Raw genomic sequence first — 55680 nt, 5'->3', positions numbered from 1 at the left:
GCCAGGGAGCGGCAGACCGCCGCCCGCAAGGACGTGGACGACGCCCAGGGCCTGCTGGACGCGGCGAAGAAGCTGGCCGCACACGCGAAGGGGCTGCGCGAGGAGGCCGCCCGGCGCACGGTCAAGAAGCTGCACGAGGCGTCGGACGCCGGCATCCACAACCGCCACTGGTGGGAGGAGCCCCTCGACTGGGTCTCCGACCACTGGGACGAGATCGTCACGGTGTGCAAGTGGGTCGTGACGATCGTCGGCATCATCGTGATGATCGTGGGCGGCCCGCTGGGCTGGCTGGTCTTCGCGGCGGCTCTGGTCGTGCTCGCGGACACGGTGAGAAAGATGCTCAACGGCCAGGCGGGCTGGGGCGATCTGATCTTCGCGGTCCTCGACTGCATCCCCGCCACCAAGGGCTTCACGAGCATCGCCAAGATGGGCAAACTCTGGAAACTGGGCGGCCTGCGCGCCCTCGGCGGCGCCTTCACGAAGGGCATCGGCGGGGGGCTGAAGAATCTCGCGAACGGCGCCAGGAATCTCGGAGGCTCCGCACGAAACGTGTTCCGCGGATTCGACGGATCCTGGCTCGCCAGGATGTCGGCACGCGGATCCGGAAGCCCGCTGCCTTCTCCGGAGGCAATCAAGGACGCGCTACGCAACCTCGGCCCACAGCTCTCAAAAAAGACCTACACATCAGAACAGGGTCATTACTACGCGACTCGCGTATTCCAAGGCGGCAGAACCGACGAAACCGTTCTCGCGGGCCACGGCTTCCTGGAAGAGGGGGCCGGGACGTTCACCGTGCCCAAGGGCAGCTCGCTCTCCTTCTACGTGGACCACGGCGAACGCCTGCCGGGCCTCGACGGACTTGCGGTGGAGGCAGGCGTGTACCCGGGAAGTGCGCTGCACACGGCACATGAGGGCGACGTCGTACCCAACTACACACTGGCGGCACCCACAGGATCGATGGGCGGAAGTTTCAGCGTTTTCGAGAATTCGACGACCGTCGCAGAGCGCACGACTATATCCGACCTGCTCAAGCCTGGCATGGGGAATGTACACTGGGCGGCGTGCCGTGAAATCCTCTGAGGAGAAATACCAGATGGACTACACCCACAGCGAAGGACCCTGGGTCGAAACTGCTGTGAAACTGGTCGTCCGAAAGGCCGATCTGGACGCGGATTTCGTCTCGCGGACCCTCTCCCTGCCTCCGACGACGGTCCAGCACCCCGGAAGCGATCAGCCGGGTCGGGCTTCGTCCGACGACGGCCTCTGGATCCTCCAGGTTCACGAGAGGTCGCCGGGAGGAGTGGGGGACCAACTCCGAGCTCTCCTGGACAGGCTGGAACCTCGGTCCTCCTCCCTGGCCGAACTGGCCCTCCAGGGATACGACATCCGTCTCGACCTCTTCGGATTCGTCGGCCGCGGAGCCACGTTCGTACTGGACCCCGAGGTCGTTCGGAAGGCAGCCGCCCTCCGCGTTCCCGTCACAGTCACGACCAGCGTCAGCGATCGGTGAGGGCCCACCATGGAACTGTCCCCTTCGTGGGAAACCCCCCAGGTCGCCCTTCTCATCACCGGGCGGAACCTGAAACCGCACGACATCACCGCCGAGTTGGGCATCGCTCCCACCTTCGTCCGGGAGCCGGCCGCCGGTTCGTCGTTCCGTCCCGACGAGGGGTGCTGGGCACTCCAGGTCACCGGCTCGCCCGAGCGGGGATTCGAGGGACTCGTCGCCGAGTTGTCCGAGCTCGTCTCCCCCGCCCTGCAACGGATCCAGGACATCCGGCAGCGGGGGCACTCCGTGCAGCTCGACCTCAGCGGTCACGTCCGGAGCGGCTCCCGGGCCGTCCTCTCCCCTCAGGTTCTGGCGAACGCGGCCCGACTGGGGCTTCCTGTGTCCCTCACCACGGACGCCGATCCCCCCGCCCGGTCCGAGGATCTGCTGGACTGGCTGCCGGCCCCGGACGGATCGCACCGGGCTGTCTGAAGGAAGGCAACCGACCTTGACCACACGCTCCACCTCGCCGGAGAGCCCGGGTCTGTCCTCGGGCTTCTCCCTGTCCGTCCCGGACTCCTGGTGGGAGTTCGACATCCGTCCGGAAGGGCGGGACGCGACCGTCCGGGGCCTCGTCGACGAGCGGATCCGCGAGGTGCCCGAACTCGCGGAGTACCGCGGCGATCTGGCGGCCGTGCTGCGCAGGATGGCCAAGGACGCGTACGACTCCGGCGCCGTGTACATGGGCTGCATGGCCGAGAACTTCGAGGGCGTTCCGCTGACCGCGACCCTCACCGTGTCGGTGCTGGGCGCCCAGAACAAGCAGGGCGTGGCGCTGTCGACCGACCCGCGCGCGATCGCGGAGAGCCTGCGGACGGTCACGGCGCGCCGCGAGGGTGACGCCTGGCGCACGGTGACGACCGTCGACATCCCTCAAGTGGGCCTCGCCGCGCGCACGTTCGGCGTCGAGGACGTACCCGTCGCGCAGGGCGACACCCGTACCCTTCGCATGGTGCTGACCCAGACGTACATCCCGGTCCCGGGAACCACCGACAAGGTCGTTCTCGTCTCCGGAGCCAGCCCGGTGCTCGACCTGGCCGAGGCCTTCCACGACATCTTCGACGCGGTGACCGGCACGTTCCGGTTCGTCTGACCGGGACTTCGGGACTCCAGGAGGGGAAACCGGCATGGGTGGTGGCGGCAAGAGCGACCTCGCGCTCCCGCTGAGCGAGCTGGAGGACTACGGCGACCGGCTGCGGGACATCAAGACCCGGCTGAACCACACCAAGAAGCTCTTCGAGTCGTACAGGGACGACCTCGGCGACCACACCGTCCACGACGCCCTGGAGGACTTCGAGTCCGGCTGGGAGGACGGCCGCGAGGACATCGGCCAGTCCCTCGACGCCCTGGCGAAGATGTCCGACGCGGTGGTCCGGGAGTTCAAGAAACTCGACGACGAGCTGGCGAAGGAAGTCTCCGAGGGCGTGAAGACGCAGAAGCAGGGCGGGACGAATCAGCCGGACGGCAGACCGTCGCCGTGACGGCCGTTTCCGACGGCCCGGAGTGCGGCGGGCAGAGTGACGACCGGAGGTTCGACGCGTGACGTCGGCCTCCGAGAAACCAGGACGTGACCGAGGTACGGATGTGATCCGGCCCGTGGGGTTCTTCTCCGAGCTCGATCCCGGTTGGGGGCTCCCCCTCGGCGGACTCATGCGGGACTTCGTGCGTCCCGTCGGCGACCCGGACGAGGCGGAGGTCATCGGTTATCTCGGGCGGGGCGTCCGGATCTGGGCCGAGATGAGTGCGGGACCTGATGTCCTGGACCCCGACGCCGATGCCCCGGTCCTGTCCGGCATCGGGTCGCTCTGTACGGACGGGGTCTGGCTCTGGCGCCAGGATCTTCCGTACTACCTCTCCAAGTACCACCTCTCCCTGCCCGCGGACTTCCTCGCGCGGGTCAGGAAGGTCCGGTACGAAGTGCCGGAAGTGCCGGAGGCGAAGGTGAGGGAGATCCTCACGCGGGATCTCGGCGTCGTCATGGACTGAGCCTCCGGGCCCGGCGGTACGGCCGACCTGGCCAAGGGCGACGGCACCCCTGCCCGCCGACCGCCTCGGTGATCGCCGCCGGCACCAGGACTCAGCCCACCTCGTTCTCCGCCACCGCTCGTCCGTGGACCGTCACGTCTCCGCCGTAGAACATGCCCGTGAAGACCGGTGAATAGGTCAACTGGACCTCGACCTCGACCTGTTCGGCGTCGGCGCTCACACAGTGGGTCGCCGCGACGTCCGCGCCGGACATGCCCATCTCGCGGGCGAACGCCTTCACCCGGGCGCCGCAGTCCTCGAAGTTGATGGGAGCCGGGCCGTTCCGGTTCTCGTAGAGGGATTCGAGGTCGATGTCCTGGGCCGCGTAACGGGCCGCCTGTTCGGCGATGTCGGCCGCGCGCTCCCGCTTCGAGATGGACATCCCGCCGTCGATCACGAACGCCGAGAGCGACAGGAACACGAGCGCGAAGATGATCACCGCACCGGCGCCCGAGCCCCGGTCGTCGAGCCGCGCCCACCGCCGCGCTCCCCAGCCCCGTACCACGGACCCCGTCGTCATGCCGTCCTCCGGAACGGGTCGAGGGGAGAGCTGAACGACGACTCCAGGGTGGTCGGCACATCGAGGCCGATCATCGCGAGCCCCCGCACCGCGCAGCTCACCTCGACGGTGAACAGCGTGTCCGGCTCGAAGCCCGCGCTGGTCTGCGTCACGCTCACCGGGCCCGAGCAGACGTCCCCGAGGTCGGCCTCGGCGGCCTTCCGCGCCTCCGCCATGGCGGTCGCGTGGTCCTTCTGGATCGACCCGGCCCGCGCCGCGTCCCTGGCCGCGCCGTCCAACGCGCCGCGTCCGTTGACCAGTTGCCCGAACGCCACCAGCACCAGGATGAACAGGATCATCACCGGCGCGAGTATCACCACCTCGATGGTGGACAGCCCCCGGTCCCGGCCCGGCCGCCAGCAGATGCGGTCGCGGACGACCACGGACAGACCCCTCGCCCCCCTCACGGCCTCTCCTCCTTCACGAACCTCTCCACCGGCCCCGCCGACCGCGCGTGCACCGTCAGGTCCAGTCCGGGGAAGACCGCCGGCACCCTCGCCGTGATCTCGACGCCCACGGTGTCCGGCTCCGGCTGGAGCATCGTCACGTCGGGCGACAGCACCAGCTTCGGGCCGAGCTGGCGGATGTAGCTGTCGACCACGTCACCCGCCTCGCCCCGCCACGCGCCCGGCTGCGCGTCCGCGGTGGCGCGGGCCTTGCGGGCGCCCGCCTGGGCCGCCGCCTGGGCGACATGGTCCGCGAAGAAGTACAGCGCGAACTGCACGGTCGCGAAGATCATGAAGAAGAGCACCGGAGTGAGCAGCACGAACTCGATCGCGGTCATGCCGGAGTCACCGCGGGCGGAGGCTGCCTCCACCCTGCGGCGCACCCAGCGACGTACCGATCCGTCCTCGCGCACTCGCATCCCCGTACGAACTCAGCAGGTCTTGCCGGCGTCGGTGCCCCTGATGCAGTTGCCGACCTTGTTGGCGCCGTCGCTCAGCGCGGCGTTGATGATCGCGGCGACCACGCCGACGATCGCCACGACGACGGCGGAGATGATGACCCACTCGACCGCGGACGCACCCCGGTCGAGTTCGCCGGAGCGGGCACGCTGCACCCGCCCCTGGAGGAAGGTGATCAGGAAGTCCACCCCCGGGATCCCGGTGCTGAAGTTCCGTCCGTTCATGGTGAGTTGTCCTCTCGGAGGATGGTGGTGGCCGAAATCGGTGGCCCTGCGGGGGTGGCGGACGGTCAGACCTGGAACACGCGCATCGCCGCCGGGAAGATCAGGAAGACCAGGAAGCCCGCACACAGGAGCAGTTGGGCCACGAGCATCGACTGCGACTTCTCGCCGGCGCTGCCCTCGATCTCGGAGAGTTCGCGGTGGCGCATCGTCTCGGCACGCGAGGCCAGCGACTCGCGCACCTTGGCTCCGTCGTCCGCGACGAGCGCGAGCGAGGCGGACAGGTCCTTGAGCTCCTCGACCCCGAGTTCCTCGCCGAGCGAGCCGAGCGCCTGCCACTGGCTGATACCGGTGATCCGGGCGTCGGCGAGCGCGTTGCGGATCCGCTGCATGGCCCAGCCGTCGGAGATCTCCGCCGCGGCCATCAGCGCCTCGGGCAGACCCCGGCCACCGGCCAGGCTCATCGACACCAGGTCCAGATACGCGCCGATCACCCGCCGCAGGTCGCGCCGACGGTCCACGGCGTCCCGCCGTACCTCCAGATCGGGGAGGAAGAAGAAGACGGCCGCGAAGAGCAGCGCGAGCCAGACCGGGATGATCGGGCTGTGCCCGACACCGAGGGTCCAGACGACGGCGAAGAGGAACGGCCCGAAGAAGACGCCGGCCGCGGCCAGCAGCACCTTCGTCGCCAGGAACCTCTCCCAGCTCCGGTCCAGGACCGCCAGATCGGCGCGCAACGAGCGCTGCTCCCAGCCCTGCTGGAGATAGAGCTCGGCGACGTGTGCCCCGACCTGCGCCCGCAGACCGTCGAGGCGCCCGCCGTCCCGCTGTCCGTGGTGCGCGGACTCGTACGCCGCTCCGCGGGCCCGCATCGCGTCGATACGGGCGACCTGCGCGACGGCGCTGCGCCTCGACGGCATGAGCGCGCGGACGAGGGCGTAGACACCCAGGCCCAGCACGGCGCCGATCAGGACGGGCATGGTCAGGTTCATCGTCGTACCGCCTCATCCCCGGAAACCGGCGTACGGGGCCGCACGAACCGCACGGACGACTCGTCCCGTACCAGGAATCGCTCCGGCGTCTCGATCGTGGACAGCTTGCGCAGCCACCAGAAGCCGAGGCCGAACAGGCCGCAGACACACGTGAGTACGAGCTGGCCGACCGCCGTGCCGTACGGCTCGACGAAGTCACGGTTGAAGACCGACAGCCCGAGCACGAAGGCGACGGACACCGCGACGACGATCTGCACCGAGCGCCGGGTCGAGGCGCGCTGGGCCATCACGCGCTGACGCATGTCGACCTCCTCGCGCGCCGACTTGGCCAGCGCGCCGAGTACGTGACGCAGACCGGGGCCGCGCAGCCGCGCGTTGAGGATGAGCGCGGCCACGATGATGTCGGCGGACGCGTCGTCGATCTCGTCGGCCAGCTGCTGAAGGGCCTCGGGCAGCGGTGTCCTGGAACGCAGCCGGTCCACGAGCGCGTCGAGGTGCGGCCGCAGTACGGGGGCGGAGGCGCGCGCCGACGCGGGGATGGCCTGCTCCAGGCCGACGGCGCCGGCGATGGTGTCGCGCAGGGACTCCGTCCAGGACGCCAGGGCCTCGACCCGGCGCATCGCGGCCCGTTCCTCGGAGGCGCCGCCGAAGAGCTTGTCCCAGAAGAAGACCAGGATGCCGGCCGCGAGGCCGGCGACGGCCCAGCCGGTGAGGAGGAGGACGGCCAGACCGGCGATGGCGGCGATCGAGCCGCGCTGTCCGGCGAAGCGGATCAGTTCGCTCGCGCGCTCGCTCGCCTTCTGCTTCTCGTGCGCGGGTTTGGCGGGCAGTCCGCGCACGGCGACGGCGAACAGCGCGAGGCCGCCGCCGACGGCCACCCCGCACGCGAGCGCGTACAGCACGGGCAGGGAGAACAGTCCGCCCATGGAGCCGAGCGAGTCGAGAGCGGCGAGGGAGGTCGTGCCCGAGGGGCCGCCGGGGACGACGGCGGCTGCCGTGTGGGGCACCGCGGCCGCGGTCACCGGCGTCGTCGTTTCCTGGATCATCGTCGTCACCAATTCCCGCTGCCTGGCAGCCGGTAGCCGTGCGCGACGAGTTCGTCGAGGCAGGCGAGGGGGGCGTGCGGGACGATCCGGCCGTCCGGGGCCTCGGCGAACACCTCGCTGGACAGCACCCGTCCGTCGACACCGTTGACCTCGCGCACGGAGGTCACCATGCGCTGGAGCCGGCCGCCGGACTCGTAGTCGTTGCGCCGCTGGATGAAGACCACGAAGTTCACCGCGCCCGCGATGAGCATCTGGCTGGCCTCGATGGGGAGTCGCTCGGTCGCCTGCAACGCGTACGTGGAGATGCGGTTGAAGACCTCGCTGGAACTGTTCGCGTGAATCGTGGAGAGCGAGCCGTCGTTGCCCTGGGACATCGCGTTGAGCATCGTCACGATCTCGTCGCCGAGGACCTCGCCGACGATGACCCGCGAGGGGTTCATACGCAGCGACCGGCGCACCAGCTCGGCCATCGTGATGGAGCCCTGGCCTTCGGAGTTGGGCAGCCGCTCCTCGAACGCGACCACGTTCGGGTGCAGTTCGGGAAAGGTGTCGAGTCCGAGCTCCAGCGCGCGTTCGACGGTGATGAGCCGCTCGTACGGCGGGATCTCGTTGGCGAGGGCCCGCAGCAGGGTCGTCTTGCCGGCGTTGGTGGCTCCCGCGATCATGATGTTCTTGCGGGCCCGGACGGCGCAGGCGAGGAAGTGGGCGACCTCGGGGGTCAGGGTGCCGTTGCCGACGAGGTCGGACATGAAGACCTTGCCCAGGCGTGCGCGGCGGATCGACAGGGCCGGCCGGCGCGTCACGTCCATGACGGCGGAGAGCCGGGATCCGTCCGGCAGCCGCAGGTCGAGCTGGGGGTTCGCGGAGTCGAAGGGGCGGGAGGACAGTCCCGAGTACGCGCCGAGGACCTGGATGAGCTCGACGAGCTCCTCGTCGGTCTCGGCGACGGGGTCGCCCTTCGCCTCCCGGCCGTCGGCGTAGCCGATGAAGACCTCGTCGTACCCGTTGATGTCGATGTTCTCGACCTCCGGGTCGTCGAGCAGCGGCTGGAGCCGGCCGACGCCGAAGAGGGCGGCGTGGACGGCGGCCGCGTACTGCTCCTCGGTCTCCGCGTCGAGCGGGGTGCGGCCGAGGTTGATCTCGCCGCGCGCGTGGTCCTCGAGTATCTGGGCGATGACGGCGCGGGCGTAGTGCCGTTCGTCCTCGCCGGACATCGGGGTCACGCCGCGGACCTGGTCCTCGCGGCGCTGTTCGGAGATGCGGTCGCCGGCGTCCTGCCGGAACCGTTTGACCAGCTGGTGGTCGACGGCGGTCATCGGCCGGCTCCGGCGGCGGGCTGTCCGTGCCCGGGGTGGGGTCCGTCGACGGGTACGGACCAGGCGGCGCCGTACTGCTGGTACAGGTCCGCGGCGACCTTGCGGGCCGAGCGGATGAGCAGCGACTTGTCGAGGCGCCCGCGTCTGCGTCCGGCCAGCTGGGCCGCGCCCGCGGGGTCGTCGGCGATGGTTCCCACGACGGAGGCGCCGGTCCGGCCGGCCACCAGCATGTCGTTGACCTGGTGGACGAGCTTGGCGGAGTCGCCGGGGTCGGCGACGAGGACGACGCCGATGAACGGCGTGGCGAGACCTCCGGCGCCGCGCGGGCCGCCGTGCAGCTTGGCGGAGAGGGCGGCGGCACGGTCGCGGACGCGGGCGATGGCCTCCGGCTCGGTGCGGGAGAGCAGCAGCACGAGCGCGGCGTGCGGGAACAGTTCGGCCGCCGGGGTGTCCCCGCTGATCCGTCCGCAGTCGGCGATGACGTCCGCGGGCGCGTTCGGGGAGTCTCCGAGCTGCGCGAACGCCCGGCCCAGGGTGGGCCAGAGTCCGGAGAGACCGGCGGCCTGTTCGGCGATCCCGAGTCCGACGAGGACCTCGAGTCCGCCGCTGAGGGGCTGTACGTGGTCCCAGAGCTGGTCGGGGACCAGCCCGCGGCGTGCGGTGGCGGCGATCGACAGCATGCCGGTGTTCGGGTTCAGCGGGCCGCCGTGGGCGGCGGCGCTGCGGTACACGAGGTCGCCGCCGGCCGGGTCGGTCTCGGCGAGCAGGACCCTGCGGGGCCAGACCGCGGAGAGCGCCACCGCGGCGGTGGTGACTCCGGGGGAACCCTTGTCTGCGGCGAGGGCGATGAGCGCCATGTCCGTCTACTCACTCGCCTCTAGTTGCCGGGAACGATGACGAGGGCGACCTGGCCCGCCGAGGCCGCGTCGGCGACGGAGGCCGCCTGGCCGCTGTCCACGATCAGCGTGACCGGCAGGTTGGTGCTGCTGATCGTGCTGTCCTTCTGGTCCTGGACGTAACTGACCTTGGCCCGCTCGACGATGGGGCTGCCGTCCGTGTTCGAGGCGCCCGAATTGGCGGAGTTGGCCGAACCCGAGGAACCGTGGGAGCCGCTGGATCCGGTGTCGCCGACGCGATAGACGGCCACCGTGTCACCGGACTTGATGCCCGCGGGGTACTGGCCCTCCTTGAGGGAGACGCCCACGGAGGACTTGCCCGCGGGGAGCGTGGAGCCCGAGGTGAACATCTCGCCGATGACGACGGTTCCCCGGTAGATCGCGGACTTGGCCTTGAGCTTCTTGAGCTGCTCGACCTGGCTCCACGGGACGTAGTCGATGGAGGCGTCGTCCGCGACCAGCACGGAGGTCACGTGGCCGCGCACGGACTCACCGGCCTGGACGTCGCTCGTCACCTTCACGACCTCGACCCGGTCACCGGCGCGCAGCACCAGCATGGTGGCGCCGAGCGCGCCGACGAGGATGAGCAGCACGGCGAGGGCGGCCAGTGCGGGTTTGCGCTCGCGAGGCGGGGTGGGGAGACGCTCGCCCATCGCCGGGTGCGCAGCCGTGGCGGAACGGTTGTTGCCCGCCCCCGTACGCTCTTGGATCTTCACGCAACCGCTCCCCGTACACCCAAGAAAATGTCTGCCAATTCACGCGCCAAGTAGGACACTTCACCCGCGGTCCGCTCGGTTCCCCTGACGGGACGGGCGGTGCGACCTGGTCGAACTCCCGGCGCCGGGGCGAGTGTCGAGCCATGGCACCGTATCAGCCGCACATAGGCCCCTCAAGGCGCGCCAAGACTCCTGAACCACACCTGACTCGACGTTATCGACGCGCAACGAGGGCCGGTCGGTTCCGTGTTGGGCCCAGGTGTCCGACCTTTCCGCCGCCTGTGCGCGAGCGAATCACCGCCTTCAACCGGCGGCGCCGTCACGGGCCGTGCACGAGGCCTGCACGAGGTGCTCACGGGCGGGGCGGCCGAGGCGGTGGACGCACCACCCCCGCGGGTGGGGAGGAGACTTGACGGCCGGATCCCGCGACCGGACCGGACCGGCCTCCAAGTCGTCTCCCCGGACCTCGGACAGACGGTCTCCCCCGACGACGGCCTGCGGGTCCGCGGCTCTACGGCTCTACGGCTCTACGGCTCTGCGGCTCTGCGGCTCTGCGGCTCTGCGGCTCTGCGGCTCTGCGGCTCTGCGGCTCTGCGGCTCTGCGGCAAGGTGCTCACCGTTCTGCTCGGGCAGCCGTACGAGGGGGAGCCGGGCGTGGCGGCGTGTGACGGTGTCGAACGCAAACCCTGGCCGAGATGTGAACGCGGGCCCGCCTCCGCCCGGACCGATGTGTCCCGGAACACCATCAGCCCACCGCGGAAAGCCAGTTCACCCTGGTGCGCCCCTGTATGCCCGCGTCCAGCTCGGGGTTTCCGCCTGGCGAAACCAGGAGCCCCATGGATACCGTCATTGCCCTTGACCGACTTCGTTCAACCGATGTCCCACGGGGAGTCCACTGTGAAGCGCCGCACTTTGCCCGTTGCTACCGCGTTCGCCGCGACCACAGCCCTGCTGCTGACGGCCTGCGGGGGCGGAGGCGACACCCCGAAGGCGAACGACAAGATCGCGGGGGCGGACCGGGGAAGGACGGCGTCGGCTTCACCGAGCGCGAGCCCTTCGGGCGACGCCGACCGTCCGGAAGTCACTCTTCCGAAGGACCTCAGCGACAAGTTCGAGAACTGGAGTACCGGCAATGCCGCCAAGGACGCTGTCCTCGCGGATGTCGGGCGGAGGGTCGACGCGACGAACTACGCGATCGCCGAGGGAAACGCCGAACTGCCCGCTCTCGGCTTCTACTACAGCGGCACCGCTCTGGCCGATGCCGGGGACTGGGTCACGTCCATCGTGAAGAGCGGCTACTCGGTCACCGGCGTCAACCGTTACTACAACGCCAAGATCGACCTCTTCGACTCGGCTTCGGCGGGCGTCGTGTACTGCGAGGACCAGTCCAAGGCGTTCGCCAAGGACAGGAAGTCGGGCAAGGTCATCAAGACGGCCGTGACGGCCAAGTCCTACGTCCTTTACTCCACACGGCTCGAGAAGAACAAGAAGGGCGTCTGGCAGACGACGAAGCTCACCTCGCAGAGGGGCCACAAGTCGTGCACTCCGTAGCCACCTCGGGTCGCGTCCTCGTCACCGGAGCTGTGGCGGGGATGATCGCTCTGATTCCCGGAACCGCCTTCGCCGACTGGCCCCCCAGTGCGGGCACTCAAGGCAGCACCAGGCAGAGCGCTCACTCCGACGCCGGAACTCTCGTCTCGCAGGTGACGTACTCCGGGTCCGTCCGTCCTCGGGGCAGCAGCAGCGGCGTCGTTCAGCCGGTGGGTGACTGGACCCCGCCCGCGTGCTGGTACGAGCCTCGCTCCGTCGCCGAGTTCAAGAAGTACGTCGAGACCATGTACGAGGACACGATCAACACTCCCGGTCAGGCCAACTACGCGAAGTCCGCGGTCGGCCAGTTCCGGGACATCTACAAGGACGGCAAGTACAAGGATTACAACGGGGACAGGGCCGACGAAGGAAACTGGTGGGTCGCCGTCCAGAACCCCGACCGCCTCGACGACCCCGCGAGCATGGAGTGCGGCGAACTGCCTTTCTGGGTGGCGAACAACGACGATCCCGGTGTTCCCCAGGCCGTCACACCCAGGATTCTCGCCGAGGCTGCCTACAACGCCATTCAGCTCCCGGAAACCAAGGTCACCCTCGCCCCCCGCGACACCACCAAGGTGAACCTGCCCACCTGGGCCTGGCTCGACAAGGCCACCTTCAAGGACGTGTCCGTCACCGCGTCCCTCGACGTCGCCGGCCTGAACATCTCGGCAACCACCACCGCGAAACCCGTCTCCCTCAAGCTGGAGCCGGGAACGAGCGACGCCGAGACCTACCCGGCCACGGGCGAATGCCGGATCAACGACGACCACACCATCGGCACCCCCTACGCCAAAGGCAACGCCGGACAGAACCCACCCTGCGGAATCAAATACCTCCGCTCGTCGGGCAACGGCACCTACAAACTCCGCGCCACCCTCACCTGGCAGGTCACCTGGACCGGCACAGGAGCCGCCGGCGGCGACCTGCCGGACGGAACCTTCGGGACCACCCAGGACATCACCGTCCAGGAGATCCAGGCGGTCAACCGGTGAACGCCGCAACCGCCCTTGCGAAGTAACTCACGAACACTGCGTCGGCCGGACGCCTAGTCGACCCACGGCCGAATCTCAACCGCTACCCCCGGGGAGTCCACCGTGAAGCACCGCTCGTATCCCGTTGCCACCGCGGTCGCCGCGACAACAGCCGTGCTGCTGACGGCCTGCGGAGGCGGAAGCGACACCCCGAAGGCGAACGACAAGATCGCGGGGGCGGACCAGGGAAAGACGGCGTCGGCCTCACCGAGCCCGACTACCACGGACAACGCCAAGCGCCCGGACATCACCCTTCCCGGCGACGTAAAGGACCAGTTCGACGGATGGAAGACGGGGGACGCGACCAAGGACGCCATCCTCGCGGACGCGGGACGCGCCCAGACGGCCACGAACGACGCCATCCTCAAGGGCACGCCGAACACGCCTGGGCTGGCCTTCTATTACAAGGGCAAGGCGTTGACGTCTTCCGTCCAATGGGTGCAGAAGTGGCTGGGCGCGGGGATCACCTACACCGGAACCACGCGCTATTACGGCCCCAAGGTCGAGATCTTCGACAGCCGGTCCGCGGGCGTCTCGTACTGCGCCGATGAGAGCAAGGCGTACAACAAGAACCGGAAGACCGAGAAGGTCGACCGGACACCTGCCGGCAAGGACGCCTATGTCCTTTACAACACCCGCCTGGAGAAGACCGGTCAAGGCGTGTGGCAGACCTCCGACGGCACATCCGTACGGGGAAGCAAGACATGCGTACGCTGACCAGGCGCCGCACAGCCGTGACGGCCGGAGCGCTCGCGATCACCTGCGCGCCGGCCGTGCCGACAACGGCCTTCGCCAAGAGTCTCGACAGCGGCCGAGCCCGGCTTCAGACCCAGCGCAAAGAGTGAGCGATGGCGTCGCACAGGTCGCCCATCGGGCTGTCGGTACCGCTCAGTGGGATGGCGAACGCCAGGTGCAGGTATCCGACACCGCCGGGCATGCACACGTGGTAATCCATGGCCGTCTGCGTGATCGCTCGGACCGTCCCGCCCGCGGGCAGTGCCTGGACGTCCACCTCGGCATCGGAATCCACCCGTCGGGTCAGTTCCGAGGCGAGGTCGTCCGGCGTGGGGACCAGTCCAGCAGGCGTCATGGCCAGCGAGATCAGGAGAGAGGCTGGGAGGGCCGAGCCGGGCGACTCGGTCTTCAGGAAGAACTCCAGACCGCCCTGCGCAAGACTGCCTTCGGCGGTGTTGCGGAGCGTTGTCCACAGGTTTCGAGCAGCCTCCGCCGGGACACGGTTCCCCTCCGATTCCTTGTCCACGAAGGTCTTCAGCTGGCGGCGCCAGCGCTCGTGCGTGAGGTCGACGCGGAACCAGTCCCGGGGTACGAGGAGCCGGTAGTCGGAGGGCGCCGGATCGCTGATGCTCACCGGCCGGTCCCTGCGGTGATCAGCGGCAAGCCGTCGGCCGTGAAGAGGCGGATGCTGCTGGCCGTGTTGCCGAACATGGTGGAGAACACGTCCCAGCCCTCCATCGTGGGTGTCGACATCTCCATGGCGACCGTGGTGCCGTTCGGGAGGGGTACGTAGACACGGATGTATCCGGTCGGGAAGGCCAGACTGTGACCCGACTCGGTGAGCTCACCCGTGAGTTTCGACTCACGTGTTCCGATGCACACCACGGCGGGTCCGCAGGGGAGTTCCACCTCGGAGACGTCGGCTCCGTGGAGCCGGCGGAACGTCGACGCCATCTCCTTCACGACAGCCGGGACACCCCCGCCGACCTCTGGGCTGTCCATCAGGGACGCGAATACGGTCGCCGTGCAGGGGGTCTCGTTGACGGCCGTCACGCAGATCCCGGCGTATTCGACACCAGCGGCCAGCAGGTCGTCGAATCCGAGTGCGCAGATGACCGCGAACCTCGTCCTGTCGTCGTCCGCCGCGTCCGGGAGCGCCTTCTCGGCGAGCTCCTCCAGAAGTCGTACGGCCTCGTCGTCGTCCGTCTCATGGACGGGGATGTCATGGAAGATCTCCGGCATCACCCAGCGGACGTGGATGTCGTCCGCACGAAGCGCGGGCGGCGCGGGGTGTGTGGGTGTGAACGCCGACAACTCGATGTCGGTGGTCATGGAGCCTGTTCCCTCTCCGGGACGGGGCGCTCGGCGGCTTCGGGGTAGAACGTCCGCGACGTCGCGTACATCCCGTAGTAGGGGTACAGGCGCGGTACTTCGGCACCACCCTGCCGCGCGATCCCGGCGATCTTGCGATAGAGACGGGCCCTGCACCGTACGTTCCGGTCCGTCGGGTCGAGCAGGCTCCGGCGCCGCACCAGATAGGTCCCCACCAGCGAGCCGCAGACGATCAGCGCGTCGACGACGATGAACGCGATCTGGAACTGGCGGGACTTGCCGGACGCGACCAGGTCCCAGAAGGGCCACGCGCCGAGTCCGAAGATGAAGAGCGGAATCGCGGCGAGGCAGCCCATGACGCTGGCCTTCTCCGTGTCCTGGCGCCGCTGGAACAGCATCCAGTGGACGGCCCGGTCATCCAGGAAATCGAAGCGCACCTCTCGCCCGAAGCGCTCGGCCGCCGCCTTGGCGGCGGGGACGGCGGCGATGACCTCCGAAGGAACCATGTCATGCACGGTCCCCCGGTCATCGACGAATTGTCCGGGGCTGAGGGCGTGATAGTCACCCACGTGAATCTCTCCCTATCCAGTAGGCGCCAGTGCAGCGTGAAACGAAGTCGGAGAAGGGCTTGGTTGCGGCGTCGGCGAAGGAGTTCCGGACGGGCCCGACGGTCTGGGGCTCACGTCCGGCGCGGGGGTGGGCCTCGTGTCACCGGGCGGCGGGCTGACCGGGTGCGTCGTGTCGTCCGCCCCGAACTTGCCGCGGAGCCGGATCAGACTCTGCACATACGCGTTGCTGAACGCGGCGCCCTTGATGAAGCGAGTGACGCCCTCCGGGTCGAACCCGTTCGCGGGCAGCTTCACCTTGGTGATGCCCTTCTTGGCCAGATATTTGGAGGCGAGGCCGACTCCTCGGTTGATGCTCTTCACGGCGAAGCCGTTGGTGAAGCCGGCCCAGACCGCCTCCTGGGCGACGAGGAGCCGCGAGCCCTTGGCCGCGGCCGAGAGTCCCTTCAGCGCACCGAGGCCCGGGATGATCCCGAGGAAATCAAACGTGATCTTCAGCCAGTCGAACTTCCCGCCCCGGGCGAAGACGTCGTAAAGCCGCCCCGACAGAGCGGTGGCGCTGAGCGCGGAAGCCAGCCCGACAAGCACGATGGCGAGTGTGCCACCCGACAGAACGACTGCCGCGATCAGCGCCGCCACCGCCAGAACCGTGGCGGCGGTCGAAATCCAGTCCGCGTGATCCGCGATCCAGTTCATGATGCCGCCGGGGTCGTGCACACCGTCGTGATGGATCACGTTCTTGATCCGGTGGGCGGCCCGCTTCGCCGCGTCGTCACGGATCTCCTTGGCGGACTCGATCTTGCTGCGCGCCACAGCCATGAGATGCGCGGCGTCGTCCCTCTTCTTCTCCTGCTTCGTGCGTTCGACGTGGTCGTCCTGGGACGGAACGGTTCCGGTGTACGGCTCCAGCACCTTCAGGGCCGCCTTGTGATCGACCTCCGCGGCACGGAAGTCGTCCAGGGCGCCGTCAGCCATGCGCTGCGCACGGTGCAGCTCGCCGGCGTACTCGTCCGACTCGCCGTCGTTGACCTGCGTCCCGAGCGCCTTCGACGCCTCGTCGTAGCGGTCGTACACCTTCTTCAGCCGACCGGCGGTGTCACTCGCCGTCTCGTGGAAGGCGCGGCCCGCGTCACTGTCCCAGCCGTCGACGGAAGCCAGCGCCCTGATGTTCCGGGCCTGCTTGTCGATCTCCTCGGCCATGCCGCGCAGCTTCTTGCCGAGCCGCGCCACCTCGTGCGGGTCACCGGGCACGGGGTCGGAGTCGTACATCGGCGTCCAGTCCCTGGGACGGGCTGTCACGGCTTCCCCTTCTGATCGCTCTTCTTGGCGTTCCTGAGCGCTTCCGCGAGCTTGTGGTCGATGTCCTCGTACGCCTTGGCCGCTTCGGCGGTGTACTTGGCGAGGTTCTCGATGTCCTTCATCAGCTTCTTGCGGTTCTTCTTCCAGGTGTCCGAGAAGTCGTCGAACACGTCCCGGAGTCTGTCGCTGCCCAGGTCGTCGCCGTAGCCGTCAGAGGGATTGCCGTGCTGGTCGAACTCACGGTGAATACGGTAGAGCGAGTCCGAGCAGTCCTTGATCAGATCGAGGTCGTATCGGGTTCTGTCCGCCACGGTTTTCAGACTTCCTGCTCAACAGTCGATCGGGCTCCATCGCTGCGAAGCGGACCGGACACGGGCGCGACCGGGCGCTGGTGCGCCCCGTCGCCCCGGTGCGGTCCGGCTGTCAGCCCTTGACGCCCTTCGCCAGCTGATCGTCCAGATCCTCGTACGCCTTCGCCGCGTCCTCCAGGAACTTGGCCATGCCCTTGAGGCCCTCCAGGGTGTCCTTCATGCCCTTGGTGAACTCCTTGAAGGAGTCGTCGAAGGCCTGGGAGCCCTTGGACGTCGTGTAGCCGTCGGCCACGAGGCCGTCGATGTAGCTGTCGAGGCCGTGGAGCTTGTCCTCCATCTTCTCCTTCTCGTGGCCGAGTCGCTTCGCAGCGTGCCGCATCTTCTCGTAAGTGATGTCCGCGTCTTTGCCGCCGGCCATGTGGCGTCCTCCAAGTTCAACTCGCCGCAGGGCCAACCCCCGTGGCTCCTGATGCGGATGGTGCGATCGTCCGCGTCGAGCAAGCAGCTTACTTACGGCGCTTGCAGGAGCACACCCCGGTTGTGTCACGAGCGCGCACCAAGGGCCCTTCGCAGCCCGGGCCTTCGCGGTTCCCGCACATGGGCCGTTGCCTGCGGGAAGCGGTGAGCGGCTATCGTCGGGAGCACTGTGGCCCGCGTTCCGGAAGCGGCCCTCGGTGTCAGGGGGAGGACGAGCGTGCGGTTGACTCTGACCGTCGTCGACCCGCTCGGCGGAGCCACCGCCGACGTGGTCCTCGACGCGGATCCCGAGTCCTCGGTGGGGGACATCGCCAAGGAACTCGCGGAGCACGTCGGTTACGGCGGTGGTGCGCAGATCATCCCCCTCGGGCAGCATCAGGGAGCGGCCGGCGGCAGAGCGCCGGTCACGTATGTCGACGGATATCCCGTCGATCCCGCCGCGACCATCGCCACCTCGCCGCTGCGCGAGGGCGCCGTCGTGAGTCTGCACGACCCCGCCGGATGCCTGCCGGGCGAGCCGACCGGACTGGTCGAACTGCGGGTGGCGGGCGGCCCGTCGGCCGGCGCCGTGCACCGGCTCGGGATCGGCCGGTACGACATCGGCGCCGGGGCCGCCGCGTACGTCCGGGTCGACGATCCCGAACTCCCGCAAAGAGCACTGACGTTGTCAGTTGCAACGGACGGAACGTGCCGGATCTCCGTGCACGGCGGGAAGGAGGGCGTCACCCTCGACGGCACGCCCTTCGCGAACCGCGAGGACGACGAGTGGCCGCTCGGCGGCCAGATCGCCGTCGGCAACACCCTTTTCCAACTGGACCGTTACGCACAGCCCGACGCCGCGCTCAAGTGGTCGGACGACGGAGCCGGCCTCGACTACAACCGGCCCCCCAGGCTCCAACCGCCCGAGCGCGAGACGAAGTTCCGGCTGCCGAGCCCCGTACGGGACTACGAGGCCCGGCCGCTGCCCTGGCTGATGGCGCTCACCCCGCTGGTCAGCGCCGTCGTCATGGTGATGGTGTTCGGGCGCTGGTACTACATGATCATGGCGCTGCTGAGCCCGCTGATCATGCTCGGCAACTACTTCATGGACAAGAAGCAGGGCCGCAAGTCCCACGCCAAGCAGGTCAAGGAGTACAACGAGCACAAGGCGCGGATCGAGAAGGACGCCCGGGAGGCACTGCTCGCCGAACGGCTCGACCGGCGCCGGGCGATCCCCGACCCGGCGACCGTCCTGTCGCTGGGCACCGGACCGCGTACCCGGCTCTGGGAGCGGCGCCGCACCGACGCGGACCATCTGCTGCTGCGCGTCGGCACCGGCCGGCTCCCGTCCGAGGTCGTGCTCGACGACCCGGAGCAGGACGAGCACAGGCGCCAGGTCACCTGGACCATCGAGGACGCCCCGGTCGCCCTGCCGCTGGCCGAGCGCGGTGTCGTCGGCATCGCCGGACCCGGCGACTCGGCCCAGGCGCTGGGCCGTTGGGCCGTCGCGCAGACCGCGGTGCTGCACAGCCCGCTGGACGTCCAGTTCTACGTCCTGACGGAGAACAGCGGACGGGACAGCTGGGACTGGGTGCGCTGGCTCCCGCACAGCAGGCCCGCGGGCGCCCAGGACGCGAACGTCCTCATCGGCACGGACGCGGAGACCGTCGGCGCCCGCATCGGCGAGCTGACCCAGCTCCTCGACGCCCGCCAGAAGGCGGCGAAGCAGAACGGCAACAAGGCCGCCTTCGGCGATCCGGACATCGTCGTCGTCTGGGACGGATCCCGGCGGCTGCGGTCCATGCCCGGCGTGGTGCGGCTGCTGCGCGAGGGCCCCGCCATGTCCATGTACGCGATCTGTCTGGACGCCGAGGAGCGGTTCCTGCCCGGCGAGTGCCAGGCCGTCGTCGTCGCGGAGCCGAGGCCCGAGGAGCACCCGGACGCGCAGGCACCCGCCAGGACCGCGCCGTCCGCGCCCGGCGGCTTCCCCTCCTTCCACGCCTGGCACGCCACCGAGGCCGACGACTCGGCCACCGGATCGCACAAGCCGCTCGAACTGCGGCTGCGCGTGCAGCAGACGGGCATCGCCCGCGTCCGGGACGTACGGCCCGACCTCGTGTCGGCGGCCTGGTGCTCCCGGCTCGCCCGCTCCCTCTCCGCGCTGCGCGACATCAGCGGCGAGACCGAGGACTCGGCCCTGCCCGGCGCCAGCCGGCTGCTCGACGTGCTCCAGCTGGAGCCGCCGACCGGGGACGCGATCGGCGCGCGCTGGCGGCTGGGCGGCCAGTCGACGACGGCGGTCATCGGCGAGTCGTACGACGGCCCGTTCGGCATCGACATACGGCGCGACGGCCCGCACGGCCTGATCGCCGGTACGACGGGATCCGGAAAGTCGGAGCTGCTCCAGACGATCGTGGCGTCGCTGGCCGTGGCCAACACCCCCGAGAACATGACGTTCGTCCTGGTCGACTACAAGGGCGGCTCGGCGTTCAAGGACTGCGTCCAACTCCCGCACACCGTCGGCATGGTGACCGACCTCGACGCCCATCTCGTGGAGCGGGCGCTGGAATCGCTCGGCGCGGAGCTCAAGCGGCGCGAGCACATCCTCGCCGCCGCCGACGCCAAGGACATCGAGGACTACCAGGACCTCGTACGCCGTGATCCCTCGCACGCCCCGGTGCCCCGACTCCTCATCGTCATCGACGAGTTCGCCTCCATGGTGCGCGACCTGCCCGACTTCGTGACGGGTCTGGTCAACATCGCGCAGCGGGGCCGTTCCCTCGGCATCCACCTGCTGCTCGCCACCCAGCGGCCCAGCGGTGTCGTCTCGCCCGAGATCCGGGCCAACACCAACCTCCGTATCGCGCTGCGCGTGACCGACGGCGGCGAGTCGAGCGATGTCATCGACTCCCCCGAGGCCGGGCACATCTCCAAGAGCACGCCGGGCCGCGCGTACGTACGGCTCGGGCACGCCTCGCTCGTGCCGTTCCAGTCGGGACGCGTGGGCGGCCGCCGCCCCGGTGCCGCCGACCCGGCGGCGCTCGCGCCCTGGGCGGGACCGCTCGGCTGGGCCGACCTCGGACGGCCCGCGCTGGTCAAGCCGAGGGCCGAACAGCGCGAGGAGGAGGAGATCACCGACCTCAAGGTGCTGGTCGACGCCGTCCGCGAGGCCAACCGGGCCCTCGGCATCCCGCCCCAGCACAGCCCGTGGCTGCCCGCGCTCGCCGAGACGCTGCTGCTCGACGAGATCACCGCGCCCGCGTTCCGGGGCGGTCCCGGCAAGCTGCCGCCCGCCCCGTACGGCGTCGAGGACCTGCCCGCCGACCAGGCCCGCCGGCCCGTCGTGGTGGACTTCGCCTCCTTCGGGCATCTGCTCATCGGCGGCGCACCGCGCAGCGGACGGTCGCAGATCCTGCGCACGATCGCCGGCTCGCTGGCCCGTACCCACTCGGCGGCCGACGTCCATCTGTACGGCATCGACTGCGGCAACGGAGCCCTGAACGCGCTGACCCGGCTGCCGCACTGCGGTGCCGTCGTCGGCCGCAACCAGACCGAGCGCGTGGTCCGTCTCGTCGCCCGCCTGAAGGGGGAACTCACGCGCAGGCAGGACCTGTTGGCGGACAAGGGCTTCGCGGACATCGGCGAGCAGCGGGCCGCGTCGGCCGAGGAGGAGCGGCTGCCGCACATCGTGGTGCTGCTCGACCGGTGGGAGGGCTGGCTGCCGACGCTCGGCGAGTACGACCACGGCGATCTGACCGACCAGCTCACCGCCATGATGCGCGAGGGCGCGAGCGTCGGACTGCATCTGGTGATGACGGGCGACCGGCAGATCCTCTCCACCCGGATCGGCTCGCTCACCGAGGACAAGTACGCGCTGCGGCTCGCCGACCGTTCCGACTTCTCGCTGATCGGCGTCAACGCGCGCAAGGTGCCCGAGGAGATCCCGCCGGGCCGGGGCTACCGCAACGAGCACGGCACCGAGACCCAGTTCGCCCTCCTCACCGAGGACGCCACCGGTCAGGGCCAGGCCGCGGCGCTCACCGCGATCGGCGAGGCGGCGGCGGTACGGGACGCCGGACTGCCGCGCGCCCGGGGGCCGTTCAGGGTCGACGTGCTGCCCACCCGGATCGGCTTCGCCGACGCCTGGGAGATGCGCGACCCGGACGCCTCCCGCTCCCCGCTGTGGAGCCTGGTGGGCATCGGCGGCGACGACGTCAGGGGCTTCGGCCCTGACCTCTCCCGGGGCGTGCCGACGTTCGTCGTCGCGGGCCCCGCCAAGTCCGGCCGCAGTACGACGCTGATGAACATGGCCCGCTCGTATCTGGCCCAGGGCGTACGGCTGGTCGTCGCGGCGCCGCGCCCCTCGCCGCTGCGTGAACTGGACGGCCAGGACGGCGTGTTGAAGGTGTTCGACGAGGACGACATCGAGAGCGACGATCTGCGCGAGGCCATCGACTCGGCGACGCCCGAGGAGCCGATCGTGGTGCTGGTCGACGACGGCGAGGTCCTGGAGGACTGCGACGCCGAGACGGTGTTCAAGCGGATCGTGCAGCGCGGCACCGAACGCGGGCTGGCGCTGGTCATCGCCGGTGACGAGGAGGACGTGTGCAGCGGCTTCTCCGGCTGGCAGGTCGAGATGAAGAAGGGCCGCCGCGGCATCCTGCTCTGTCCGCAGGACTCGTCCGCGGGCGAGCTGATCGGCATCCGGACGAACCGCAGCATGGTCGGCGGCCCCGTCACCCCCGGCAAGGGCCTGCTGCACCTCGGCGACGGCGAGCCGATGACGGTGACGACACCCATGTGAGCGTGCGGGCGGGGCGGCGGGAACGAGGGAGAAGGGGGCGGGTCCGGTGGGCGGATCGGCGAGACCGAAGCGACGCAGGGCCGCGGCGGCCGCGCTGGGCCACGAGCATGCGGGTCGGCGGCCGTCCGCGGACCGGCGGGAGAAGGGCTCCTGGAGGAACGTGGGCGGAGGCTGCCTGATCCTGCTCGCCGCCCTGGCGGCGGTCACCGCGTTCGGCCTGACCGCGCAGTCCTGGGGAGAGGAGCTGTGGGGCCGTGCCGCTCCCGCCTCGCCCGGCGGCGGGTACGGCTTCGCGGCCGCCGTCGGTGCCGTGCTGCCGTTCGGGTTCGCCGCCCTGGTCGCACCGCTTTCACGGATGAGGTGGAAGGAGAGGCCGCTGCGTTCGCTCGGCTGGGCGCTCGCCTCGCTGCCCGGCCTCGCCGCCTTCTCCTTCTGCGCGCTGGTCGTGTTCACCACCACCCGCCCGAAGCGCCACCGTGACTGGAACTCCGCGTGCTACAGCCGGGGCAACCCCTGCTGGGTGCACGTGGAGTACCCCTGGATCTGGGCCGTGGGCCTGCTCTCGACGGTGCTCGTCGCCGCCGCGCTGATCACCGTGCTGGCCAAGAGGTCGGACGTCGCCGAGAGCGGGGCGGCCGGCTGACCTGCTTCCCGCCGGTCAGCCGACCTTCGCCATCCGGGCCACCGGGTCCCCCGCCTCCGGGTTGTCCGTGGCGTAGGTGAGATCGGTGCCGCTGGGCGTCAGGCGGACCTCGTGTCGGCCCTTGGTGCAGACGTCCCGGTTCGACGCCGACGCCACGCTCGTGGCGACGAGCTGCTTCTTCGTCACCTTCTTCAGGACGAGAACGTCGTCGCAGATGCCGCCGATCTGGTCGGTCTGCCGGAAGGTGCCCAACTCCTGCCCCACGGCGGCCTGGTGGACGGTGACACGGAAGGTGCCCATGGGCAGGGTGCCGCTGAGTCCGAGTCCGTCGCCCTCCCAGGTGCCGAGGTAGGAGGCCGGGATCGACGACAGCGGCGTTCCCTGGTCGGACCCGCTCTTCGTCGGAGCGGGCTCGGGCGCGCTCGCGGTGGAGCCCGGTTCCTCGGCGGTCGCGCCCGGCGCGGTGGCGGACAGGCTCCGGCCGGCCGTGGGCGAGGGCCGGCCGCCCGCCACGCTCCCCTGGTCGTCCTTGCCGCCGCCCGGCAGCAGGTCGAACAGGAACGCGGATCCCACGGTCACCGCCGCCAGCGCTCCCGCCACGGCCAGCGCGACCGTGCAGCTCATCCTGCGGACCTGTCCGCCCGCCCCGGGCACGGAGGTCGCCGCCACGCTGACCGAGACCCTGCCCGGACGGTCGGACGACCCCGGGCCCGGGGTCCCCTCGTGGTGCACGGCGTCCTGGGGCCCGGTGGCCGGTCCCCCGCTCTGTCCCGGTACGTACGCGGGCATCGGTGGCGGCGGCCCGAAGCCCGGCGGCGGCGGTCCGAAGCCCCCGCCCGTTCCCGGCGTCCCGGCGTGCCCGGCCTGCCCCGCCTGGGCGTCCTGCCCGACGTGCCCGGCCTGGCTGCCCCGACCAGCCTGCCCGATCCGGCCGCCCGGCCCCGCCTCGACCGACGCGCTGCTGAACCCCAGCGGCCCGGAGGGCGTGTCCGGTGGCGTCCCCGTCGCATCGAGGTTCAGCAGCTGTACGGCGCTTCGGCTCACGCGCTCGACCAGGGCGCCCGGCAGCCAGCCCGCCGACACCAGCCGGGCGGCGCCCCCCGGTGCCAGCCGGGCGGCCACCTCGCCCGGACCGGGCCGCACCGAGGGCTCCTTGGCCAGACAGGCCGCCACCAGCTCGCGCAACTCGCCTTCCAGGGAGTCGAGTCGGGGTTCCTCGTGCACCACCTTGTAGAGGAGGGAGGCCGAGGAGTCGCCGGGGAAGGGAGGCTCGCCGGTGGCCGCGTACGCGAGGACGGCGCCGAGCGAGAAGACGTCCGCGGCCCCGGTGACGCCCTTGCCGAGGATCTGCTCGGGCGACATGTAACCCGGGGAGCCGACCGAGACGCCGGTCGAGGTCAGCGAGGCGGTGCCGTCGGTGGCCCGCGCGATGCCGAAGTCGATCAGGAGCGGGCCGTCCAGGGTGAGCAGCACATTCGACGGTTTGACGTCACGGTGGACGAGGCCCAGCGCGTGCACCGCCGTGAGCGCCTCGGCCAGACCGGCACCCAGGACCCGGGCGGAGTGGACCGGCAGCGGTCCGCCGTCGGCCACGGCCGCCGTCAGGGAGGGCCCGGCCGCGTAGCCGGTGGCGACCCAGGGGACCGGCGCCTCCGGGTCCGCGTCCAGGACGGGCGCCGTCCACGCGCCGCCCACCCGCCGCGCGGCCTCCACCTCCCGGCGGAAGCGGGCGCGGAACTCCTCGTCGAGCGCGAAGTGCGGATGCACGATCTTGACCGCGACCGTACGCCCGCCCGCGCTGCGCCCCAGATACACGCGCCCCATGCCGCCGGAACCCAGCCGGCCGAGCAGCCGGTAGGGCCCCACGGCCGTGGGTTCGTCGGCTCCGAGCGGCTGCATGGCACTCACGGTTCCCCCTCCCCCGTACACACTGCCCAGCAGCGTAGTGCCGTGCGCGCCCCCGGCCCCGAAATCGACGGGACCGGGGCCGCCGGTGTCTCACGGCTGAAGGAGCCGTACGTTCACATCCGCGGGGAACCCCGTGGTCGAGCCGACCCGGCGCGCGAACTCCCGTACGGCCTCCAGCTGGGGGCCGCCGAAGCGGAAGTCGAGCGTCGTGAAGTACTGCTCCAGGACCGCCTCGTCGAACTCCTCCCAGCGGGCAGCCTGTTCGGCGACCTTGGAGACCTCGTCGAGGGAGAGGTCACGGGAGGAGAGGAAGGCCTGGTGCACCTTGCGGGTGACGAGCGGTTCGCGCTCCAGGTAGTCGCGCCGGGCCGCCCACACGGCGAAGACGAACGGCAGGCCCGTCCACTCCTTCCACAGCGCGCCGAGGTCGTGCACCTGGAGCCCGTACTTCGGCCCGTCGAGCAGGTTGGCGCGCAGGGCCGCGTCGCCGATGAGGACGGCGGCGTCGGCCTCCTGCATCATCAGGCTCAGATCGGGCGGGCACGTGTAGTACGAGGGGGTCACCCCGACCTTCTCGGCCAGCAGCAGCTGGGCGAGCCGCACGGAGGTGCGCGAGGTCGAGCCGAGGGCGACGCGGGCGCCGTCGAGCTGGTCGAGGGGGACCTGGGAGACGATCACGCAGGACATCACGGGCCCGTCGCAGCCCACGGCGATGTCCGGAAAGGCGACGAGGTCGTCGGCGTGCTTGAGGAACTCGACGAGCGTGATGGGCCCGATGTCGAGATCCCCTCGCACCAGCTGCTCGCTGAGCTTCTCGGGGGTGTCCTTGGTGAGCTCGAAGTCGAGGAGCGTGCCCGTTCTCGCGAGCCCCCAGTACAGGGGCAGGCAGTTCAGGAACTGGATGTGGCCGACGCGCGGCCGGGTGCGAGAATTGTCCACATCGCGAGGCTAGCCCCCATGCGATAGCGTGCAGGCTTCAGGGTCGGCGTGTGCTGGTGGAAACCATCCCGACCTCGCGTGTCAACCGTCGTGACACCTTGCAGTCAACGCACGTCAGGCCGTCGGCCGACGCCGACCACCCGTCCGGATGACGTGATCTTCGCCTCTATTGCTTTCGGCTGCCTGCGTGCTAGGCTCGCCGCAAGTTGCAGTTTGGTTTCCCTTGCAGTACAGAGCCTGCGGAGCATGTGACCGCGGGCTCTCGTCGTTTTCAGACGTATGCAGTTGTTTAGACAATCGCAGGTTCTGGAGCAGGGCAACCCTTTGGGCCCAAGGAGGGCTTATGGCTACCGGAACCGTGAAGTGGTTCAACGCCGAAAAGGGCTTTGGTTTCATTGCCCAGGAAGGCGGCGGCCCGGACGTCTTCGTCCACTACTCCGCGATCAACGCGAACGGTTTCCGTTCGCTCGAAGAGAACCAGTCGGTTTCCTTCGACGTCACGCAGGGTCCGAAGGGCCCGCAGGCGGAGAACGTCACTCCGCTCTAAGCCTGCGGCTCCATGAGCCCAAAGCTTTGATCCGGAACGGATAGCAGTACCCAAGGAGCCCCGCACCAGCCGGTCGCGGGGCTCCTGCCTTTGTCCCTCTGCCCGCCGGGACGGGGACACCGGGGCTATACGGCGTACAGGGCCTCTATCTCCCTGCTGAAATCCTTCTCGATCGCCGCGCGCCGCAGCTTCATGGAGGGGGTGAGGTGGCCGGACTCCTCGGTGAAGTCGACCGGCAGGACGGTGAAGCGGCGGATGGACTCGGGGCGGGAGACGAGCCGGTTGGCCTCGTCGACGGCGCGCTGGAGGATGGCCAGCAGATCCGGGTCGTCCATGACCAGCTCGGGCGGGACCGGGTGCTTGCCGTTCATCCGGCGCCAGTGGGAGATGCCCTCGGGGTCGAGGGTGATCAGGGCGGAGACGAACGGGCGGCGGTCGCCGAGCACCATGCACTGCGCGATCAGCGGATGGGAGCGCAGGAAGTCCTGGAGGGGCGCCGGGGCGACGTTCTTGCCGCCCGCGGTGATCAGGATCTCCTTCTTGCGTCCGGTGATGGCGAGATAGCCGCCGTCGTCCAGTTCCCCGATGTCGCCGGTGGCGAACCAGCCGCCGGGAGCCGCGTCGACGACACCGCCCGCGTGCGGGTCCCAGTAGCCGCGGAAGACCTGCGCCCCGCACAGCAGCACCTCCCCGTCGGCGGCGATCCGCACCCGGGTGCCGGGCAGCGGCCGGCCCACCGTGCCCAGACGCGGCTTCTGCGGAGGGGTGACGGTCGCGGCGGCCGTGGTCTCCGTCAGTCCGTAGCCCTCGAAGATCTCGATCCCGGCTCCCGCGTAGAAGGCGGCCAGTCGGCGGCCGAGCGGGGACCCGCCGCAGATGGCGTGCCGGACCCTGCCGCCGAGGGCGTTGCGGATACGGCGGTAGACCAGGGGGTCGTAGAGGGCGCGGGCCGCGCGCAGGGAGCGGCTCGGGCCGGGGCCGACGCCGTGCTGCCGGGCCTCGACGGCCTCGCCGTACTTCTGGGCGATCCGGGCCGCCCGGTCGAAGGACGAACCGCGGCCCATCCGTTCGGCCGTGGCGCGGCCGGTGTTGAAGACCTTCTCCAGGACGTAGGGGATGGCCAGCAGGAAGGTCGGCTTGAACGAGGCCAGGTCCGCGAGGAGTTCGTCGGTCTTCAGGCTCGGCGCATGGCCGAGTTTCACGCGTGCGCGCAGACAGGCCACGGCCACCATGCGGCCGAAGACGTGGGAGAGGGGGAGGAAGAGAAGGGTGGAGGCGGGGTCCTGCGGGCGTGCCTTGAAGATCGGGTAGAGCAGTTCGACGGCGTTGTCGACCTCGGCGAAGAAGTTGCCGTGGGTCAGGACGCAGCCCTTGGGGCGGCCGGTGGTGCCCGAGGTGTAGATGAGGGTGGCGAGCGTGTCGGGGCCCAGCATCCCGCGCCGCACGGCCACTTCCTGGTCCGGGACGTCACGGCCGAGCTCCGCGAGACGCTCCAGGTGCCCCTTCTCGAAGATCCACATGTGCCGCAGGTCGGGGATGTGATCGCGTTCGGGGCCGAGCGCCGCGGCCTGCCCCACGGTCTCCACGGCGAGGGCGACGGCCCCCGAGTCCTGGAGGATCCAGCGGGTCTGGAAGACGGAGGAGGTCGGGTAGACCGGCACGGTGACCAGGCCCGCGGCCCAGGCGGCGAAGTCGAGGAGCGTCCATTCGTACGTCGTACGGGCCATGATGGCGATGCGGTCGCCCGGCACGAACCCCTCCGCGATCAGCCCCTTGGCCACCGCCAGGACCTCGTCGGCGAACTCGGCCGCGCTCACGTCCCGCCAGCCCTCGCCGTCCGGTGTCCTGCGGCTGAGCACCGCGTCCTGCGGGGCCGCGGCCGCGTTGTCGAACGGGATGTCCGCGAGGGAGCCGTGTGTCACCTGGCCCACGATCGGCGGCACCGCGACCTCGCGCACGACTCCGTCCAACCGCTTGATCTCGGGCTCCGGAAGGAAGGGAACGGAGTCGGGCGGGTACGGGCTGGACACGGGGCGGCTCCTTGTCGGCCGGAGGCCGGGGCGGGTGCAAAGCGTGTTCGGGCTCGGAGGAGCGCGCCGGCGCGCGCATCCTCATACGGCCCCGGAGGGTGGGGGGTTCAGGCCTCTCGGCAACCCGGTGAGACGGGGATCCTACGGCGCCGAAGTGTGGGGTTTGTGACGCTTTGCCGCAGGTGGAGTGGGAGTTACCCGGGGTAGCTGTGCACTGTCCCGCCCCGCGACCTGCGGCGCCGGCCGCGCGTCGGCCGCTCCGGCACCCTCACCGGCACGGCACCGGACGCCCGCGCGCCCAAGCCTCCGCGAACCCTCGCCGCGCTCCCGGCGTCCAGGACATCGCCGTCCTCCATCTCGACCCCGCCCTCCCCCTGACGTAGCCTTACCCCCGGTAACTTACTCCAGAGTAAATTGATGCCCGCCCAGAAGCCGGCCAATCCCCGTCCGCCCGGAGACTCCGATGCGCACTCAGCCGCCCGTCCGCCCCGAGCCCGCGCCGCGAACCCGCACCCTGTCCTCCACCCCTCCGCTCCTCCCGCTGCTGGCCCGCGGCGCCCTGCTCTCCCCCTTCAAGCGGCCCCGCCCGGACGCCCCCACCCCCGAGACCAGGCTGCTCCTGCCCGGCGTCCGGATCGACCTCGCCCACCTCGCCGCGTACGAGCGGGTGTGCGGGTTCCCGACCGGCGCGGACGCCCTCCCGGTCACCTATCCGCATGTGCTCGCCTTTCCGCTGGCCATGCGGATCATGGCCGGGCGGGCGTTCCCGCTCCCGCTGCCCGGACTGGTGCACACCTCCATCGAGATCACCCGGCACCAGGAGTGCACCGCGACGGCCGCGTACGAACTCGGCGTACGGGTGGAGAAGTTGGCACCGCACCGAAGGGGCACGGAGGCGACGGTGCTGACCGAGGCGCGGGTCGAGGGCGGGCTCGTATGGGAGTCGCGCAGCACCTATCTCGCCCGGCACGGGCCCCGCAACGCGGACCGGGACCACGGGAGCGCGGACGGGGCCCCCGGGACCCCGCCGGACGTCCCGGCGCCCGGCGCCGGGAGATCCGAGCCGCTGCCCGCGCTCGCCGAGTGGCGCCTCGCGCCGGACGTCGGCCGGCGCTACGGCGCCGTCTCGGGGGACCGCAACCCCATCCATCTGCATCCCGTGGCCGCCCGGCTGTTCGGCTTCCCGGGTGCCATCGCGCACGGGATGTGGACGGTCGCCCGCAGCCTCGCCCAGTACGGGCCGCGGCAAGCGGTCGCGGTGCGGGCCGAGTTCAGGGCGCCGGTCCCGCTGCCCGGAACGGTCACGTACGCCGCGCGGGGCCCGTCCTTCGAGCTCCGGTCGGGCGACCGGGTCCATCTGACCGGCGACGTACGGCCGCCGCCCGCGCGGGGCGAGTGAACTTCCGGCGAACAGCGTGCGGCGACGAAGCCGCGACGCGCGGCACGGACGCCGTCAACCCGCAGATGGTGAGGGCACGTTGAGAAAGCTCTCACAGGGGGCACCCAGCGCACCAAGGTGCTTTCAAGCAGGCCCTCATCCCACCCTCAGACACCGTTCCTAGCCTCGGTCCACTCCCCAGGCCGCCGCCAGGAAAGGCTCCCGAACCATGCCGTCCAGACGTATCGCCGTCATCGCCGACTCGGACACCCGCTGGAAGTGGGGCGCCGGCGTCGCCCGGCAGCTCGCGCCCGGGCACGCGCTCGACGCCCTCTTCCTGCGCACCCCGGCGACCCCGACGGAGCGCCAACTGACGGAGATCGGGATCGTGCCGGACACCCGGCGCGAGGTCACGGTGGCGGAGCTGGTCGACGACGGGGAACTCGCCGACGCCGACCTGGTCGTCCTGGCCACGGTCGGCGGTACGACCCTGGCGCTCGCCCACGGCCTGGGGATCGCGTGGGAGGGGCGGGAGCGGCGGCCCGTCACGGTCACCGGCTATGTCGGAGTCGTCTACGAGAAGATGATCGACGGTCTACTGACCCGGGCCGGCACCGACCTCGTCCTCGCCAACAGCGCCTACGACGCCGACCGGTTCCGTGCCGCCTTCACCAGTGTCGGCGTCGACCCGGACACGGTGGTGGAGTGCGCGCTGCCCTTCCTCGGCGGTGAGCCCTACGCACCCTCCACGGAACGGCCGTTCACCCTCACCTTCGCCGTACAGCCGTCGGTCCCCAAGGGCCGGGAGGCCCGGCTCAGGCTGCTGGAGCGGGCGGCGTCCCACGCGCGACGGCACCCCGAGCGGCTCGTGCTGATGAAACTGCGCAGCCTTCCGGGCGAGCACACCACCCACGCCGAGGCCGACCCGTACCAGCTGCTGGTCGGGAGGATGGCCGAGCCGGCCCCGGCCAATCTGCGGCTCGTGTACGGCAACATGGGCGAAGTCCTCGACCGCACCGACCTGTTGGTGACGGTGAGCTCGACGGCCGCGCTGGAGTCGATGCACCGCGGCATCCCGACCGCGATCCTCACCGACTTCGGGGTCCGCGAGGCGCACGGCAACCACTACTTCGTGCACTCCGGCTGTCTGGCCTCCTGGGACGACCTGGACGCCGGCGCGGCACCCCGCGTCGATCCGGTCTGGGCGGCACGGCAGGGCGTCGGCACGAGCGATCCCTACGCCGCCGCCCGCGCCCGGATCGCCGCGCTGGGAGCCGCCGGGCCGCTGCCCGCGCTGCGGCCGTACTACTCGCCGCAGCGGGCGGGGGCCTATCTCGGCGGCATCCTGGAGCGCAACGGCCTCGACGAGAAGGGCAGGCCGCCGGCCCTCGCGCCGGACGGAGGCACGGGCCCGCTGCGGGCGGTGGTCCGCCGGGCGGCCCGCAGCGGCGCCAAGTCCCTCTACCGCGTGGGCCGGGAGAAGGTCGCCCCCGCGCTGCGCCGCTGGGGCCAGAACTGACCGGCCCGGAACGGCCCGGGGCCGGCGGACCGGCGCCGGACCTCACCACCGGTCGCATGTCGGCCCTCGTCCCACCGACCGGTGGCGGACCATTCCGCCCGCCGCGGGTCTCAGCCGGCGTCCTGCCGACCGTGCCGAACCACCCGCCCGTCGTGTGTCGGCCCTTGTCCCGCCAATGGGTGGCGGGGTTCTCCGCCCGTCGCGGGTGTCAGCCCTCGTCGTGCCGGCGGTGGCGGACCTCGGCGGTGGACTGTGAGGGGATTCCCGGGGCGGGCGGGGTCCAGGGCCTGCCCTGCATGAGGGTGCCGAGTCCGGCCCAGGCGAAGTTCATCAGGGTGGCGGCGGCCTGCCGGGCCGAGACACCCGGGGTGGCGTTGGCCCACGCGGCCATCGACTCGGCGGCACCGACCAGCGCCTCCGCGAGCCCGGCGACCTCCCGGGCGGGCAGCGTGGGGTCGCGGTGCGCCTCACGCGCGGCGACGACGATCAACTGCGTGACGAACCGGACCAGTTCCTCGCGCATCGCGAAGACCTCGGCGGCGAAGGGCTCGCCGTGCGTACGGGCCTGGAGGTGCAGGACCGACCAGCCGTCCGGATTCTCCGCGGTGTGGGTGAAGAACGCCCGCAGCCCTTCCCAGAGTCGGCGGTCGGCGGGCAGTTCGGGACGGACGCCCGCGCGGACCGCCGCGGTGAGCGCCGCGGCCTCACGCCGGATGCACGCGGTGAACAGGTCTTCCTTCGAGTTCAGGTACAGGTACACCAACGGCTTGGACACGCCCGCCAGTTCGGCGATCTCGTCCATCGACGCGGCCCGGTACCCACGCTGCCCGAAGGTCCGTACCGCCGCGTCCAGCATCTGCTGTTCGCGTACCGCGCGCGGCATCCGCTTGTTCTTCACAGCACCCATGCGCCAAGCCTACGAGGGGCGGCCGCGGGGCCGGGTGCGCAGCGGTCTCAGGAAGCCTGGTTCGCGGTGCCCTGCGAGGCCTCGTCCACGGCGGCGTCCTCCTGGTTGCGGTTGCGCTCCAGGTTCGCGCGGGCGCGGTCGACGCGGGCGACGACCTCCTCCGAGGCGCGGTCGCGGGCGCCGCGCAGGACCACGAAGCTGATCGGAGCGGAGATCACCAGGGCCAGCAGGACGACCCACATGTAGTTGGAGTCGCCGAGGCCGCGCGGAGCGATGCCCGAGTAGACGAGGCCCCAGACGACCACGAGGCAGCCCACGAAGACACCGAGGCGCATCAGTGTGTAGCGGAACATCTCAATCCACTCTTCCGTTTCGAACGGTCCCAAAGAACTCCGTCCAGTGAAGCACGCCCGGACAGCGATCTTGCAGCGGGTCCTCAGCCGCGGACGGCGAGGGTCAGCAGCATCGTGATGTCGTCCCGTTCGTCGCCTGGCGCGACCCGGATCGCGCCCGGTACCCGCCCGACCTCCTTGTAGCCGCAGGAGGTGTAGAAGCGTTCGAGGCCCTCGCCGCCCCGGCAGGTCAGCCGTATCGCGTCGACGCCTTCGAGGCGTCCCGCCGCTTCCTCGGCGGCGGCGAGCAGGTCCCGGCCGTACCCCTTGCCCTGGTGCCGCGGGTGCACCATCACCGTGTACAGCCAGACCCAGTGCCTCATCAGCCGGTGGGTGTTGTGGGTGATGAAGGCGGTCGCGGCGACGTGGCCCTCCTCGTCCCGGCCGACCAGCAGCCGGGTGCGGCCCTCCGCCATGGCGACGAGGTGCTTCACGAGTTCGGGGCGTACGTCGCCGGCGGCCACCGGCGGCACGAAGCCGACGGAGCCGCCCGCGTTGGAGACGTCCGCCCAGAGGCCGACGACCCCGTCCCTCAGCTCGGGGGTGACCGCCGGGTCCAGTTCGAAGACCAGTGACACGTCAGACCCGCATGGCCTGCGGGGTCTCGCGGCGCGCCGCGTCCGGTCCGTCGTACTCGCGGATGATCTCGTAGCGCGTGTTGCGCTCCACCGGACGGAAGCCCGCGTCCCGGATGAGGTCCAGCAGGTCCTCGCGGGTGAGCTTGTTCGGCGTGCCGTAGTTGTCCGCGTCGTGCGTGATCTTGTACTCGACGACCGAGCCGTCCATGTCGTCCGCGCCGTGCTGGAGCGCGAGCTGGGCGGTCTGGACACCGTGCATGACCCAGAAGACCTTGACGTGCGGGACGTTGTCGAAGAGCAGCCGGGAGACCGCGAACGTCTTCAGCGCCTCGGCACCGGTCGCCATCTGGGTGCGCGCCTGGAGCCGGTTCCTGACCTTGCCGTCCTTCATGTCCACGAAGTCGTGCTGGTAGCGCAGCGGGATGAAGACCTGGAAGCCGCCGGTCTCGTCCTGGAGCTCACGCAGCCTGAGCACGTGGTCGACCCGGTGCCGGGGCTCCTCGATGTGCCCGTACAGCATCGTGCACGGGGTCTTGAGACCCTTCTCGTGCGCGAGGCGATGGATGCGCGACCAGTCCTCCCAGTGGGTGCGGTGGTCGACGATGTGCTGCCGGACCTCCCAGTCGAAGATCTCCGCGCCACCGCCGGTCAGCGACTCCAGACCGGCCTCGATCAGCTCGTCGAGGATCTCCGAGGCGGACAGACCGGAGATGGTCTCGAAGTGGTGGATCTCGGTCGCCGTGAACGCCTTCAGCGAGACGTTCGGCAGGGCCTTCTTCAGCTCGCTGAGGGAGCGCGGGTAGTAGCGCCAGGGCAGGCTGGGGTGCAGGCCGTTGACGATGTGCAGCTCGGTGAGGTTCTCGCCCTCCATCGCCGTGGCGAGGCGGACGGCCTCCTCGATGCGCATCGTGTACGCGTCCTTCTCGCCCGGCTTGCGCTGGAACGAGCAGTACGCGCAGGACGCGGTGCACACGTTCGTCATGTTGAGGTGGCGGTTGACGTTGAAGTGGACGACGTCGCCGTTCTTCCGCGTGCGCACCTCGTGCGCGAGCCCGCCGAGCCAGGCCAGGTCGTCCGACTCGTACAGCGCGATGCCGTCCTCGCGGCTGAGCCGCTCACCGGCCCGGACCTTGTCCTCCAGCTCGCGCTTGAGCCCGACATCCATGCGATTACCTCTCCCTGTGACGAAACGCTGCCAACCGTACTCCCCCGGCTTTCCGGCAGAAGGCCCCCACCAGGGCCTTCGTGCCGAGGACGCCTCTACTCCTCCTCGGGCAGCTCTCCGACCCGGTTCTCCCACTTGGTGGAGAGCACGATCGTCGTGCGGGTACGGGAGACGCCCTTGGTCCCGGACAGCCGCCGGATGGTCTTCTCCAGTCCGTCGACGTCGCTGGAGCGCACCTTGAGCATGAACGAGTCGTCGCCCGCGATGAACCAGCAGTCCTCGATCTCGCTGAGGTCGCGCAGGCGCCGGGCCACGTCCTCGTGGTCGGCCGCGTCGGACAGCGAGATGCCGATGAGGGCGGTGACGCCGAGACCGAGCGAGGCCGAGTCGACCGTCGCGCGGTAGCCGGTGATGACACCGGCCGCCTCCAGCCGGTTGATGCGGTCGGTGACACTGGGTCCCGACAGACCGACGAGGCGCCCCAGCTCCGCGTAGGAGGCCCGGCCGTTCTCCCTCAGGGCCTGGATGAGCTGCCTGTCCACCGCGTCCATGCGATCGAAGCCTTCCGCTGAAAAAGGATCTGAGAAGTCCTGAGAATCTTGCGAGTCTAGGTGGTGGCGTCCCGGGAGCCGCTCCCGAGTTCGCCCTTCCACCGGCGGTAGAGGCCGTGTTCGACACCCGCCGCGTCGAGGGCCCGTCCGGCGACGAAGTCCACCAGGTCCTGGATGTGCGTGGCTCCCGCGTAGAACGCCGGCGACGCGGGCAGGACGGTGGCGCCCGCGTCGTCCAGGGAGACCAGGTGACGCAGTGTCTGCCCGTTCAGCGGGGTCTCCCGTACGGCGACGACCAGCGTGCGCCGCTCCTTGAGGGTGACGCTCGCGGCCCGCTGGAGCAGGTCCTTCGACAGGCCGAGGGCCACTCCGGCCACGCAGGCGGTGGAGGCGGGCACGATGATCATGCCCTTGGCCGGGTACGAGCCCGACGAGGGGCCCGCCGCCAGGTCGCCCGCGCTCCAGTGCCGTACGCGGTCGAGGTGTTCCCCGGGGACGTCGAAGGTGCCGGGCTTGCCGTCGGCGCCCCGCTCCAGCCACGCGCGCAGGTCGTCCCGCCAGTGGGCGTCACGGAACGGGAGACCGGTCTCGTCGAGCAGCGTGAGCCGTGAGGCCCGGCTGACGACCAGGTCGACGCTCTCCCCCGCTTCCAGCAGCGAACGCAGCACCGCGGCCGCGTACGGCGTACCGGACGCGCCGGACACCCCCACGATCCAAGGCCGGCGCTGCGTCTGTCCTGGCTTCATGATGTCGAGCCTATCCGGCCACCGGCCATGCTCAGACCGTCAGCCCGCGCACCAGCAGGTCGAGCAGGGCACACACGAACAGGGCGATCCCGATGAAGCCGTTCACCTGGAAGAACGCCCGGTTCAGCCGGCTCAGGTCGTGCGGCTTGACGATGGAGTGCTCGTACAGGAACGCGCCGGCGACGATCACCAGGCCGAGCCAGAAGAAGGCGCCCGCGCCGGTGGCCACCCCGTACCAGACGAAGAGGCCCGTCGTCACGGCGTGGCAGCCCCGCGCGCCGCGGATCGCGGCCGGGATGCCGAACCGGGCCGGCACCGACATCACACCGATCTCGCGGTCGGTCTCGACGTCCTGGCAGGCGTAGATCAGGTCGAAGCCGCCGATCCAGACGCCGACCGCGAGGCCGAGGACGACCGCGTCCCAGGACCAGGTGCCGGTGACGGCGATCCAGGCGCCGACCGGGCCCATGGCCTGGGCGAGACCGAGGATGGCCTGCGGGAAGTTCGTGAACCGCTTGCCGTACGGGTAGACGACCATCGGGATGACCGCGATGGGCGCCAGCGCCAGGCAGAGCGGGTTGAGCAGGGCCGCGGCGGCCAGGAACACGACGAGGGCGACGAGCGCGCCGGTCCAGGCGTGCTTCACGCTCATCGCGCCGGTGACCAGTTCACGCTGGGCCGTACGGGGGTTGCGGGCGTCGATCTCGCGGTCGATGATCCGGTTCGCCGCCATGGCGAAGGTGCGCAGACCCACCATCGCGACGGTGACCAGGAGCAGCTTTGCCCAGTGGATGTTCTTGTCGACCTCGAACATCGCGGTGAGCGCCGCGATGTAGGCGAAGGGCAGCGCGAACACCGAGTGCTCGATCATGACCAGGCGCAGGAAGGCCTTGGTGCGGCCCGGCTGGGGAAGCGCCGCGGAAGCTGAACTCACAGCCCGTACTCCTTCCAACGGCGGTCGACCTTCGCCGCCGTCTGCGGGTCGGACAGCACCATCTCGGGCCAGCCGCCGTCCCGGGTGTAGCCCTCCTCGGGCCACTTCTTCGTCGCGTCGATGCCCGCCTTGCCGCCCCAGAACTGCTGGTAGGAGGCGTGGTCGAGGTGGTCGACCGGACCTTCGACGACGGTGAGGTCACGGCCGTAGTCCGTGTTGCCGAGCGCGCGCCAGGCGACCTCGTGCAGATCGTGGACGTCGCAGTCCGCGTCGACGACCACGATGAGCTTCGTCAGGGACATCATGTGGGCGCCCCAGACGGCGTGCATCACCTTCTGGGCGTGCTTCGGGTACTTCTTGTCGATCGAGACGATCGCGCAGTTGTGGAAACCGCCCGCCTCCGGCAGGTGGTAGTCCACGATGTCCGGCACGATGATCTTCAGCAGGGGGAGGAAGAACCGCTCCGTCGCCCGGCCGAGGGGACCGTCCTCCGTGGGGGGCCGGCCCACCACGATGGACTGGAGCAGCGGCCGCCTGCGCATCGTGACGCAGTCGATGGTCAGGGCCGGGAAGGGCTCCTGCGGGGTGTAGAAGCCGGTGTGGTCGCCGAAGGGTCCCTCGGGCAGCATCTCGCCCGGCTCCAGCCAGCCCTCCAGGACGACCTCGGCGTTCGCGGGCACCTGGAGCGGGACGGTCTTGCAGTCGACCATCTCGATCCGCTTGCCCTGGAGGAACCCGGCGAAGAGGTACTCGTCGATGTCGCCGGGCAGCGGGGCGGTGGAGGCGTAGGTGACGGCGGGCGGGCAGCCGAAGGCGATCGCCACCGGAAGCCGCTCGCCCTTGCGGGCCGCGACCTGGTAGTGGTTCCGGCTGTCCTTGTGGATCTGCCAGTGCATGCCGATGGTGCGCTTGTCGTGCCGCTGGAGCCGGTAGAGACCGAGGTTGCGGACGCCGGACTCGGGGTCCTTGGTGTGGGTGAGCCCGAGGTTGAAGAAGGAGCCGCCGTCCTCGGGCCAGGTGAACAGGGCGGGCAGGGCGTCGAGGTCGACGTCGTCGCCGCGCAGCACCACCTCCTGCACCGGTGCGTCCTTGACCTTCTTCGGCGGTACGTGCGTCATCGCGCCGAGCTTGCCGAAGGCCTCGCGCACGCCCACGAAGCCGTGCGGCAGCTCGGGCCTGAGCAGCCCGCCGATCCTGTCGGAGATCTCGGCGTACGACTTCAGGCCGAGGGCCTTCAGCAGGCGCCGGTCGGTGCCGAACACGTTCATCGCGAGGGGCATGGCGGAGCCCTTCACGTTCTCGAAGAGGAGCGCGGGCCCGCCGGCCTTCTGTACCCGGTCGACGATCTCCCCGACCTCCAGGTACGGATCCACCTCGGCCTTGATGCGCTTGAGGTCTCCCTCGCGCTCCAGCGCCCTGAGCAGGGAGCGAAGATCGTCGTAAGCCATGTGTCCAAGTATCGGCCACCCGCTAATCTGTGCCCGTCACCGGGGGGCCCGTGCCGCCCCGCCGTCGCACACTGGGGGATCGTTCGGCCATGCTCAGGTATCTGCCCTTCCTGCTGGTCCTGGCGCTGTGGATCTACGCCTTCATCGACTGCCTGAACACGCCGGAGGAGGAGGTCAGGGGCCTGCCGAAGGTGGTCTGGGTCATCATCATCCTGCTCTTCGGCGAGGTGCTGGTCGGTCCGGTCGCCTGGCTGGTCGCGGGCCGCAACCGCCGTGGCCCCGGGAGCGGCTCCACTCCTTCCGAGTGGCACCGCAACCACCGGACGGCGTTCGTGGCGCCCGACGACAACCCCGAGTTCCTCCAGTCCCTCAAGGCCGAGAACCGCAAGGACGAGGCGCTGCTGAAGGACTGGGAGGCGGATCTGCGCCGCCGCGAGGAGGAACTGAAGCGGCGTGAGGAGCAGAGCAGGTCCGACGAGGAGTCGTGAGACCGCCGGACACCGACGCCATCGATACGGGCACCGGCACCGCCTGACGCTACGGCTGCCCGCCGGACGGCTCCGGGCGCAGGACGAGGGCGAGGAGACCGGGGAAGCGGGCCTCGAACTCCCGCCGGCGCAGCCGGTTGACCCGCCGGGGGCCCTCGTCGCGCTGCTCCACGAGGCCTGCACCGCGCAGTACGGCGAAGTGATGGCTGAGGGCCGCCTTGCCGACGGGCACGTCGAAGCTGCCGCAGGCGCGGCTCCACTCCGTCGATCCCGCCAGCTCCCTGACGATCCGAAGGCGCACGGGATCGGCGAGGGCCGCGAGGGCGGTGAGGACGGGGACCTCGTCGGGGTGGGTGTGCTCGGGCGCCGCCCGGTGACTGCCGCGCTCCGCCACGCCGGTCTCCCCGTGTTCCTGATCCGTGGTGCCCGGATCCGCTTGCAGAGTGTTCGATGAAAACCATACACTCCCGAGTGTTCGCTTTTCGTTGAACAGTCGAGCGTGAGCCAGGGGTGTGCCATGCGTACGGTCGAGTTCGAGGAGTACGGCGGTCCCGAGGTCCTGCGGGTCACCGAGGCGAAGGTCCCCGATCCGGGCCCGGGGCAGGTGAGCATCGACGTGGCCTACGTGGGCGTGAACTTCGCCGACCTGCTGGCGAGGTCGCAGGGCTACCGCGTACCCGGCCTGCCCTTCGTCCCCGGTCTGGAGGTCTCGGGCCGGATCCGGGCGGTCGGGCCCGGCGTCACGGAACTGCGCGCCGGCCAGGAGGTCGCGGCGCTCACGGCGGGCGGGGCGTACGCGGAGGTGGCCGTGGCCGAGGCCGCGACGGTCTTCCCGCTGCCCGGGGGCGTCGGACTGCGCACCGGAGCCACCCTGCCCACCGTCCTGCCCACGGCGTACGCGCTCCTGCACACCGTGGGCAGGATCCGGCCGGAGGAGACCGTGCTCGTCCAGAGTGCCGCGGGCGGTGTGGGCACGGCGCTGGGCAGGCTGGCGAAGGCGGCCGGCGCCGGCGCGGTGTACGGCGTCGTGTCGAGCGCGGCGAAGGCCGAGTACGCCCTCGGCAACGGCTACGACGAGGTGTTCGTGGGCTCCTTCCGCGACGAGGTGCGCGCGGCGACCGCGGGCCGCGGGGTGGACCTGGCCCTGGACGCGGTGGGCGGGGAGACCTTCCGGGACACCCTCGCCTCCCTCGCCCGCTTCGGCCGCCTGGTCGCCTTCGGCAACGCCGGCTCGGCGGAGCCCTGGACCGTGGGACAGAAGGAACTGAACCCCACCGGCCTGTCGGTCGCCGGCTTCTCGATCCTCGGCCTGGCCGAGTCGGACCCCTCCGCCCTCCGCACCATCGCCGCCCACGCCTTCGAGACGGTCGCCGACGGCACCGTGACCCTGCCGGTCACGGCGGAGTTCCCCCTGGAGAAGGCAGCGGAGGCCCACACCCTGATGGCTTCACGAACCAGCACAGGCAAGCTGCTGCTGAAGGTGTCCGGCTCCTGACGGCCACGCCCTTCAGCGTCGGACCCCCGGTCCGAGTCGTGCGGTCGTGTTCCGGTCTTGGGAGGGGGTGGGGCGGGGGACAGTGGTGTCATGGAGCTCATCGATCAGGCACAGGCCCGCGCGTGGCTCGCGACCGCCCTCGCGGAGGCGCGCGCCGGACTCGCCGAGGGCGGGATTCCCATCGGGGCCGCGCTGTACGGCGCGGACGGCACCCTGCTCGGCCGGGGCCACAACCGCCGCGTCCAGGACGGCGACCCATCGGCGCACGGCGAGACGGCCGCCTTCCGGGACGCGGGACGGCAGCGTTCGTACCGCGGCACGACCATGGTGACCACCTTGTCGCCGTGCTGGTACTGCTGCGGGCTGGTCCGCCAGTTCGGGATCTCCCGGGTCGTCGTCGGAGAGGCGGCCACCTTCCACGGCGGCCACGACTGGCTCGCCGAGCACGGCGTGCAGATCACGCTGCTCGACGATCCCGAGTGCACCGCGCTGATGCGCGACTTCATCGAGAAGAACCCGGCCCTGTGGAACGAGGACATCGGTGAATGACCCGGCGAGCGACCCCACGAAGGACCCGGTGAGCGAGAGGGCCGGCGACGACCTTGCGAACGAGCCGGTGAGCGAGAGGGCCAGCGACGACCTTGCGAACGAGCCGGTGAGCGAGAAGGCCGGCGACACGGTGAGCGGCCCTGTGATCGATCCCGCCGCTGTCGCCGACGTCCCCACCGTCGACCTCGGTCCCTGGTTCTCCGGGGACCCCCGTGCCCGTGCCGCGCTCGCCCGTACCGTCGACGACGCCCTCCGCACGGCCGGCTTCCTGCTCGTCACCGGCCACGGCGTGGACCCCGAACTGCGCGGCCGGCTACGGGAGTCCGCCCGCGCCTTCTTCGCGCTGCCCGCCGCGGCCAAGGAGCCGTACGCCACCCGCGTCGGCGGGCGCGGCTGGCTCGGGCCCGGCGCCGAGGCCAACGGCTACGCGGAGGGCACGAAGACACCTCCGGACCTCAAGGAGTCCCTGACCTTCGCCACCCGCGAGCCGTTCGAGGACCCGGAGACCAACGCGGAGTGGTACGCGCCGAACGTCTGGCCCGCCGAGACCCCGGAGCTGCGGGAGCTCTGCGAGGAGTACCTGACGGCGATGGCCGGGCTGGAGAGACTGCTCCTCGAACTGCTGGGAGAGGCGCTCGGCCCCGGACGGGACTTCTTCACCCGGCACATGGACCACCCCACGTACGGCTTCAACATCAACTGGTATCCGGGCACCGAGGTCGTGGGCGCACCGCGGCCGGGCCAGTTCCGCATCGGACCGCACACCGACTTCGGCACCGTCACCATCCTCGACCGGCAGACCGGCGAGGGCGGGCTCCAGGTGTTCACGGACACGGACGGCTGGCGGGACGCGCCCTACGATCCCGCCGCACTGACGGTCAACATCGGGGATCTCATGGCCCGTTGGACCGGCGACCGCTGGCGCTCGGGACGCCACCGGGTGCTGCCGCCCCCGGTCGGCGCACCCGCCGAGGAACTGATCTCGCTCGTGTACTTCGGCGAGTGCACCCCGGGAACGCTGGTGGAGTCGGTGCCCGCTCCGGTGGGCCGCGTGGCCCACGAGCCCGTGGACTCCCACGTCTATCTGCGCCGGAAGCTCGATTCGATCACTGTCGACTGAACGGCCGACCGTTTCCGTAAGCGAACGGACAGCGGATGACCTATCCCGAACCAACTGCCCCTTCTTCAACAGTTGTTGATACACCTCACAACAGCACATCCGGACCGGACCACGGACCAGGGGGAGATGTGGTGCACACACAACTGGACAACCGGGGGGCCCTGTTCGACGCGGATCCGCCCGGACTCGCGTCACGCCTGGTCGGCCTGCGCCCGTACCAACCCGGCACCACACCCTACGAACACCCGGAGGAACCGCCCTTCGTGGTGTTCGCGGGCGACCGGGGACTGGGCAAGACCGCCGTCCTCCTCGCCCTGCGCGAGGCCTACAGCGGACACACCCCCACCGCTCTTCTCGACGGCGAGGAAGGGCAGTTCGCCGCCCCGCCCCCGGGCCGTCCGGCCGCGTCCTGGTCCCCGGTGGTCCAGGCGCTCACCACGGCCGCCGAGCAGCTGGCCGGACCGGTGAAGGGGGCCGGCCGGATCGGATTCCCGCGGCTGTCCTCGGGACTGCTGGCGGTGACGGCGGGCGGCTGGAGCGAGCGCGCCGCACCGCGCGTCCGGCAGGAGGCGGAGCGGATCCTGCTGCTCGGCGAGAGCGAGTCCTGGCTCTCCGGGTTCGCGGGACGCTGGGTGGGCAAGGTGGGCTCCCGGCTCGTCGCGGCGACGGGCGGAACCGGTCCGGTGGTGGAGCCCGTCATCGAGGCGGCCCTGGAGTCCTTCGCGGAGGGCGTCTCCCCGGCCCACCGCCGCCTGCGCAGAGCCGCCGCCTGGTACCGCGACTACCCGACCGCGGACGGCAGCCCCAAGCTCGCGCTGATCCTGCTCTCCCGGCACTTCCTGGCGGGCGGCGAATCCCGCAGACACGCCGAACGCCATCTCGTACGGGCGCTGCTGGCCGACCTCGACGACGCCTACGCGGGTGTCGTCCAGCGCTCGCACCGGCGGGGGCGCCCGGTCCTGCTGATCGACAACGTCCAGGAGCCCGCGGGCCTCGGACTCCTGGAGCCCGTCCTGCGCGACCGCGCCGAGGGCATCAGGGACCAGGCCGTGTTCTTCGCCGCGCTGCGGGGCCGGTCGCATCCGGCGCTGCGCAACGCGGGCCGCCTCGATCTGCCCGAGACGGCCCGGGCCACCGGCTGGCGGCCCGGACCCTCACCGTCCTCGCGGGCCCTGCTCGTGGCACTGCCCGGCGAGGCGGGTCACACGCCCGCGTAGGAGTGCTTGCCGCCGACGAAGATGTTGACGCCGTAGTAGTTGAACAGCCAGCAGCCGAAAGCGATCAGGGCGATGTAGGCGGCCTTGCGGCCCTTCCAGCCGGCCGTGGCGCGCGCGTGCAGGTGGCAGGCGTAGGCGACCCAGGTGATGAACGCCCAGGTCTCCTTGGGGTCCCAGCCCCAGTAGCGGCCCCAGGCGTCGCCCGCCCAGATCGCGCCCGCGATGATCGTGAAGGTCCACAGCGGGAAGACGGCGGCGTTGACCCGGTAGGAGAACTTGTCGAGCGAGGCCGCGGAGGGCAGCCGCTCCATCACCGAGGTGGCGAAGGTGCCCGGCTGTCCGCCGCTCTCCAGCTTGCTCTCGTAGGAGTCCTTGAAGAGGTACAGGATCGTGCCGACGGCGCCCACGTAGAAGACGGCGCCGCACAGGATCGCGGTCGAGACGTGGATGTACAGCCAGTACGAGTGCAACGCGGGCACCAGCTGGTCGCTCGCGGTGTACAGGACCGTGACCGCGAGACCGAGGTCGAGCAGGACCGTGGTGATCAGGGGCAGGCCGAGCCAGCGGACGTTCTTCTTCAGCGCCAGCAGGACCAGGAACACCGCGACGGCGACCGTGGAGAAGGTGATGTTGAACTCGTACATGTTGCCCCAGGGCGCACGCCCCACGGACATGGCGCGGGCGAGGACACCGGCCGCCTCGACGGCCCAGGCCAGCACGCTCAGCGACACGGCGATCCGGCCGTAGAGGTCGCCCTGCTCGTCGCCGCCGTGCGCGCCGGGCCCGTCGGGCACGTCACGCGCGCCCGCCGAGGACCGGGTGACGACCTTCGGCCGCTCCAGCACGGCGGTGCCGCCGGCCGTCTGCACGGTGATCCCGGGAGCCGCCGCGGACGCCTTCGCGCCGTCCGCGGTGAGCGCGTTGGCCGTACGGGCCACCTTGCTGCGGCTGCCGAAGAGCCACTCGGCGATGAAGGCGAAGAAGGCCAGGGTGTAGACGGCCATCGCGGAGTAGATCAGCGTGTTGCTGATGTTGGCGAGGTGTTCGTTGGTCGCGGTGGCCAGATCGGTCACGGCGCCCAGGTCGTGTGCGGTGGCGAGCGTCACTGCTTCTTGGACCCTTCAGCGGCGGGTACGGGGGTTTCGGCGTCGGCGTCGGTGGGGGCCGCGTCTTCGTCGGGCTTGGTGGGTGCGTGTTCGTGCACGAGCGCGGCGAGGTCGCCGAGCTCCTCGGGGAGCTTCGCGGACTCGCTGCGGCCGAGCCCGGCCATCTCGACGACGGTGACACCGTCGTCACCGGTGGTCGCCCGCACCCAGACACGGCGGCGCTGGATGAACAGCGAACCGGCGAGGCCGAAGATCGCGGTGAACGCCCCGGCCAGCGCCCAGACACTGCCGGGCTGCTGGGTGACCTGGAAGTTCGCCCACTCCTTGATGTTCTTGTCGAAGGTGATCGAACCGGCGCCGTCCGGCAGCGTCATCGTCTCGCCGGGCAGCAGCCGCGCCTTGAGGATCTGGCCCTTGGCGTCCTTGAACTGCTTCATGTGGGACGTGTCGAGCTGGTACACGTTCTGCGGGAGGCCCGCGTCGACGCCGAGGCTGCCGTGGTAGCCGTTCAGCGCGAGCACGGGATAGTCGAGCGCGGGGAACTGGGAGAACATGGTGCCCTTGCCCGCCCCGGCGAAGGTCGGCACGAAGACGGCGGAGAAGCCGAGCTGTTCGGTCCTGCCCCGGGCGCTCTTGTAGCCGTCCATGACCTTGATCGCGCCGACCGAGGTGACGTTCCCGTCCTGCGGCAGCATGGCCACGGCGTCGTGGAAGACGACCTTGCCCCTGCCGTCCCTGACGGTCACGGTGGGCGCGTAGCCGTGGGCGGTCAGATAGACCTTCGTGTCGCCGATCACCAGCGGCTCGTTGACCTTGACGAGCGTCTTGCGGTCCTTGCCGTAGGCGCCCTCGCTGTAGGTGAGGGCCGCCTGGTAGGTGCGGGGCGTGCCCTTGTTGGGGCCGGTCCGCTCGTAGGTGCCGGTGAACTTGTCCAGCCGGAAACTGAACGGCGTCAGGTCGTCGGTGCTGAAGAGGTTGCCCGACTTGAAGTCGTCGTAGGACAGGAGCGTGTTGGAGAAGCCGTCGCCCTCGACGACCAGCTTGTCGCCCTCGGACTTGAAGAGCTGGCCCCAGGCGAAGGCGACCAGCATCACGATCAGCGCGATGTGGAAGAGCAGATTGCCGGTCTCGCGCAGATAGCCCTTCTCCGCCGCGACGGCGTCCTTGTCGAGGTGCGCCCGGAACCGCTTCTGCCTGAGCACCTTCAGCGCGATCTCACGGACCTGCTCGGGCTCGGCCGCGGTGCGCCAGGTCGTGTACGCGGGCAGCCGGGTCAGCCGCTTGGGGGCGCCCGGCGGACGGCCCCGGAGCTGCCCGACGAACTGCCAGGTGCGGGGCACGATGCAGCCGATGAGCGAGACGAACAGCAGGATGTAGATGGCGGAGAACCACACCGAGCTGTACACGTGGAACAGGCCGAGCCGGTCGTAGACAGGACCGAGCCAGCTGTGCGCGTCCTTGAAGGCCTGCACCTTCTGGGCGTCGGTGCCGGACTGCGGGATCAGCGATCCGGGGATGGCGCCGAGCGACAGCAGGAACAGCAGGATCAGCGCGACCCGCATCGAGGTGAGCTGGCGCCAGATCCAGCGGGCCCAGCCGGTGACCTCGCGGGCGGTCCAGGCGATCCACCCCTTGGCGCCGGGGGTCCGCGCGCCGCCGAAGGAGCCGGGCATGACCGTCTCCACGGGCGCGGTGGACAGCTGCGCCCCGGCCTCGCCGATCTCGCGGGCGTCCCGCGTCTCCCGGGAGGCCGGCGTGTCCTCGTCGGCCGGCTCGCCGGGGCCGGCCGCGCCGGCCGCGTTGCCGGTGTCAGTGCTGCTCATGGATCAGATCCCTACCGTGAAGCCGTCGGACCAGGTCTGCATCTGCTGCACGATGCCGTCCCAGGCACCGGTGAGCAGGAGCAGGCCGGTCACGATCATCATTCCGCCGCCGATCCGCATCACCCAGGTGTAGTGGCGCTTGACCCAGCCGAACGCGCCGAGCGCCTTGCGGAAGGCCACCGCCGTGAGGACGAAGGGGACGCCGAGGCCGAGGCAGTAGGCGACGGTCAGTATGGCCCCGCGCCCGGCGCTCGCCTGTTCCATGGAGAGCGTGTTGACGGCCGTGAGCGTCGGGCCCAGGCACGGTGTCCAGCCGATGCCGAAGAGCGCGCCCAGTATCGGCGCCCCCGCGAGCCCGGTCACCGGACGCTTGTGGAAGCGGAACTCGCGCTGGGTCAGCCAGGGCATCAGGCCCATGAAGAAGACACCCATCGCGATCATCAGCGCGCCGAGGATCTTGCTGAGCGTGCCGTTGTACTCGTGCAGCGTGGAGCCGAAGAATCCGAACAGCGCCCCGCCGGAGACGAACACGGCGGTGAAGCCGAGCACGAACAGACTGGCCCCCGCGACCATCCGGCCGCGTCTGGCCTCCGCCAGGTCCGTGCCGCTGACTCCGGTGACGTACGACAGATAACCGGGTACGAGCGGCAGGACGCACGGCGAGAAGAAGGAGACGAGCCCGCCGAGCACCGCGATGGGCAGCGCGAGCAGCAGGGCTCCGCTGTAGACCGTGGTGTTCATGTCGGTCGAGGCGGCGAGGTTCGTGGTCGTCTGGAGAAGGGACACGTCGGTCACTTCTCCGCGAGGACGGGGTCGAGCATCTCGCGCAGCTTGTCCTCGCTGAGCGCCTGGAGCGTGCGGGCCGCGATCTTCCCGTCCCGGTCGATGATGATCGTGGAGGGGATCGTCTGCGGGTTGAGCGTGCCCTTCTTGAAGCGGAGCATCAGCTTGCCCGTCGGGTCGTACAGGCTGGGGTACGGGACGCCCTGCTGCTTCTCGAAGGCCTTGGCCGGGGAGACGCTGGGGTCACGGGTGTTGATGCCGACGAACTGTACGCCCTGCGCGGCGGTCGCCTTGGCGACCTTGACGAGGTTCGGCGTCTCGGCGCGGCACGGGGGGCACCAGGAGCCCCACACGTTGAGGACGACGACCTTGCCCTTGTAGTCGGCGACATCGAGCTGCTTGCCGTCGATGGTCTTGCCGGAGAGGTCCGGGGCGGTGTCCCTGGACCCCTTGGCGACGGTGGAGATGCCGTCCTTGCCGGAGACGAAGTTGCTGTTGCCCGCGCCGCCCGAGGTGCCGCCGGATCCGCACGCGGACAGCACGAGTGCGGCGACGGCGGCCCCCGCGGCGTAAAGGGCGGCGCGGGGGCGGTTCGGGCGCTGGTCTGCGCGGCAGGCGGCACTCATGTGAAAAGTTTCGCATGCCCGTTTCGGGGATCTTCCGCACCCCCCTCGGGGCCGGAAAATCGCATATCAGGCGGCCTGTCCCCGGAGGTAGCGGTGCCAGCCACCGGCGGGTTCCTCGGCCACGTCCATCGCCTGGAGCTTCGCGAGCACCTCCGGCCGCTGGACGTCCAGCCAGTCCACGAACTGGCGGAAGGAGACCATGCGCACGTCGGAGCCCTTCTGCTTCTCCTGGGCGATGTGGGTGAAGACGTGCTCGACGGCGTCCATGTAGATGCCGCCGTTCCACTCCTCGAAGTGGTTGCCGATGAAGAAGGGCGCGCGGTTCGTCTCGTAGGCCCGCTTGAATCCCGCGACGTAGGACGCGGACGCCTGGGTGCGCCAGCCCGGGTAGTTGTACGAGGGCGCCCGGGTGGTGGCGACCGACTGGTTGGCGAGGATGTTGTAGTCCATCGAGAGGACCTCGAAGCGGTGCCCGGGGAAGGGCATCGCCTGGAGGGGCAGGTCCCACAGCCCCTCCTTCTTCTGCGGCCAGCGCTGGACGCCGCCGGGCGAGGAGGCGTCGTAGCGCCAGCCGAGCTCCTTGACGGCGGGCAGCAGGTTGTTCTGCCCGAGCAGGCAAGGAGTGCGGGCGCCGATGAGCTCCTTCTCGTAGTCGAAGGGCAGCGGGGGCAGGTCGGTCCAGCCCGTGTTGGTGCGCCACTCGGTGACGAAGGACTTGGCCTGTTCGATCTCGCTGGTCCACTGGCGGGGCGACCAGTTGCCGACCGAGCCGGAGCCGCCGCAGAAGTGGCCGTTGAAGTGGGTGCCGATCTCGTGGCCGTCGAGCCAGGCCTGCCGGATCAACTTCAGCGTGGAGCGGACGTGTTCGTCGCTCAGGTAGCCGATGTCCGAGGCGCCGCGGGGGTTGTTCGGCGGGTCGTAGAGGCGCTTCTTCGACTCGGGCAGCAGATACAGCCCGGAGAGGAAGAACGTCATGTGCGCGTCGTGCTCATTGGCGAGCTGGAGGAAGCGTTCGAAGAGGCCGGTGCCGACCTCTCCGGCTCCGTCCCAGGAGAAGACCACGAACTGCGGCGGGGTCTCGCCGGGTTCGAGCGGTACGGGGGCCTGGGGCTGGCGCGGCTGCTTGCCGGTGTAGGCGGTGGAGCCGTCGCCGATCAGGCGCATGGCCGGCTTCTTCGGGGCGCCGGGCCGGCCGGTGCCGGCCGTGGCGGAGGGGTCAGGATTCCGTTTGGCTTCCGTGCCCGAGGTGGTGCCGCACGCGGCGAGTCCGAGCGCGGTCGCCGCGCCCGCACCGAGGCCGATCATTCCCCTTCGGCTGACGTCGCGCATACGGTCCTCTTTTCATCGCACCCTCTCAGCTGACTCTCAGCTTGTATCCCATGAGAGGGCGCGATGAAGTCGCGGGTTCCGTTTAACGCGCGGAGATTTATATGATTTTACGAAGATGCGCCCATTTGGCCCGGTTCTTCGCTTTCGACCGTCAGGCCCCGAACGCCTTGTCCTTGCCCTTCACCGGCTTGGCGCCCGCGAGGAGATGAGCCGGCACCAGGTCGCGCGCGGGCTCGCTGTAGCCCACCGAAACGATCTTGTCGCCGCGGTAGGTGAACGTGGTCAGCGACGCCAGGGTGCACTGACGCTTGCGCGGGTCGTGCCACAGCCGCCGCTTCTCCGCGTAGCTGCGGACGATCCAGATCGGCAGCTGATGGCTCACCAGCACCGCCTCGTGGCCGCGTGCCGCGTCCTTCGCGGCGTCCAGCGCCCCCATCATCCGTACGACCTGGTCCACATACGGCTCGCCCCAGGACGGCTTGAACGGGTTCACCAGGTGCTTCCAGTTCTCCGGCCGCCGCAGCGCGCCGTCCCCGACACCGAAGGTCTTGCCCTGGAAGACGTTGTCGGCCTCGATGAGCCGCCCGTCCGTCGCCAGGTCGAGCCCGTGGGCCTTGGCGATCGGCGTGGCCGTCTCCTGCGCCCGCTCCAGCGGCGAGGCCACGACGTGCGTGACATCGCGCGAGGAGAGGTGCTCGGCCACCCGGTCGGCCATCTGCCGCCCCAGCTCGGACAGGTGATAGCCGGGCAGCCGGCCGTAGAGCACCCCGTCCGGGTTGGCGACCTCGCCGTGCCGCATCAGGTGGACGACGGTGATGTCGCCCGCGCCGTTCTTGCCGCTGGTGTCGCTCATGCCGTGGCCTCCGCCGCTGCCCGTGCCGCCGCCGGAAGGGCGTCGGCGATCCGCTGAACCGCCTGGTCGTCATGGGCCGTCGACACGAACCACGACTCGAACGAGGACGGCGGCAGGTAGACGCCCCGCGCCAGCATCGCGTGGAAGAACGAGGTGTAGCGGAAGGACTCCTGCGCCTTCGCGTCCTCGTAGTCGCGCACCTCGCGTCCCGTGAAGAAGACCGAGAACATGTTGGAGGCGCGCTGGATGCGGTGGGTCACACCCTCCTTGGCGAGCGCCTCGGTCACCAGAGCCTGGATCCGCTCCGACACCGCGTCGACCTTGTCGTACGCGGCCTGGTCGAGCAGCCGCAGCTGCGCGAGCCCGGCGGCGGTGGCGACGGGATTGCCCGAGAGCGTGCCCGCCTGGTACACCGGCCCGGCCGGCGCGAGGTGGGCCATCACGTCCTCGCGGCCACCGAACGCGGCGGCCGGGAAACCGCCGCCCATCACCTTGCCGAAGGTCATCAGGTCGGGGCGCACCCCGTCGATCCCGTACCAGCCGGCCCGGCTCGTACGGAAGCCGGTCATCACCTCGTCGGAGATGTACAGGGCGCCGTTCTTCGCGCAGGCGTCCTTGAGGCCCTGGTTGAAACCGGGCGCGGGCGGCACCACGCCCATGTTGCCGGGCGAGGCCTCGGTGATCACACAGGCGATCTCGCCGGGGTGCGCGTGGAACGCGGCCTGCACAGCTTCGAGGTCGTTGTAGGGCAGGACGATGGTGTCGGCGGCCTGGGCTCCGGTGACCCCGGGTGTGTCCGGCAGCGCGAACGTCGCGACACCGCTGCCCGCCGCGGCGAGCAGCGAGTCGACGTGGCCGTGGTAGCACCCGGCGAACTTGATCACCTTGGTGCGCCGGGTGAACCCGCGGGCGAGCCGGATGGCCGACATGGTCGCCTCGGTGCCGCTGGAGACGAGGCGGACCTGCTCCACGGGCTCGACACGGGCGACGATCTCCTCGGCGAGGGCGACCTCGCCCTCACCGGGCGTACCGAAGGACGTACCGCGCGCGACGGCCTCCTGGACCGCGGCGATGACCTCGGGACGGGAGTGCCCGAGGATCATCGGACCCCAGGAGCAGACGAGGTCGACGTACTCGCGGCCGTCCGCGTCCGTCAGGTACGGACCGGTGCCCGACACCATGAACCGGGGCGTACCGCCCACGGCGCGGAAGGCGCGCACCGGAGAATTCACGCCACCTGGTGTGACGGCCGCCGCACGGTCGAACAGCGACTGCGAGGCTGGGGCTTCGTAGGGATAAGGCAGTTCGGTCATGACCTGCGACGTCTCCGACTCCGGGGGGCTAGTGACCTTCTCAGAGTAGGCCAGGGGCCCCGGTGGGCCGTGAGGGGAACAGCGGGGCGCCGTGAACGGACCGCCCCGGCCCGACGTACGGGTCCTCACAAGGAATGATCCCGGCCATCGCCGGGCCGGTGTGACGGAGCCCGGTACGACAACCGGGTTCCTTCCCCCGGCCATCTGCGAAACTGGGGCACGAACGGACAGCTCACATGAACGACGGTGTTCAGGGGCCGCGAAGATCCCGCGGACAGGTGTTTCGGCGTACGTTTCGGCGTGCGACCGTGGGGGAGGTCACTGTCACGATGATCGGGTTGCGTGGCGGGGGTCGCGCGACTTAGAAAAGCAGTCGGGTGGAGATATGCATCGCGGTGGCGGACTGGGCGAGGGGACCGATGACCTCAACCCTCGGCGTGCCCGGCGGGGGAAGCACCGGCGTGAGGCGGAGGAAGCGGCCGGGAGAGCCGGACAGGTACAGGGTTCGCAGGGTGACCCCGACGAACGGATCGATCGCGCGGTCGAGCGACTGCGGGCGGAGAGCGGGAATGGTGGCCGAGTGGGGGTGACGTACAAATATTTCGGCGCGCCGGACGGCGCGACGGCCGCCAGGGTCCCGATCTCGATGCGCCCCGAAGAACTCGGCGGCGACGAACTCGGCATGAACGGCATGTTCACCAAGATCAAGCCGGAGACGATGGCCGCGATGGTCCTCACCGGCATAGAAGGCGTCCCCCTGAACAAGGTGCCGCCGCTCGAACTCGTCGTCCTGCATCCCGACTACGCCGTGGTCAAGCTCCCGATGACCGTCGTCGACCCGCTGCGGGGCATAGGCGAGGAGGCCGTGGGCGCGGCCGCCTTCATCTGGTCCACGGTCCCGGACCGCGGCGGCCCGCGCGACGCCTTCAACGTCTACCAGCTGCTGCACGAGTGGCAGGACTTCTCCCACCGCCTGCACGAGGCGGGACACCAGCCGTACTGCCTGGTGTGGCCCTGATCCGGGGTCTCCACGGCAAGGGGCGGGGTTCTCGAACCCCGCCTTTCGCGTTCCCGGGCCCCGTTCAGCGTCCGCCCGCGACCCGCAGGACCGTGCCCGTCGTGTACGAGGCGTCGTCCGACAGAAGCCAGGCCACCGCGCCGGAGATCTCCTCCGGCCGGCCCGCGCGGCCCATGGGGACGGTGGCCGCCACCCGGGCCGGACGCTGCGGATCCTCGTGGAACTCGGTCCACACCACACCCGGGGCGACCCCGTTCACGCGGATCCCGTCGGCCGCGACCTCCTTGGACAGGCCGACGGTCAGGGTGTCGACGGCCGCCTTCGCCGCCGCGTAGTGGACGTACTCCCCCGGGCTGCCGAGGGTCGCCGCCGCGGACGAGATGTTGACGATCGCGCCCCCGCCGGACGCGGTCATCTCCCGTACGGCACGGCGCGCGCACAGCAGATAGCCGAGGACGTTGACCCCGAGCGCGTCCCGCATGCCCTCGGGGTCCGCCTCGGCCAGCGGTCCGTTGGGGCCGCTGACGCCCGCGTTGTTCACCAGTCCCGTGACCGGGCCGAGGTCCGCGATCGCCCGGTCGAAGAGCACGTCGACCGCGGCGGGGTCGGAGGTGTCCACGGCCACCGGCAGAGCACGCCGGCCCGCCTCCTGGACCGCGCGCGCCACCTTCTCGGCGGCCTCGCGGTCGGACCGGTAGCCGATGACGACGTCATGGCCCTCCAGGGCCAGCCGCCGGCAGACGGCCGCGCCGATACCGCGGCTGCCGCCGGTCACCACTGTGATCTTCCGTCCGCTGCCCATGATCGCCTCTCCTCACGACGTGAATCATCAGTGTGACGGCAGCCGACCTCCGGCTCGTTCTGGACAAGAGCCTTCAGGGCAACGGGATCTGACGGTGGCACCCCGCCCGGCGCAGTCGGTGACGCAGACGTGTCGCCGCCGATCGGGTCATGCGTGAAGCACCGTCCAGGATCGCCCCACGCCGCAGGGACGCGGCGAACCGGCAGGTCAGAGGCGTCGGACCGACCCCTGCGGACCGTCGGTCCGTACGGCGGGCGGGGTCTTCGCCCTGGGCCGGGTGCGCTCCCCGGGTGGTGCGCTTCGCTCATCGGATTGACGGTTGATCACGTCGCACCGGGTTCTCTTCCGCTGACAAGAGGTCAGCTGCCCGGTCTGACGGAAGGACTTCGACAATGCGATCTGCCCGCATGCTCCTGGCCGCCGCCACGGCCACCGCCGCTCTCGCGATCGCCGCCCCGGGGGCGTACGCCGCCACGGCCGGCGACTGGGACCACAGCGACTCCTCCTCTTCCTCCTCCACCAAGGGCCACGACGACTCCGGCTACGGCAAGGAGCACGACGACTCCGGCTACGGCCAGGAGCACGGCAAGGACGACAGCGACCACGGCAAGCCCAGCTGGCACCACGAGAAGCCTGAGGGCGGCGTGCACACCGGTGGCGGCGCGCTCATGTCCATCAAGACGGACGACTCCTCGAAGGGCGACAAGAAGTACGACCCGGAGACCTACAAGGACAAGGACTCCTCCAGCTCCGACCACGGCAGCGGCTCCTGGGACTCCGGCTCGGACAAGGGCTCGTGGGACTCGAGCGGCAAGGAGTCCGAGGAGAAGCCCCACGGCGGCATGCACACGGGTGGCGGCGGTCTCGCCACGTCGTCCGGCGTGACGGCCGGTGGCGTCGGGGTCCTCGGCCTCGCGGCCGCGGGCGTGTACATGCTGCGCCGTAGGAGCTCGCAGGGTGGTGTGGCCTGACCATGCCTGACGACATAGCGGTCCGGGCCGCCACCCCCTCACCCCGTGGCGGCCCGGCCGGCCCCTCCTCCTCCCGCTCCTCCCGCTTCTCCCGCTCCCCGCGCCTCTCCTGCCACTTCTGCCGCTCCTACCGCTCCTACCGCTCCTACCGCTCCTGATGCTTCTGCTTCTGCTTCTGCTTCTGCTTCTGCTGACTCTGTTGCCGCACTTGTTGTTGTCACCCAGTCCGCTCCGCTGCCCCGATGAGGTGGTGCCCGATGGCAGCCCGGTCGTCCTCTCCCGCCGATCCCGCCGATCCCGCCGATCCCGCCAATCCCGCCGAGACCCCCACGACGTCACCCGAGCGGTCCTTCCGGCGCCGCGCGACCTGGGTCGTGTGGTGCGCCGGCATCGCGGTCCTGGTGGCCACCAACGTGCTCCACCGCCAGGACGAACCTTCAGGTCCCTCCCCCACCGCCCCCGCGGCGGCCGCTCCCGGGCACGCGCGCGTGCCCGTGTCCTCGGCCTCGCCCTCGAACGACCGCCCGGCGGCGCGGCACCTCCCGCGCGCCGAGCCGACCCGGCTGCTCATTCCGAAGATCTCGGTGGACGCGCCCTTCACCGAACTCTCCCTGGACTCCACGGGCAAGCTCCAGCCCCCGCCCGCGAACGACACGAACCTGGTCGGCTGGTACGCCAACGGCGTCTCACCCGGTGAGGCGGGCGCGGCGATCATCGCCGGACACGTCGACACGAAGACCTCCGCCGCCGTGTTCGCCGGTCTCGGCGATCTGAAGAAGGGCGACAAGTTCAGCGTCGAGCGGTCCGACGGCCGGACCGCCTCCTTCGTCGTCGACAGCGCGGAGACCTTCGCGAAGGACGCGTTCCCCGACGACCGGGTGTACGCCGACACTCCCGACGCCGAGGTCCGTCTCATCACCTGCGCCGGCACCTACGACCGTACGGTCAAGGACTACACCGACAACCTGGTGGTCTTCGCCCACCTCGTCTGATCCGGCGGGCGGGCGGCTGCGGGAGCCGCGTCCGCCCGCCGTGAGCGGACCCGTCAGCCCTTGGCCGCGAGGGCCTTGAGGGCGATGTTGAGTCCGAGGACGCCGACCCGCGGTTCGCCGATGAAGCCGAGGGTCCGGCCCTCGGTGTGCTCCTCGACCAGCTTCCGTACCGCCGCCACCGTCAGACCGTTCTTCTCGGCGACCCGGCGCACCTGGAGGTCCGCGTACCGCGGGGAGATGTCCGGGTCGAGGCCGGAGCCGGAGGAGGTGACGGCGTCGGCGGGCACGTCCGAGGGCCTGACCGGGTGGCCGGGGACCGAGTTGTCCCGGACGACGGCGGCGTTGGCGGCCTCGACCTGCTTGGCCAGGACCTCGCTGTCGGCGGCGAGGTTGGTGGCGCCGGACAGAAGCAGCTCGTACTGCGTGTTGACGCCGTTGGTCCCCAGGCCGTTCGCCGGACGGCCCTGGAACCACTTCAGGTCCGGGTCGGCGGTCTCCTGTCCCTTCTTCAGCGGCAGGTCGTACGACTGCCCGATGAGGGAGGAGCCGACGACCTTGCCGTCCGCCTTGATCTCGGAGCCGTTCGCCTTGCCGTTGAACAGCCCCTGCGCCACCCCTGTGACGGCGAGCGGGTAGATCACGCCCGTCACCAGGGTGAGCACGAGAAGCGCGCGCAGTCCGGCCCACAGCAACCGGGCGGTGTTCGTAACCGAGTTGTTCATTGGTCAGCCGATTCCGGGGATGAGGGAGACGATCAGGTCGATGAGCTTGATGCCGACGAAGGGCGCGATCAGACCGCCCAGGCCGTAGATCCCGAGGTTGCGCCGCAGCAGCCGGTCGGCGCTGACCGGCCGGTAGCGCACTCCGCGCAGGGCGAGGGGCACCAGCGCGATGATGATCAGGGCGTTGAAGACGACCGCGGAGAGGATCGCGGAGTCGGGCGAGGACAGGCGCATGATGTTGAGCCTGTCCAGGCCCGGGTAGACCGCGGCGAACAGCGCCGGGATGATCGCGAAGTACTTGGCGACGTCGTTGGCGATGGAGAACGTCGTCAACGCGCCCCGGGTGATGAGCAGTTGCTTGCCGATCTCGACGATCTCGATGAGCTTGGTGGGGTTGGAGTCCAGGTCCACCATGTTCCCGGCCTCCTTGGCGGCCGAG

60 protein-coding genes (2 of these 60 running past the window's edge) are annotated in these 55680 nt (G+C 70.4%); 23 read left to right on the top strand and 37 right to left on the bottom strand.

All coding sequences use genetic code 11. The annotated features are described in order from the left end of the window. The 6 genes from WJM95_RS18545 to WJM95_RS18520 all read left to right on the top strand — a co-directional run. Positions 1-1080: the 3' portion of a putative adhesin gene (locus WJM95_RS18545; RefSeq protein ID WP_339130832.1), read on the top strand. 510 nt of this gene lie to the left of the window's left edge; the window shows 1080 of its 1590 coding nt (coding positions 511-1590); its start codon lies beyond the left edge, outside the window; the stop codon is at positions 1078-1080. Between the two features lie 13 nt (positions 1081-1093). Then, entirely contained in the window at positions 1094-1510 is a 417-nt protein-coding gene (locus WJM95_RS18540) for a DUF4279 domain-containing protein (RefSeq protein WP_339130831.1), read from the top strand. Positions 1511-1519: 9 nt separating this feature from the next. Beyond that, complete coding sequence (locus tag WJM95_RS18535; protein ID WP_339130830.1) at positions 1520-1981, top strand: DUF4279 domain-containing protein; 462 nt, start codon at positions 1520-1522, stop codon at positions 1979-1981. Between the two features lie 16 nt (positions 1982-1997). Next, on the top strand, positions 1998-2642 hold the full coding sequence (locus tag WJM95_RS18530) for a hypothetical protein (RefSeq protein WP_339130829.1): 645 nt from the start codon (positions 1998-2000) through the stop codon (positions 2640-2642). 34 nt (positions 2643-2676) lie between these two features. Next, complete coding sequence (locus WJM95_RS18525) at positions 2677-3030, top strand: hypothetical protein (protein WP_339130828.1); 354 nt, start codon at positions 2677-2679, stop codon at positions 3028-3030. A gap of 103 nt (positions 3031-3133) precedes the next feature. Beyond that, positions 3134-3535 (top strand): hypothetical protein, encoded by a 402-nt coding sequence (locus WJM95_RS18520; RefSeq protein ID WP_339130827.1) that lies wholly within the window; start codon positions 3134-3136, stop codon positions 3533-3535. Between the two features lie 91 nt (positions 3536-3626). On the opposite strand, the gene WJM95_RS18515 is transcribed toward WJM95_RS18520, so the two are convergent. The 9 genes from WJM95_RS18515 to WJM95_RS18475 all read right to left on the bottom strand — a co-directional run bounded on the left by WJM95_RS18515 (position 3627) and on the right by WJM95_RS18475 (position 10225). Further along, positions 3627-4094 (bottom strand): pilus assembly protein TadG-related protein, encoded by a 468-nt coding sequence (locus WJM95_RS18515; protein ID WP_339130826.1) that lies wholly within the window; start codon positions 4092-4094, stop codon positions 3627-3629. After that, on the bottom strand, positions 4091-4516 hold the full coding sequence (locus tag WJM95_RS18510) for a TadE/TadG family type IV pilus assembly protein (RefSeq protein ID WP_339135665.1): 426 nt from the start codon (positions 4514-4516) through the stop codon (positions 4091-4093). The genes WJM95_RS18515 and WJM95_RS18510 overlap by 4 nt, the downstream gene beginning before the upstream one ends. 20 nt (positions 4517-4536) lie before the next feature. Then, entirely contained in the window at positions 4537-4998 is a 462-nt protein-coding gene (locus WJM95_RS18505; protein WP_339130825.1) for a TadE family protein, read from the bottom strand. 12 nt (positions 4999-5010) lie between these two features. Then, positions 5011-5262: a hypothetical protein gene (locus tag WJM95_RS18500; RefSeq protein ID WP_328554088.1), complete on the bottom strand. Its 252-nt coding sequence runs from the start codon at positions 5260-5262 to the stop codon at positions 5011-5013. Positions 5263-5327: 65 nt separating this feature from the next. Next, a complete protein-coding gene (locus WJM95_RS18495; RefSeq protein ID WP_339130824.1) occupies positions 5328-6251 on the bottom strand; it encodes a type II secretion system F family protein in 924 nt (307 codons plus the stop codon). After that, the gene (locus WJM95_RS18490; protein ID WP_339135663.1) at positions 6248-7177 is read right to left on the bottom strand and encodes a type II secretion system F family protein; all 930 of its coding nucleotides are present in this window, start codon (positions 7175-7177) and stop codon (positions 6248-6250) included. The genes WJM95_RS18495 and WJM95_RS18490 overlap by 4 nt, the downstream gene beginning before the upstream one ends. A gap of 125 nt (positions 7178-7302) precedes the next feature. After that, positions 7303-8613 carry an ATPase, T2SS/T4P/T4SS family gene (locus WJM95_RS18485; protein WP_339130823.1) on the bottom strand — a complete coding sequence of 437 codons (1311 nt, stop codon included), beginning with the start codon at positions 8611-8613 and terminating at the stop codon, positions 7303-7305. Then, positions 8610-9470, bottom strand: coding sequence for a hypothetical protein (locus tag WJM95_RS18480; RefSeq protein ID WP_339130822.1), 861 nt, complete (start codon positions 9468-9470; stop codon positions 8610-8612). The genes WJM95_RS18485 and WJM95_RS18480 overlap by 4 nt, the downstream gene beginning before the upstream one ends. Before the next feature lie 20 nt (positions 9471-9490). Beyond that, positions 9491-10225, bottom strand: coding sequence for a hypothetical protein (locus WJM95_RS18475; protein WP_339130821.1), 735 nt, complete (start codon positions 10223-10225; stop codon positions 9491-9493). Positions 10226-11122: 897 nt separating this feature from the next. On the opposite strand from WJM95_RS18475, the gene WJM95_RS18470 reads away from it, so the two are divergent. From WJM95_RS18470 to WJM95_RS18460, 3 genes are all read left to right on the top strand, one after another. Next, complete coding sequence (locus WJM95_RS18470; protein WP_339130820.1) at positions 11123-11776, top strand: hypothetical protein; 654 nt, start codon at positions 11123-11125, stop codon at positions 11774-11776. Beyond that, positions 11764-12807 carry a hypothetical protein gene (locus WJM95_RS18465; protein ID WP_339130819.1) on the top strand — a complete coding sequence of 348 codons (1044 nt, stop codon included), beginning with the start codon at positions 11764-11766 and terminating at the stop codon, positions 12805-12807. Before WJM95_RS18470 ends, WJM95_RS18465 begins: the two co-directional genes overlap by 13 nt. A gap of 102 nt (positions 12808-12909) precedes the next feature. After that, the gene (locus WJM95_RS18460; protein WP_339130818.1) at positions 12910-13563 is read left to right on the top strand and encodes a hypothetical protein; all 654 of its coding nucleotides are present in this window, start codon (positions 12910-12912) and stop codon (positions 13561-13563) included. Positions 13564-13669: 106 nt separating this feature from the next. Here WJM95_RS18460 and WJM95_RS18455 read toward each other — a convergent pair whose 3' ends face one another. From WJM95_RS18455 to WJM95_RS18430, 6 genes are all read right to left on the bottom strand, one after another. Beyond that, a complete protein-coding gene (locus WJM95_RS18455; RefSeq protein WP_339130817.1) occupies positions 13670-14215 on the bottom strand; it encodes a hypothetical protein in 546 nt (181 codons plus the stop codon). Beyond that, on the bottom strand, positions 14212-14913 hold the full coding sequence (locus WJM95_RS18450) for a hypothetical protein (protein WP_339130816.1): 702 nt from the start codon (positions 14911-14913) through the stop codon (positions 14212-14214). The genes WJM95_RS18455 and WJM95_RS18450 overlap by 4 nt, the downstream gene beginning before the upstream one ends. After that, positions 14910-15419, bottom strand: a complete 510-nt coding sequence (locus WJM95_RS18445; protein WP_339130815.1) for a hypothetical protein — start codon at positions 15417-15419, stop codon at positions 14910-14912. Before WJM95_RS18445 ends, WJM95_RS18450 begins: the two co-directional genes overlap by 4 nt. Before the next feature lie 75 nt (positions 15420-15494). Then, positions 15495-16778, bottom strand: coding sequence for a putative T7SS-secreted protein (locus WJM95_RS18440; RefSeq protein WP_339130814.1), 1284 nt, complete (start codon positions 16776-16778; stop codon positions 15495-15497). Further along, positions 16775-17089, bottom strand: coding sequence for a hypothetical protein (locus WJM95_RS18435; protein ID WP_339130813.1), 315 nt, complete (start codon positions 17087-17089; stop codon positions 16775-16777). Before WJM95_RS18435 ends, WJM95_RS18440 begins: the two co-directional genes overlap by 4 nt. Positions 17090-17201: 112 nt before the next feature. Next, on the bottom strand, positions 17202-17507 hold the full coding sequence (locus tag WJM95_RS18430; RefSeq protein WP_078943692.1) for a WXG100 family type VII secretion target: 306 nt from the start codon (positions 17505-17507) through the stop codon (positions 17202-17204). 276 nt (positions 17508-17783) lie between these two features. Here WJM95_RS18430 and WJM95_RS18425 point away from each other — a divergent pair, with 276 nt between their 5' ends. Next, complete coding sequence (locus WJM95_RS18425) at positions 17784-22349, top strand: FtsK/SpoIIIE domain-containing protein (protein WP_339130812.1); 4566 nt, start codon at positions 17784-17786, stop codon at positions 22347-22349. Positions 22350-22509: 160 nt separating this feature from the next. After that, positions 22510-22992, top strand: a complete 483-nt coding sequence (locus WJM95_RS18420; protein WP_339130811.1) for a hypothetical protein — start codon at positions 22510-22512, stop codon at positions 22990-22992. 15 nt (positions 22993-23007) lie between these two features. Here WJM95_RS18420 and WJM95_RS18415 read toward each other — a convergent pair whose 3' ends face one another. Then, positions 23008-24891 carry a serine/threonine-protein kinase gene (locus WJM95_RS18415; RefSeq protein ID WP_339135661.1) on the bottom strand — a complete coding sequence of 628 codons (1884 nt, stop codon included), beginning with the start codon at positions 24889-24891 and terminating at the stop codon, positions 23008-23010. A 99-nt stretch (positions 24892-24990) separates the two neighbouring features. Beyond that, positions 24991-25839 (bottom strand): menaquinone biosynthesis protein, encoded by an 849-nt coding sequence (locus tag WJM95_RS18410; protein ID WP_339130810.1) that lies wholly within the window; start codon positions 25837-25839, stop codon positions 24991-24993. A gap of 343 nt (positions 25840-26182) precedes the next feature. On the opposite strand from WJM95_RS18410, the gene WJM95_RS18405 reads away from it, so the two are divergent. Then, positions 26183-26386: a cold-shock protein gene (locus tag WJM95_RS18405; RefSeq protein ID WP_037627265.1), complete on the top strand. Its 204-nt coding sequence runs from the start codon at positions 26183-26185 to the stop codon at positions 26384-26386. 125 nt (positions 26387-26511) lie between these two features. Here WJM95_RS18405 and WJM95_RS18400 read toward each other — a convergent pair whose 3' ends face one another. Next, on the bottom strand, positions 26512-28416 hold the full coding sequence (locus WJM95_RS18400) for an AMP-dependent synthetase/ligase (protein ID WP_339130809.1): 1905 nt from the start codon (positions 28414-28416) through the stop codon (positions 26512-26514). Positions 28417-28879: 463 nt separating this feature from the next. On the opposite strand from WJM95_RS18400, the gene WJM95_RS18395 reads away from it, so the two are divergent. Together WJM95_RS18395 and WJM95_RS18390 are read left to right on the top strand one after the other, a co-directional pair. Continuing rightward, a complete protein-coding gene (locus tag WJM95_RS18395) occupies positions 28880-29815 on the top strand; it encodes a MaoC/PaaZ C-terminal domain-containing protein (RefSeq protein ID WP_339130808.1) in 936 nt (311 codons plus the stop codon). 208 nt (positions 29816-30023) lie between these two features. Next, positions 30024-31313, top strand: a complete 1290-nt coding sequence (locus WJM95_RS18390; protein WP_339130807.1) for a DUF6716 putative glycosyltransferase — start codon at positions 30024-30026, stop codon at positions 31311-31313. A gap of 208 nt (positions 31314-31521) precedes the next feature. On the opposite strand, the gene WJM95_RS18385 is transcribed toward WJM95_RS18390, so the two are convergent. The 8 genes from WJM95_RS18385 to WJM95_RS18350 form a co-directional block, all read right to left on the bottom strand. Next, on the bottom strand, positions 31522-32220 hold the full coding sequence (locus WJM95_RS18385; RefSeq protein WP_339130806.1) for a TetR/AcrR family transcriptional regulator: 699 nt from the start codon (positions 32218-32220) through the stop codon (positions 31522-31524). A gap of 47 nt (positions 32221-32267) precedes the next feature. Beyond that, complete coding sequence (locus tag WJM95_RS18380; protein ID WP_339130805.1) at positions 32268-32573, bottom strand: DUF4229 domain-containing protein; 306 nt, start codon at positions 32571-32573, stop codon at positions 32268-32270. Between the two features lie 83 nt (positions 32574-32656). Further along, positions 32657-33190, bottom strand: coding sequence for a GNAT family N-acetyltransferase (locus WJM95_RS18375; protein WP_339130804.1), 534 nt, complete (start codon positions 33188-33190; stop codon positions 32657-32659). A gap of 1 nt (position 33191) precedes the next feature. Continuing rightward, complete coding sequence (mqnE, locus tag WJM95_RS18370) at positions 33192-34355, bottom strand: aminofutalosine synthase MqnE (protein WP_339130803.1); 1164 nt, start codon at positions 34353-34355, stop codon at positions 33192-33194. 95 nt (positions 34356-34450) lie between these two features. After that, positions 34451-34906, bottom strand: coding sequence for an Lrp/AsnC family transcriptional regulator (locus WJM95_RS18365; RefSeq protein ID WP_266761447.1), 456 nt, complete (start codon positions 34904-34906; stop codon positions 34451-34453). A gap of 56 nt (positions 34907-34962) precedes the next feature. Next, positions 34963-35652: a UbiX family flavin prenyltransferase gene (locus WJM95_RS18360; protein ID WP_339130802.1), complete on the bottom strand. Its 690-nt coding sequence runs from the start codon at positions 35650-35652 to the stop codon at positions 34963-34965. Positions 35653-35683: 31 nt separating this feature from the next. After that, the gene (gene mqnP / locus WJM95_RS18355; protein ID WP_339130801.1) at positions 35684-36586 is read right to left on the bottom strand and encodes a menaquinone biosynthesis prenyltransferase MqnP; all 903 of its coding nucleotides are present in this window, start codon (positions 36584-36586) and stop codon (positions 35684-35686) included. Beyond that, complete coding sequence (locus tag WJM95_RS18350) at positions 36583-38034, bottom strand: menaquinone biosynthesis decarboxylase (RefSeq protein ID WP_339130800.1); 1452 nt, start codon at positions 38032-38034, stop codon at positions 36583-36585. The genes mqnP and WJM95_RS18350 overlap by 4 nt, the downstream gene beginning before the upstream one ends. Before the next feature lie 89 nt (positions 38035-38123). On the opposite strand from WJM95_RS18350, the gene WJM95_RS18345 reads away from it, so the two are divergent. Further along, positions 38124-38522, top strand: a complete 399-nt coding sequence (locus WJM95_RS18345; RefSeq protein WP_339130799.1) for a PLD nuclease N-terminal domain-containing protein — start codon at positions 38124-38126, stop codon at positions 38520-38522. A 49-nt stretch (positions 38523-38571) separates the two neighbouring features. On the opposite strand, the gene WJM95_RS18340 is transcribed toward WJM95_RS18345, so the two are convergent. After that, on the bottom strand, positions 38572-38916 hold the full coding sequence (locus tag WJM95_RS18340; protein ID WP_339130798.1) for a helix-turn-helix domain-containing protein: 345 nt from the start codon (positions 38914-38916) through the stop codon (positions 38572-38574). A 123-nt stretch (positions 38917-39039) separates the two neighbouring features. Between WJM95_RS18340 and WJM95_RS18335 the strand changes: the two genes are divergently transcribed. The 4 genes from WJM95_RS18335 (at position 39040) to WJM95_RS18320 (ending at position 42903) form a co-directional block, all read left to right on the top strand. Beyond that, a complete protein-coding gene (locus WJM95_RS18335) occupies positions 39040-40017 on the top strand; it encodes a zinc-binding dehydrogenase (protein WP_339130797.1) in 978 nt (325 codons plus the stop codon). A gap of 90 nt (positions 40018-40107) precedes the next feature. Further along, entirely contained in the window at positions 40108-40566 is a 459-nt protein-coding gene (locus WJM95_RS18330; RefSeq protein WP_339130796.1) for a nucleoside deaminase, read from the top strand. Positions 40567-40711: 145 nt separating this feature from the next. Then, entirely contained in the window at positions 40712-41686 is a 975-nt protein-coding gene (locus WJM95_RS18325) for a 2-oxoglutarate and iron-dependent oxygenase domain-containing protein (RefSeq protein WP_339135659.1), read from the top strand. A gap of 131 nt (positions 41687-41817) precedes the next feature. After that, positions 41818-42903, top strand: coding sequence for a hypothetical protein (locus WJM95_RS18320; protein ID WP_339130795.1), 1086 nt, complete (start codon positions 41818-41820; stop codon positions 42901-42903). Here the strand turns inward: WJM95_RS18320 and ccsB are convergent. The 7 genes from ccsB to hemL all read right to left on the bottom strand — a co-directional run bounded on the left by ccsB (position 42888) and on the right by hemL (position 50736). After that, entirely contained in the window at positions 42888-44009 is a 1122-nt protein-coding gene (gene ccsB, locus WJM95_RS18315) for a c-type cytochrome biogenesis protein CcsB (RefSeq protein WP_339130794.1), read from the bottom strand. The genes WJM95_RS18320 and ccsB overlap by 16 nt on opposite strands. Next, complete coding sequence (locus tag WJM95_RS18310) at positions 44006-45832, bottom strand: cytochrome c biogenesis protein ResB (RefSeq protein WP_339130793.1); 1827 nt, start codon at positions 45830-45832, stop codon at positions 44006-44008. Before WJM95_RS18310 ends, ccsB begins: the two co-directional genes overlap by 4 nt. A 3-nt stretch (positions 45833-45835) precedes the next feature. Next, entirely contained in the window at positions 45836-46573 is a 738-nt protein-coding gene (locus WJM95_RS18305; RefSeq protein ID WP_339135657.1) for a cytochrome c biogenesis protein CcdA, read from the bottom strand. A gap of 50 nt (positions 46574-46623) precedes the next feature. After that, a complete protein-coding gene (locus WJM95_RS18300; RefSeq protein WP_339130792.1) occupies positions 46624-47241 on the bottom strand; it encodes a TlpA disulfide reductase family protein in 618 nt (205 codons plus the stop codon). A gap of 66 nt (positions 47242-47307) precedes the next feature. After that, positions 47308-48570, bottom strand: a complete 1263-nt coding sequence (locus tag WJM95_RS18295) for a hypothetical protein (protein ID WP_339130791.1) — start codon at positions 48568-48570, stop codon at positions 47308-47310. 151 nt (positions 48571-48721) lie between these two features. Then, positions 48722-49423, bottom strand: coding sequence for a histidine phosphatase family protein (locus tag WJM95_RS18290; protein WP_339130790.1), 702 nt, complete (start codon positions 49421-49423; stop codon positions 48722-48724). Next, a complete protein-coding gene (gene hemL, locus WJM95_RS18285) occupies positions 49420-50736 on the bottom strand; it encodes a glutamate-1-semialdehyde 2,1-aminomutase (protein ID WP_339130789.1) in 1317 nt (438 codons plus the stop codon). The genes WJM95_RS18290 and hemL overlap by 4 nt, the downstream gene beginning before the upstream one ends. Positions 50737-51316: 580 nt before the next feature. Between hemL and WJM95_RS18280 the strand changes: the two genes are divergently transcribed. Beyond that, positions 51317-51754: a hypothetical protein gene (locus WJM95_RS18280; RefSeq protein WP_019061278.1), complete on the top strand. Its 438-nt coding sequence runs from the start codon at positions 51317-51319 to the stop codon at positions 51752-51754. Positions 51755-51818: 64 nt separating this feature from the next. On the opposite strand, the gene WJM95_RS18275 is transcribed toward WJM95_RS18280, so the two are convergent. After that, complete coding sequence (locus WJM95_RS18275; protein ID WP_339130788.1) at positions 51819-52556, bottom strand: SDR family oxidoreductase; 738 nt, start codon at positions 52554-52556, stop codon at positions 51819-51821. A gap of 392 nt (positions 52557-52948) precedes the next feature. Here WJM95_RS18275 and WJM95_RS18270 point away from each other — a divergent pair, with 392 nt between their 5' ends. The 3 genes from WJM95_RS18270 to WJM95_RS18260 all read left to right on the top strand — a co-directional run bounded on the left by WJM95_RS18270 (position 52949) and on the right by WJM95_RS18260 (position 54519). Beyond that, positions 52949-53527 (top strand): hypothetical protein, encoded by a 579-nt coding sequence (locus WJM95_RS18270; RefSeq protein ID WP_339130787.1) that lies wholly within the window; start codon positions 52949-52951, stop codon positions 53525-53527. A 2-nt stretch (positions 53528-53529) separates the two neighbouring features. After that, positions 53530-53685 carry a hypothetical protein gene (locus WJM95_RS18265; protein WP_339130786.1) on the top strand — a complete coding sequence of 52 codons (156 nt, stop codon included), beginning with the start codon at positions 53530-53532 and terminating at the stop codon, positions 53683-53685. A gap of 99 nt (positions 53686-53784) precedes the next feature. Continuing rightward, entirely contained in the window at positions 53785-54519 is a 735-nt protein-coding gene (locus WJM95_RS18260; RefSeq protein ID WP_339130785.1) for a class F sortase, read from the top strand. A gap of 53 nt (positions 54520-54572) precedes the next feature. On the opposite strand, the gene WJM95_RS18255 is transcribed toward WJM95_RS18260, so the two are convergent. Next, positions 54573-55241 (bottom strand): potassium-transporting ATPase subunit C, encoded by a 669-nt coding sequence (locus tag WJM95_RS18255; protein ID WP_339130784.1) that lies wholly within the window; start codon positions 55239-55241, stop codon positions 54573-54575. Positions 55242-55244: 3 nt separating this feature from the next. After that, a protein-coding gene (gene kdpB / locus WJM95_RS18250) for a potassium-transporting ATPase subunit KdpB (RefSeq protein ID WP_339130783.1) crosses the window boundary here: on the bottom strand, positions 55245-55680 show its final stretch. Its footprint extends 1700 nt past the window's final position; the window shows 436 of its 2136 coding nt (coding positions 1701-2136); its start codon lies beyond the right edge, outside the window; its stop codon occupies positions 55245-55247.

It is taken from the genome of Streptomyces sp. f51, assembly GCF_037940415.1.
GTDB lineage: Bacteria > Actinomycetota > Actinomycetes > Streptomycetales > Streptomycetaceae > Streptomyces.
The sequence above is the reverse complement of the archived record's forward strand: the minus strand, read 5'-3'. Positions and strand labels throughout refer to the sequence as shown.

Excerpts from the sequence above, each read along its gene's own strand:
- WJM95_RS18295 (WP_339130791.1), bottom strand. The coding sequence starts at position 48,570 with ATGCGCGACGTCAGCCGAAGGGGAATGATCGGCCTCGGTGCGGGCGCG.
- WJM95_RS18385 (WP_339130806.1), bottom strand. The coding sequence starts at position 32,220 with ATGGGTGCTGTGAAGAACAAGCGGATGCCGCGCGCGGTACGCGAACAG.
- WJM95_RS18275 (WP_339130788.1), bottom strand. The coding sequence starts at position 52,556 with ATGGGCAGCGGACGGAAGATCACAGTGGTGACCGGCGGCAGCCGCGGT.
- mqnE (WP_339130803.1), bottom strand. The coding sequence starts at position 34,355 with ATGGATGTCGGGCTCAAGCGCGAGCTGGAGGACAAGGTCCGGGCCGGT.
- WJM95_RS18450 (WP_339130816.1), bottom strand. The coding sequence starts at position 14,913 with ATGACCACCGACATCGAGTTGTCGGCGTTCACACCCACACACCCCGCG.
- hemL (WP_339130789.1), bottom strand. The coding sequence starts at position 50,736 with ATGACCGAACTGCCTTATCCCTACGAAGCCCCAGCCTCGCAGTCGCTG.
- WJM95_RS18525 (WP_339130828.1), top strand. The coding sequence starts at position 2,677 with ATGGGTGGTGGCGGCAAGAGCGACCTCGCGCTCCCGCTGAGCGAGCTG.
- WJM95_RS18480 (WP_339130822.1), bottom strand. The coding sequence starts at position 9,470 with ATGGCGCTCATCGCCCTCGCCGCAGACAAGGGTTCCCCCGGAGTCACC.
- WJM95_RS18515 (WP_339130826.1), bottom strand. The coding sequence starts at position 4,094 with ATGACGACGGGGTCCGTGGTACGGGGCTGGGGAGCGCGGCGGTGGGCG.
- WJM95_RS18265 (WP_339130786.1), top strand. The coding sequence starts at position 53,530 with ATGCCTGACGACATAGCGGTCCGGGCCGCCACCCCCTCACCCCGTGGC.
- WJM95_RS18300 (WP_339130792.1), bottom strand. The coding sequence starts at position 47,241 with ATGAGTGCCGCCTGCCGCGCAGACCAGCGCCCGAACCGCCCCCGCGCC.
- WJM95_RS18335 (WP_339130797.1), top strand. The coding sequence starts at position 39,040 with ATGCGTACGGTCGAGTTCGAGGAGTACGGCGGTCCCGAGGTCCTGCGG.
- WJM95_RS18380 (WP_339130805.1), bottom strand. The coding sequence starts at position 32,573 with ATGTTCCGCTACACACTGATGCGCCTCGGTGTCTTCGTGGGCTGCCTC.
- WJM95_RS18365 (WP_266761447.1), bottom strand. The coding sequence starts at position 34,906 with ATGGACGCGGTGGACAGGCAGCTCATCCAGGCCCTGAGGGAGAACGGC.
- WJM95_RS18350 (WP_339130800.1), bottom strand. The coding sequence starts at position 38,034 with ATGGCTTACGACGATCTTCGCTCCCTGCTCAGGGCGCTGGAGCGCGAG.
- WJM95_RS18405 (WP_037627265.1), top strand. The coding sequence starts at position 26,183 with ATGGCTACCGGAACCGTGAAGTGGTTCAACGCCGAAAAGGGCTTTGGT.
- WJM95_RS18485 (WP_339130823.1), bottom strand. The coding sequence starts at position 8,613 with ATGACCGCCGTCGACCACCAGCTGGTCAAACGGTTCCGGCAGGACGCC.
- WJM95_RS18540 (WP_339130831.1), top strand. The coding sequence starts at position 1,094 with ATGGACTACACCCACAGCGAAGGACCCTGGGTCGAAACTGCTGTGAAA.
- WJM95_RS18505 (WP_339130825.1), bottom strand. The coding sequence starts at position 4,998 with ATGCGAGTGCGCGAGGACGGATCGGTACGTCGCTGGGTGCGCCGCAGG.
- WJM95_RS18330 (WP_339130796.1), top strand. The coding sequence starts at position 40,108 with ATGGAGCTCATCGATCAGGCACAGGCCCGCGCGTGGCTCGCGACCGCC.
- WJM95_RS18535 (WP_339130830.1), top strand. The coding sequence starts at position 1,520 with ATGGAACTGTCCCCTTCGTGGGAAACCCCCCAGGTCGCCCTTCTCATC.
- WJM95_RS18445 (WP_339130815.1), bottom strand. The coding sequence starts at position 15,419 with ATGGTTCCTTCGGAGGTCATCGCCGCCGTCCCCGCCGCCAAGGCGGCG.
- WJM95_RS18345 (WP_339130799.1), top strand. The coding sequence starts at position 38,124 with ATGCTCAGGTATCTGCCCTTCCTGCTGGTCCTGGCGCTGTGGATCTAC.
- WJM95_RS18415 (WP_339135661.1), bottom strand. The coding sequence starts at position 24,891 with ATGCAGCCGCTCGGAGCCGACGAACCCACGGCCGTGGGGCCCTACCGG.
- WJM95_RS18390 (WP_339130807.1), top strand. The coding sequence starts at position 30,024 with ATGCCGTCCAGACGTATCGCCGTCATCGCCGACTCGGACACCCGCTGG.
- WJM95_RS18270 (WP_339130787.1), top strand. The coding sequence starts at position 52,949 with ATGCGATCTGCCCGCATGCTCCTGGCCGCCGCCACGGCCACCGCCGCT.
- WJM95_RS18495 (WP_339130824.1), bottom strand. The coding sequence starts at position 6,251 with ATGAACCTGACCATGCCCGTCCTGATCGGCGCCGTGCTGGGCCTGGGT.
- WJM95_RS18305 (WP_339135657.1), bottom strand. The coding sequence starts at position 46,573 with ATGAACACCACGGTCTACAGCGGAGCCCTGCTGCTCGCGCTGCCCATC.
- WJM95_RS18360 (WP_339130802.1), bottom strand. The coding sequence starts at position 35,652 with ATGAAGCCAGGACAGACGCAGCGCCGGCCTTGGATCGTGGGGGTGTCC.
- WJM95_RS18490 (WP_339135663.1), bottom strand. The coding sequence starts at position 7,177 with ATGGGCGGACTGTTCTCCCTGCCCGTGCTGTACGCGCTCGCGTGCGGG.
- WJM95_RS18430 (WP_078943692.1), bottom strand. The coding sequence starts at position 17,507 with ATGGCCGGCGGCAAAGACGCGGACATCACTTACGAGAAGATGCGGCAC.
- WJM95_RS18500 (WP_328554088.1), bottom strand. The coding sequence starts at position 5,262 with ATGAACGGACGGAACTTCAGCACCGGGATCCCGGGGGTGGACTTCCTG.
- WJM95_RS18395 (WP_339130808.1), top strand. The coding sequence starts at position 28,880 with ATGCGCACTCAGCCGCCCGTCCGCCCCGAGCCCGCGCCGCGAACCCGC.
- WJM95_RS18290 (WP_339130790.1), bottom strand. The coding sequence starts at position 49,423 with ATGAGCGACACCAGCGGCAAGAACGGCGCGGGCGACATCACCGTCGTC.
- WJM95_RS18260 (WP_339130785.1), top strand. The coding sequence starts at position 53,785 with ATGGCAGCCCGGTCGTCCTCTCCCGCCGATCCCGCCGATCCCGCCGAT.
- WJM95_RS18310 (WP_339130793.1), bottom strand. The coding sequence starts at position 45,832 with ATGAGCAGCACTGACACCGGCAACGCGGCCGGCGCGGCCGGCCCCGGC.
- WJM95_RS18255 (WP_339130784.1), bottom strand. The coding sequence starts at position 55,241 with ATGAACAACTCGGTTACGAACACCGCCCGGTTGCTGTGGGCCGGACTG.